Below are 56802 nucleotides of genomic sequence, written 5' to 3'. Positions count from 1 at the left end.
GGAGCGGCCGGCGGCCGAGCACGTGGCCGCCCTGCTCGACGAGGTGGGCATCGAGGCCCGGCTGTACGAGTCCGAGCCGGGCCGCACCAGCGTCATCGCCGACTGGGCGCCCGAGGGCGTGGACCCCTCGCTGTCGCCGCTGCTGGTGCACGGCCACCTCGACGTGGTGCCGGCCAACGCCGACGACTGGTCGATGCCGCCGTTCGCCGGCGAAGTCCGCGACGACTGCGTCTGGGGTCGTGGTGCGGTCGACATGAAGGACTTCGACGCCATGGTGCTCAGCGTCGTCCGCGCCCGGGCCCGCGCCGGAGCGGCCCCCCGACGTCCGTTGCGGCTGGTCTTCACCGCCGACGAGGAGGCCGGCAGCGGCCTGGGCGGTCACTGGCTGGTCGACCACCACGCCGACGCGCTGGCCGGCTGCGAGCTGGCGATCGGCGAGGTCGGCGGCTTCTCCCTCACCGTCCGCGACGACCTGCGTCTCTACCTGGTCCAGACCGCCGAGAAGGGCCTGGCCTGGCTGAACCTGATCGCGGACGGCCGCGCCGGCCACGGCTCGTTCCGCAACGACGACAACGCGGTCACCGCCCTCAGCGCCGCCGTCGGCCGGATCGGACGGTACGAGTGGCCGCACCGGATCACCGACGCCCAGCAGGCGTTCCTCGAGGCGGTGTCGGAGGCCTTCGAGGTCGAGCTTGACCCCGACACGGTGGAGGAGACGTTGGCCCGCCTCGGCAGCATCGCCCGGATGGTGGGCGCGACGATGTCGAACACCGCCAACCCGACGATGCTCGAGGCCGGCTACAAGCACAACGTGATCCCGGGCCGGGCCACCGCCGGGATCGACGGCCGGTTCGTCCCGGGTGGTGAGGAGGAGTTCTACGCCACCATCACCGAGCTTCTCGGGGACCGGGTCCGCTACGAGGTGGTGACCCGCCAGCCGTCGGTCGAGACCGAGTTCTCCGGTGCGCTGGTCGAGGCGATGCAGAGCTGCCTGACTGCGGAGGACCCGGGCGCCAAGGCCGTCCCCTTCCTGATGAGCGGCGGCACCGACGCCAAGGCGTGGGACCGGTTGGGCATCCGCTCGTTCGGCTTCGCGCCGCTGCGGCTGCCGCCCGAGCTCGACTTCGTGGGCATGTTCCACGGGGTCGACGAAAGGGTCCCCACCGCCTCGCTGGAGTTCGGCGCCCGGGTCCTGGACCGCTTCCTCGACCAGGCCTGAACGCACCTACTAGGCTGGCCCGCGATGAGCAAGCGCGATGTGGAGTACGAGATCGAGCGGGTCCGTCTGGGCCGTCACCTGTCCCGCGGTGCCGTCCGCCAGCTGCTCACCGACCAGGCCGAGTACGGCGGCTGGGAGCTGACCCGGCTGCGTCGCTACCGCGACGGCACCCGCGACGTCTGGATCCGCCGCAGGATCATCCGCGTCCACGCCACCGTCTGAGGCCGTGACGTTGCGGTCGGGCCCGTTGCCGCCGGGCCCGTGGGTCGTCATGCTCAGCAGAGGACCCGCCGGCGAGAGGTCGGCAACGCCGACCGCGTCGACTTGTGGCCGCGCACCACGCAGGTGCTCGGGTGCGCCCGAGGGTGAGACTCCGCGTCGACCGCGCGCCTCAGCACCCCGACACGCCGTCGCGGCAGGCTGGCGCGCGCACTCGAGGATGTCGGCTGGGCGAAGGCGTCAGCCGAGTGGACGGGCCAGGTTCGGGCCCCCGGAGACGTCGTCCAGCGCCGAGGCGATCTCGTGCGGCAGCTCGGAGTCCTCGACGGCGAGGGCCGGGGCCAGCTGGCCGGCCGTCCGGGCGCCCAGCAGGGGAGCGGTGACGCCGGGAGCGTCGCGGACCCAGAGCAGCGCGACCTGCAGCGGGGAGAGGTCCAGCCCCTCCGCGGCCCGGACGACCGCCTCCACCACCCCACGGCTGCGCGGCTCGAGGTAGGGCTCGACGAACCAGGCGAAGTGGTCGGTAGCGGCCCGGGAGCCGCGCGGCGTGCCGGAGCGGTACTGGCCCGTCAGCACCCCTCGTCCCAGCGGTGACCACGGGAACACGCCCAGCCCGAACGCCGAGGCGGCCGGCAGCACCTCCACCTCGGCCCGGCGGGCCAGCAGCGAGTACTCGACCTGCACGCTGCTGAGCGGGGTCCGGGTGGGGTAGGAGGCCTGCCAGGTCGCGGCCTGCGCGGTCTGCCAGCCGACGAAGTTCGAGATGCCGGCGTAGCGCACCTTGCCCTGGGCGATGGCGTGGTCGACCGCGGCGAGCGACTCCGCCAGCGGCGCGTCGCCCCAGGCGTGCAGCTGCCACAGATCGACGTGGTCGGTGCCCAGGCGGGTCAGCGAGCCCTCGAGGTCCCGCAGCAGGGCGCGGCGCGAGGTGTCGACGATCCGCTCCCCGTTCCGGACGGCGAAGCCGGCCTTGGTCGCGATCACCACGTCGTCGCGGACGCCCAGCTCGGCGACGAGGTGTCCCAGCAGCCGCTCGGCGTCACCCGCTCCGTACGCGGCGGCGGTGTCCACGAACGTCCCGCCGGCCTCGAGGAACATCTCCAGCAGTGACCGTGCCTGCTCGGGTGAGGTGTCCCGCGCCCAGGTCATGGTGCCCAGGCCGAGCCGCGAGACCCGTAGCCCGCTGGCGCCGACCGCTCGCGTCTCCATGGTTCGACCCTAACGGCCCGCCCGGTGCGGAGGTCCGACCCGGATACGGTGGGCCCCATGCGGCTCGGCTTGAACCTCGGCTACCTCGTCGGCGCGGAGGACCCGCACGGCCAGCTCCGGCTGACCCAGCACGCGGAGACGCTCGGCTTCGATGTCGTCTGGGCCGCGGAGGCCTACGGCTCGGACAGCCCCACGGTGCTGGCCTGGCTGGCCGGCCAGACGTCCTCGATCGGCATCGGCTCGGCGGTGATGCAGATCCCGGCCCGCAGCCCCGCCATGACGGCGATGACGGCGGCGAGCCTGGACCTGCTGTCGGGCGGCCGGTTCCGGCTCGGTCTGGGGGTGTCGGGGCCGCAGGTGTCCGAGGGCTGGCACGGCGTCCGCTTCGACCGACCCCTGCCTCGGACGCGGGAGTACCTCGCCGTGCTCGAGCTGGCCCTGTCCCGGCGGACGGTCGCCTACGAGGGTGTGCACTACCGGCTGCCGCTGCCGGACGGCCCGGGCAAACCGCTGAAGCTGACCATCGCACCGGTGCGCGAGCACGTCCCGACCTACCTGGCTGCCGTCGGCCCCAAGAACCTCGAGCTGGCGGGCGAGCTCACCGACGGTTGGCTCGCCGTCTTCTACGCGGCCGACTTCGCCGCCGAGCAGCTGGCGGCGGTCCGTGTCGGCCGGGAGCGCGCCGGGAAGACGCTGGAGGGCTTCGACGTGGTCCCGACCTTTCCGCTGGTCGTCGGCGCCGACCCGGCGGCCTGCGCCGACCCGGTGCGCCCGTACGCGGCCCTGTACCTCGGCGGGATGGGCAGCCGGACGCAGAACTTCTACAACGCGCTCGCGGTGCGGATGGGCTACGGCGAGGCGGCCGCCACGGTGCAGGACGCGTACCTGGACCGGCGCCACCGCGACGCCATGGCCGCCGTGCCGTCGGCGTTCGTGGACGACACGTCCCTGCTCGGGGACCGGATGCGGATCGCCGAGCGGCTGCAGGTCCTGGCCGCCTCCGGCGTGACCACCTGCACGGTGGCGCCCCACGGGGTTACGGTCGAGGAGAAGGTCGCCGCGCTCACCACGCTGGCCGAGGCCTTCGACCGGGCCGGCGTCGCCTGACCGGTCGCTGCGGCCGCTCAGCCCTGCGGCAGCGGCTGGAGCGCGCCGGTCAGCAGCAGCACGACCACCACGGCCGCGAGGGCGATCCGGTAGACCACGAACGGCATGAAGGTGTGGGTGCTGATGTAGCGCAGCAGCCAGGCGATGACCGCGTAGCCGATGACGAAGGCGACGACCGTGGCCAGCAGGATCGGTCCCCAGGCCGGCGGTACCGGGTCGCTGGAGACGTCGGCCAGCTTGAACACCCCGGAGCCGACCACGGCCGGGATGGCCAGCAGGAACGAGTAGCGGGCGGCGGCCTCCCGGGTGTAGCCCAGCGCCAGGCCGGCGCTGATCGTGGCGCCGGAGCGGGACACCCCGGGCACCAGGGCCAGCGACTGGGCGAGGCCGTAGACGATGCCGTGGCCCCAGGTGAGCGACTCCAGCGGTCGGACGTTGCGGGCCAGCCGGTCGGCCACCCCGATCACGATGCCGAAGCCGGCCAGCATGGCCACGGTGATCCAGAGGTTCCGCAGGGCGGAGTCGATCGCGTCCTGGAACACCAGCCCCAGTAGGACGATCGGGATCGAGCCGATAATCACCAGCCAGCCCATCCGGGCCTGCGGGTCCTCCCGTGGCACCCGGCCGACCAGCGAGCCGAACCAGCTGCCGATGATGGCCACGATGTCGCGTCGGAAGTAGACGATGACCGCGGCCTCGGTGCCCAGCTGGTTGATCGCGGTGAAGGCCGCGCCCGGGTCCCGACCGCCGAAGAACTGGCCGACGATCGACTGGTGCGCGCTGGAGGACACGGGGAGGAACTCCGTCAGCCCCTGCACGATGCCCAGCACCAGTGCCTCGAACCAACCCATGCCTGCTCCTCGCGACCCTGCTCATCGTGACCGACGTGCCCGGCGCGAGCACCGGAGCACTCTACGGCCCCCGTCGCTGAACGCCTCCTGAACGCGTCGACCGGCGCCACCGCGCCCGGAGCCTGTCGAGCGCCTCGAAGAGGTTGCGCTCGTCGGTGGGAGGAAGTCGTGGGTGTAGAGAAGGAGCGTGACGATCCACCCCGAGCACCCGTTCACCGCCGCGGCCGGCGACCGCGATCCGGTGCGCCGCTGGCGGGGACGGATGCCGGCGCCGGTGAGCATCTGGACGACCCACGCCGAGCCCCGCCCGGTGGGCTGGACGGTGTCCTCGTTCCTGCTGGCCGACGGGGAGCCCGCCGAGGTGGTCGGTCTGGTCGACGAGGACGCTGACCTCGCCGACGCCCTGGCCGCCAGCGGCCACTTTGCCGTCAGCCTGCTGGGCTGGTCCCACCGGGCCCTGGCCGACGTCTTCGCCGCGCTCGCGCCGGCACCCGGAGGCATGTTCACCGTCGGCTCCTGGGCCGACACCGCCTGGGGCCCGGTACTGGCTGATGGAGCCGGCTGGCTCGGCGTCCGGGTGCCCGAGCAGCAGCCCGAGCACGCCGGCTGGGCGCTGCTGGTCCGCGGGGTGGTCGAGCACGTCGAGGTGGGCGAGCTGCCGGGGACGGGCGTCCTCAGCTCGTTCCGCGGCCGTTACGGCACCAGCGGGGGCACTAACCTCGGCTCATGACCACCGTGCTGCTGATCCGTCACGGCCGGACCTCGGCCAACACGGCGGGGATCCTCGCCGGCCGCTCGTCCGGCGTCGAGCTGGACGCCGTCGGCGAGCGTCAGGTGAGCGATGTCGGCACACGGTTGGCCGGCGTGCCGTTGCGGGCGGTGGTCAGCTCGCCGCTACGCCGCTGCCGCCAGACCTCCCAGGCGGTCGTGCAGGGCCGGTCCGACAGCTGCCCGGTGACCATCGAGCAGGGCCTGGTCGAGTGCGGCTACGGCGAGTGGACGGGCAAGGCGCTCCGCGACCTGGTCAAGGACAAGCTCTGGTCCACCGTGCAGACCCAGCCCTCCGCGGTGCGCTTCCCGGGCGGGGAGTCGATGACGGAGATGTCCTCGCGCGCGGTCAACGCGATCCGCAGCTGGGACGTCCGGATGGGGACCGAGCACGGGCCGCACGCAGTCTGGGCCGCGGTCTCGCACGGTGACGTGATCAAGGCGATCCTGGCCGACGCGCTCGGCATGCACCTGGACGCGTTCCAGCGGATCCTGGTCGACCCGGCCTCGGTGTCGATCGTCCGCTACACCGACAGCCGCCCCTACGTCGTCACGGTCAACTCGACCAACGCCGACCTCGGCCAGCTGCTGCAGCCGCCGCCGAAGAAGCCGCGGAGCCGCCGCAAGGCCGCCGACGACGCCCCGGTGGGCGGCGGTCTCGGGGCGGGTGGCGACGCTCTGACCGAGCCGGCCACGGGCACCGCTCCGGTCGATTGAAGGCGCCGCTTAGGCTGATGACCATGGCTATCCTCGTGCACCGCTACGACGCACCGGACCGGTTCGTCGCCGGCACCGTCGGGCAGCCCGGCGAGCGGGCCTTCTTCCTGCAGGCTCGTGAGGGCAACCGGATCACCAGCGTGGCGTGTGAGAAGCAGCAGGTCTCGGTGCTGGCCGAGCACCTCGACCGCGTCCTCGACGAGGTGGTCCGACGCAGCTCCGGGCCGGCCGACGTGCCGCCCTCCACCCGGCTCGCCTCCGACACCGACCCGCTGGACGCTCCGATCACCGAGGAGTTCCGGGTCGGCACCATGACGATCGCGTGGGACCCGAGCATCGACAAGATCGTGATCGAGCTCTTCTCCAACGTGGACGTCGACGACGACGCCGACGAGTCCGCCCCGCCCGCCGTCGACCCGGAGCCCGACGAGGTCGAGGCCGACGAGGTGTTCGTCGTCAAGATCACCGCCGCCTACGCCCGCGACTTCGTGGCCCGCGCCCAGGCCCTGGTTTCGGCGGGCCGGCCCCCGTGCCCCTTCTGCCTGCAGCCGCTCGACCCGGAGGGCCACATCTGCCCCCGCTCCAACGGCTACCGCCGGCCCCTCTTCTGAGCGACTCATCCTGACCAGACCTGCCCTGACGAACCAACGTCGCGGCTGCCTCCGATGACCCACCCCGCGCTGACCGTCCGGCTCGACGACGACGTGCTGGCCGAGACCGAGCTCGAGATCACCGGTCGGCTGCTGCAGGCCTCGAACGCGACTTTTCTCGCCGAGCTGACCACCCCGAAGGGCGTCACGTCCTGGGTCTACAAGCCGGTCGAGGGGGAGCGTCCGCTGTGGGACTTCCCGCACCGCACGCTCGGACTCCGTGAGGTCGCGGCGTACGAGGTGTCCCGGATCGGTGGGTTCGATTGCGTGCCCGTGACCGTGTACGCCAACGGCCCGCTCGGACCGGGCTCGTTGCAGGCCTGGATCGAGAGCGAGGAGGAGGCGGTTTCCGAGCTCGTCGACATCGTCCCCAGCCGGGCGGTGCCGAAGCAGGGCTGGTTCTCCTGCGTCGAGGGCCTCGGGGCCGACGACCGTCCCGTCTCGGTGATCCACGCCGACGACCCCCGGCTGCACACGCTGGCCGTCTTCGACGTGCTGGTGAACAACGCCGACCGCAAGGGCGGCCACATCCTGGCGAGCCAGGGTGCGGTGTTCGGGGTCGACCACGGCATCAGCTTCCACACCGACTACAAGCTGCGGACGCTGCTCTGGGGGTGGGCGGGCACCGAGCTGCGACCGTCCGACCTCGAGTCCGTGGCGAAGGCCCGTGAGGAGGCGCCGGAGCAGCTGGCCCTGCTTCTCGGCGAGGACGAGATCGAGGCGTTCGTCCGGCGCGCCGACCTGCTGCTCAACCGGGGCAAGCTGCCGCGGCCCCGCGGCCAGTGGCCGTCCATCCCCTGGCCGCCCTTCTGAGCGCCGTCCGTCGGAGCGAGCTGCCCCGCTGCTGCCGGATAGGGTGACGGGCATGCAGCCGTGGACCGCAGGACCCCCTCCCCGGCTCGAGATCGCCGAAGGTGCGGAGCGGGTGCGCGCCTTCGACTCCGCGGCGGGCCGGTTGGTCGAGGTCGGGCCGACCTCGGGTACCGCCCGGATGTACGTCTGCGGGATCACCCCCTACGACGCCACCCACATCGGGCACGCGAACACCTACGTCGCCTTCGACCTGTTGAACCGCATCTGGCACGACGCCGGGCTCGAGGTCGACTACGTGCAGAACGTCACCGACGTCGACGACCCGCTGATCGAGCGGGCCGCAGCCACCGGCGTCGACTGGGCCGAGCTGGCGATCGAGCAGGTCGAGCTCTTTCGGGAGGACATGGCGGCGCTGAACGTGCTGCCGCCCCGGAACTTCGTCGGCGCGGTCGAGTCGATCCCGCTGATCCTGGACCTGGTCGAGGACCTCCGCCACCGCGGCGTGGTCTACGCCGTCGAGGACGACCATCCGGGCGACCTGTACCTGGAGCAGGCCGCCGACCCCGAGTTCGGCTCGCTCTCCCATCTCACCCCCGAAGAGGCGCTGCCGGTCTTCGCCGAACGTGGCGGCGACCCCGGCCGGGTGGCCAAGAAGGGCCCGCTCGACTCCCTCCTCTGGCTCCGACACCGCGCGGGGGACCCGTCTTGGCCGTCGGCCTACGGCGACGGTCGTCCCGGATGGCACGTCGAGTGCGCGGCGATCGCCCTGGAGCACCTCGGGGCCGACTTCGACGTCCAGGCCGGGGGTAGCGACCTCGTCTTCCCCCACCACGAGATGTCGGCCTCGGTGGGCCGGCTGGCCACCGGAAGTGCGTTCGCCCGGGCGTACCTGCACAGCGGCATGGTCGGCCTCGACGGGGAGAAGATGTCGAAGTCCCGCGGCAACCTGGTCTTCGTGTCCGCCCTGCGCCGGTCCGGCGTCGACCCGATGGCGATCCGGCTCGCGCTGCTCAGCCAGCACTACCGCGACGACTGGGAGTGGACGTCCCAGGTGCTCAGCACCGCCGAGGGCCGCCTCGCCCGCTGGCGGCAGGCTGTCGCGCTGCGGGCCGCCGTCGGTGCCGGCGACGTGCTCGCCCACCTGCGCAGCGCCCTCGCCACCGACCTCGACGCCCCTACCGCCCTCGCGGCCGTCGACGCCTGGGCCAGCGCCTCGATGGCGACGGACGGGACCGACACGACCGCGCCGACCCTGGTCGCGCGAGCCGTCGACGCCCTCCTCGGCGTCGCGTTGTGAGCCTAAAACCCCGCTGATGCGCCCGAGCGGAGCGAGGGCCATCAAAACGTGTGGTGGACGGCCTCGACGTTGTTGCCGTCCGGGTCGCGGACGAAGGCGCCGTAGTAGCCGGGGTGGTACTCCGGCCAGATCCGGGGGGCGTGCAGGCTCTCGAGTCCGAGCCCCACGGCCGCGTCGTGGAAGGCCGTCACGGCCTCCCGACTCGGCGCACGGAAAGCGAAGTGACCCTGTCGGTTGACGATCGTGTCGGTGACCGCACCCAGCCAGAACACTGGGTGGTCGTCGCCGTAGCCCACAGCCACCCCGAAGTCCATCAGCGCTCGGTAGCCGAGAGTGGCCAGCACGGTGTCGTAGAAGTGGCGGGACGCCTCGAGGTCGTCCACCTGGATGCCGACGTGATCCATCACCGGCCGATCGTGACGCACGGAACATCTCGCTGGCAAGGATCGGGTCGACCGGCTTTCGTCTCCGTGCCAGAATCGGGTCGACGAGTTTTCACACTCGCACGTGTTCCGGGGTCGGTGAAAGTCCGAGCCGGCGGTGAAAGTCCGCGACCCGCACGCAGCCAGCGCGCGGTTGATGTGGTGAAACTCCACGACCGACGGTGAGAGTCCGGATGGGAGGAACACGGGAGCGGTTCGACGACGCCCAGGGCAACCGTGCTCGGGCGCGACGGGCCGTCTCTTCCACCCCGGGTCGTCGTGCGACCGGATGAGTGGAGGACAGATGGACTTCTCGGACCTGCTCACGCGGTTGCTGAACGCCAAGCTGGACATCGGTCCTGGCGTTTTGTGGCGCGAGATCATCGGCAACGTCTTCGGACTGGCCAGTGCCCTGCTGGGGATGAGACGCAAGGTCTCGGCCTGGCCGATCGGCATCGTGGGCAACGTGTTGCTGTTCACCGTGTTCCTGGGCGGGGTGTTCCACACCCCGCAGGACCTGGACCTGTGGGGCCAGGCCGGCCGCCAGGTCTTCTTCCTGCTGGTCAGCGTCTACGGCTGGGTCCGCTGGCAGCAGTTCAAGCGCGGTGGCGCGTCCGGCGGGGTCGGCGTGGTGCCCCGGTGGGCCGGCGCTCGCGGCCGGATCCAGCTCGTGGTGGCCGCGGTGGTGCTGTGGGTGATCTTCTACTTCGCTCTGGCCCAGCTGAACTCCTACGGACCCGCCAGCGACGCCTGGATCCTCACCGGCTCGATCCTCGCCACCTACGGCATGGCTCGTGGCTGGGTCGAGTTCTGGCTGATCTGGATCCTGGTCGACGTGGTCGGCATCCCGCTCCTCTTCGCCGCCGGGTACTACCCGTCCGCGGTGATGTACATCGTGTACGGCGCCTTCTGCGTCTGGGGGCTGGTGTCGTGGTGGCGGTTGGAGCGCAGTGGCCGACAGCCCGAGACGGTGGCCGCCGCCGACCCGGTGATCGAGACCGTCGGCTGAGATCGCTGACATCGGGTTGACCTGAGCCGGGACTACCCGGCCCAGGTCTACCCGATGTCCGCCACTAGGCTCGCCCGGTGACGGCCAAGACCTTCGAGAGCCTGTTCGCCGAGCTGACCACCAAGGTGGCCGCCCGCGAACCGGGCTCGAGCACCGTCGCCCGGCTCGACGCGGGCGTGCACGCGATCGGCAAGAAGGTTGTCGAGGAGGCTGCCGAGGTGTGGATGGCGGCGGAGTACCAGTCCAAGGACGAGGCGGCGGAGGAGATCAGCCAGCTCCTCTACCACCTGCAGGTGATGATGATCGCCCTCGACCTCAGCCTGGACGAGGTCTACGCGCATCTCTGAGCAGCTCCCGTCGACCTAGGATGAGCGCCGTGAGTCCCGCCCGCCCGCCCATCAAGGTCGCCGTCCCGAACAAGGGCTCACTCTCGGAGTCCGCCGCCGCCATGCTGCGTGAGGCCGGCTACGCCCAGCGCTCCGACCCCAAGGAGCTCGTCCTCTTCGACGAGGCGAACGGTGTCGAGTTCTTCTACCTGCGACCGCGCGACATCGCCGTCTACGTGGGGGAGGGCACCCTCGACGTCGGCATCACCGGGCGCGACATGCTGCTGGACGCGCGGGCTCCGGCCACCGAGGTCTTGCCGCTGGGCTTCGGCCGCAGCCGCTTCCGGTTCGCGGCCCCGGTCAGCAGCGGGCTCTCGGTGGCCGGTCTGCAGGGCCTGCGGCTGGCCACCTCCTACCCCGGCCTGGTCGAGACCTACCTGGCCGACCGCGGAGTCAGCACCCGGCTGATCAAGCTCGACGGGGCGGTCGAGACGGCCATCCGGCTCGGAGTGGCCGACGCCATCGCCGACGTGGTCGAGACCGGGACGACGCTGCGTCAGGCCGGGCTCGAGCTCTTCGGGGAGCCGATCCTGCAGTCCGAGGCCATCCTCATCCGCCGGACCGACGCGGCCGAGCCGGCCGGGCTCGGCCAGCTGGAGCGGCGGTTGAACGGCGTCCTGGTCGCTCGCAACTACGTGATGATGGACTACGACGTGGCCAGCGCCGAGGTCGAGCAGGCCTGCGCCATCACGCCGGGCTTCGAGTCCCCGACCGTCGCCCCCCTGGCCAAGCAGGGCTGGCACGCCGTCCGGGCGATGGTGCGCCGGAGCGAGGCGCAGCAGGTGATGGACGACCTCTGGGAGCTGGGCGCCCGGGCGATCCTGGTCACCGACATCTCCGCCTGTCGGATCTGAGGTGCGGCCCGCCCCGGACGCCGTCGCTCCCGGACCGCTCGTCATCCGACCGCGCCGGCTGCGCGTCGTCGCCATCGTCATGGCGGTGGCTCTGACGGCGGCCACCTGCTACGGCTGGCTGGCCCTGCCTCGCGACGTCCGGGTGCTGTTCACCACCTCGCAGCTGATCACGCTGCTCGGCTTGCTGGCCGTGCTGCTGCTGGTCATGGTCTCGCTGGCCTTCAGCGTCGTCCGGGCCGACGACACGGGGCTGCGGTTCCGCAACGGCCTGCGCAGCCATGCCGTCCCGTGGGACCGCGTGCACAAGATCATCCTGCGGCGCGGCGACCCCTGGGCGATGCTGCTGCTGACCCCCGCGGACGGTCGTCCCTTCACCGCCGACCTCGACGCGGACAAGAGGCAGCTGATGGCCCTGCAGTACGGCGACGGGGCGGCCGCGCAGATCGGCGTCGAGGAGCTCCGTCGGCGCCAGCGGTACTACCGCTCGACGTGAGCCGTCCGCGCGAGCGTCACTCGATGCCGCGCGACTTCAGCAGGGCCTCGATCTCGGCCAGGTCGTCGTCGACCGGGGGAGCCGGCTGCCGGGCGGCCTGCTTGCCCCTGCCGTTCGTTACCGCTGGCGAGCCGGCGGTCCGGCTCGCGGTCGTGGCAGGAGCTGCGCCCTTCGACACCCCGGTCCGTTTGGGGGTTCGGCGGGCGACGAACCCGCCGACTACCCAGAGCACGAGGCAGAGGCCGAGCAGCGACAGCCCGAACCACACGGTGGGGGACAGGATGACGTGCGAGGCCCAGCTCACGACGGCGACCACGCCGTTCCAGACCAGGCGCAGCAGACCGCTGAAGTAGAGGGCGACGGGAGCGAGGGCCAGGGCGACTCCCTGGACGGCTCGCCCCTTACGGCCGCGGGTGCCGGCCAGGATCGCGACGACCAGCCCCAGCAGGGAAAGTCCCAGGCAGAGGGGGAGCAGGACGGCGTCAGCGGCAGGCATCATCCCAGGGTGCCACGCATGAGGCCCGGGAGGATCGGGGACGTGCCCCACGCGACCCCTGGTCGCGACCCCGAGGCCGAGACCACCAGCACGTACGGTGGCCCGGTGGATCCCGGACGTCTGCTCGCTCCCTCGCCCTTCCCGGGCGACGACGGTCTCGCGCGACCAGCCACGCGGCGAGCGCTGGCGGCGGCCGTCGCCGTCGCTGACCCCTCGGCCTACCTGCGCGCCGTCGCCGCCCTCTGCGAGGACCGGCTGCTGGTCCCCGTGGTGGCCACCGCCACCCGTACGGGGACGGGCGCGGCCGGGCTCATGAGCGACAAGGAGGCGGAGATGTCGGTGGTGATGCTGCAGGCCGGCGACGGCCGTCGCGCACTGCTCGCTTTCACCGGGCTCGATGCGTTGCAGGCGTGGCAGGCCGACGCACGTCCGGTGCCGGTCACCCTCGACCGGGCCGCGCAGACGGCCCGGGCCGAGGACGTCAGTACCCTGCTCGTCGACTTCGCCGGACCGCACCCGCTGGTCATCGACGGCGAGGTGCTTCAGGCTCTGGCCGCGGGCCACCGGCTGGTGGAGACCGAGCCGGACCAGTTCGGCTGGGTCGTGCCGGTGTCGGAGGACCCCGCAACCGACGCGGCCGAGTCGGACTGACCCGGACTAAGCAGCGCGGCCACGACGTTCCACCGACGTCGGTGCCCCGGCTCAGGAATGGTCCTGCGCCGCGGTCGGGTGATAACGTGGGCGCCGACCGATTCGGCTCCGGCCGGATCTGCAAGCGGAGACCCGATCTCCCACCCGCTCGACGACTGCCGTGAGGCAGGAACAGTTGACGGGTTGGTCCACCTGACGTCGTGCGCTCCCGCGGAGCGTGACCGACGTCGGTTGGTTTGGGGTCTTCGCCATCGGCGGAGGCCCTTCGTGTTTGTCGGGCTTCTCCTCCTCGCAGGTCCGGGTGTGCACCGGGTCGATCGTCACCGCACACCTATGGAGGACATATCAGCACCGAACCGCGAATCAACGATCGCATCCGCGTCTCCGAGGTCCGACTCGTCGGACCCGCGGGCGAGCAGGTCGGGATCGTTCGTATCGAGGACGCCCTGCGCCTGGCGCGCGAGGCGGAGCTGGACCTGGTCGAGGTCGCGCCGATGGCGCGTCCCCCGGTGGCCAAGCTCATGGACTACGGCAAGTTCAAGTACGAGAACGCGCAGAAGGCGCGGGACAGCCGCCGTAACCAGACCAACACGATCATCAAGGAGATGAAGCTCCGGCCCAAGATCGACATCCACGACTACGACACCAAGAAGGGTCACGTCGTGCGGTTCCTCAAGGCCGGGGACAAGGTCAAGATCACCATCATGTTCCGTGGTCGCGAGCAGTCGCGGCCCGAGCTCGGCTACAACCTGCTCAAGAAGCTGGCGGCCGACGTCGACGAGTTCGGTTTCGTCGAGTCCTCGCCCAAGCAGGACGGGCGGAACATGTTGATGGTCCTCGGACCGCACAAGAAGAAGACCGAGGCCCGGGCTGAGGCGGCCGCCGAGCGTGACCGGCGGATGGCTGAGCGCGAGGCGGGGCAGGAGGCCGAGCGCAGCGAGCTGGCCGGTATCCGGGCCCAGCACGCCGCTGAGCCGACCACGCCGCGACGCCGCGGTCCGGCCGACAACCTCGACCCGGACGTGGACCTCTGAGAGGTCTCGACCGGTAGCGGTGGCCTCTCCCTGACGGGAGCGGGCACCCAGAGCTGGGCCCCGGCGGGGATGTCGCCGTCGGGACACGAAAGACGTCCGCACCACCGGTGCGGGCGCGGACAGGAGTAGTGCGATGCCGAAGATGAAGACGCATTCCGGGGCCAAGAAGCGGTTCCGGTTCACGGGGACGGGCAAGATCATGCACCGCAAGGCAGGCAAGATGCACCTCAACGAGCACAAGGCCAGCACGCGCACGCGTCGGCTCGACGGTGACGCCGTCCTGGCCCCGGGCGACGCCGCCAAGGCCAAGAAGATGCTCGGCAAGTACGCCCGCTAGTCCCACCTCTCGAACCGACGAACCACCTCAGCAAGGAGCAACCCCATGGCCCGCGTCAAGCGTTCCGTGAACGCGCAGAAGAAGCGCCGCCAAGTCCTCGAGCAGGCCTCGGGCTACCGCGGCCAGCGCTCGCGCCTGTACCGCAAGGCGAAGGAGCAGGTCACTCACTCCCTCGTCTACGCCTACCGTGACCGCCGCGCCCGCAAGGGTGACTTCCGCAAGCTGTGGATCCAGCGCATCAACGCGGCGGCCCGTGCCGAAGGCATGACCTACAACCGCTTCATCTCCGGCCTGAAGACCGCGGGTGTCGAGGTGGACCGCAAGATCCTCGCCGACCTCGCCGTCACCGACCCGGCCGCCTTCGCCTCCCTGGTCGAGATCGCCCGGAGCAACGCCCCGGCCGAGACCGCCGAGACCGCGGCCTGAGCGTCCCGCTGACCGACAGCACCGACGAGCCGATCGTCCCGGCCCCCGCTTCGCAGGGGCTGGTGCGGTCGGCTCGTCGGTTGCTCCGGCGCAAGGAGCGGACGAGCACCGCTGAGTTCCTGGCCGAGGGCCGCCAGGCCGTGGCCGAAGCACTGGCCCTCCCGAGCACGGTTCTCGACCTGCTGGTGGGCGCCGATGTGTTCGAGCGCCACCAGGACCTGTTGAGGGCGGCGGTCCGGGCCGAGGTCCCGGTCTGGTCCGTGCCGCCGGCCCTGCTGGCCACGCTCGCAGACACCGTGACGCCCCAGGGCGTCCTCGCGGTCTGCCGGACGGTCGACGTGACGCTGGAGGACGCCCTGGCCGGAGCGCCGCGGCTGGTGGTGCTCTGTGACCAGGTGCGCGACCCGGGCAACCTCGGCACGGTGATCCGCTGCGCCGACGCGTTCGGGGCCGACGCCGTCCTGGTCAGCCGTGACTCCGTCGACCTCTACAACGCCAAGACGGTCCGGGCCAGTACCGGCAGCCTCTTCCATCTGCCCGTGGCAGTCGAGGTCGACGTGGCCGACGCGGTCGCCGCCGCGCGCGCGGCCGGCCTGCTGGTGCTCGGCGCCGACGGCGGTGGTCAGGGCACCGTCGAGGACCTGGTCGACTCCGGCGAGCTGAGCCGGCCCGTGCTCTGGGTGATGGGCAACGAGGCCTGGGGACTGCCGCCCGAGCACGCGGACCTGCTCGACCGGCTGGTGGCCCTGCCCATGTACGGCCGCGCCGAGAGCCTCAACCTCTCCACCGCCGCCGCCGTCTTCCTCTACGCCACCGCCACCGCCCAGCGCGTCCGTTCCTGACCGGTCGGTGTCCGAGCGGCTAACCGGTTCGCTCGCGGGGCCTGCGGCTTCCTAGACTGTCCCGGTTGCCAACCCGAGGGGAGCCCATGTCCGGGCCGAACACGAGCTACGACCCCGTCGAGGTCGCGCCGCTGCACGCCGAGCACGTCGACGCCATGGTGGCGGACGCGCTCGCCGCCTTCGCCGCGGCCACCACGGTGGCCGAGCTCAAGCAGGCCCGGCTGGCCCACGCCGCCGACCGGTCGCCGATCGCCCTGGCCAACCGCGAGATCGGTGCGCTGCCTCCGCAGGCGCGGAAGGACGCGGGAGCCCGGATCGGGAGGGCCCGCGGACAGGTCAACGCCGCGCTGAAGGCCCGCGAGGCCGACATCTCCACCGCCGAGCTCGCGCGGACGCTCGTCGAGGAGCGCATCGACGTGACGCTGCCCGTCCGGGAGCACGCTCCCGGCGCCGTCCACCCGATCACCGGCCTGATGAGCCTGGTCGAGGACGTCTTCGTCGGCATGGGCTGGGAGGTCGCCGAAGGTCCCGAGCTCGAGGCCGAGTGGCTGAACTTCGACGCCCTCAACTTCGTCCCCGACCATCCGGCGCGCACGCTCCAGGACACCCTGTTCGTCGAGCCCGAGGGCGGCGGGCTGGTGCTGCGGACCCACACGTCGCCGGTCCAGGCCCGCAGCCTGCTCACCCGCGAGCTGCCCGTCTACGTCATCTGCCCGGGGCGGGTCTACCGCGCTGATGAGTACGACGCGACCCACGTGCCGGTCTTCCACCAGATCGAGGGACTGGTCGTGGACCGCGGCATCACCCTCGGCCACCTGCGCGGCACGCTCGACCACTTCGCCCAGTCGATGTTCGGCGACGTCCGGACGCGGATGCGTCCGCACTACTTCCCCTTCACCGAGCCCTCGGCCGAGGTCGACCTGCAGTGCTTCGTCTGCCACGGCGACTCCGTCGGCCACCCGGACCGGTCCTGCCGCACCTGCAAGAGCGAGGGCTGGATCGAGTGGGGCGGCTGCGGGATCGTCAACCCGCGGGTGCTCGCCGCCTGCGGCATCGACCCCGACGTCTACTCCGGCTTCGCCTTCGGGATGGGCGTCGAGCGGACCCTGATGTTCCGTAACGACGCCGAGGACATGCGCGACATGGTCGAGGGTGACGTCCGCTTCAGCCGCAGCCTGCTCGGAGCAGCGCGATGAGGGCGCCCCTGTCGTGGTTGCGCGAGTACGCTGCGCTGCCCCCCGAGCAGGAGGGCCGCGAGCTCGCCGAGGCGTTCGTCCGCGCCGGTCTGGAGGTCGAGGGCGTCGAGCAGGCGGGCGCCGACGTCACCGGCCCGGTGGTCGTCGGACGGGTGCTCACCGCCGAGCCGGAGCAGCACTCGAACGGCAAGACCATCAACTGGTGCCGCGTCGACGTGGGTGATCACCACGAACCGCCCTCGGCCGACCGACCCGCCTCCCGCGGCATCGTGTGCGGCGCGCACAACTTCTCGGCCGGGGACTTCGTCGTGGTCGCGCTGCCCGGCGCCGTGCTGCCCGGGAACTTCCGGATCGCCGCCCGCAAGACGTACGGCCACGTCTCCGACGGCATGATCTGCTCAGCGCGCGAGCTGGGTCTGGGGGACGACCACGACGGGATCATCGTCCTCGATGAACCCGACCTGGTGCCCGGGACCGACGCCGCTGCCGTGCTGCACCTGCGCGAGACGGTCCTCGACATCGACGTGACGCCCGACCGGGGGTACGCGATGTCGATCCGCGGGCTGGCGCGGGAGGCCGCTCAGGCGACCGGCGTCGTCTTCACCGACCCGGTCGGCCGGCCCGTGCCCGCCTCGGTGAGCTCGGGGTGGCCGGTCCGCCTCGAGTCGCCGGCCTGCGGGCTGTTCGTCGCGCTCACCGTCGCCGGGATCGACCCGGGACGGCCCAGCCCGCGCTGGCTGGCCCGTCGGGTCCAGCTCGCCGGCATGCGGCCGATCTCGCTGGCCGTCGACATCACCAACTACGTGATGCTGGAGACCGGCCAGCCGCTGCACGCCTACGACGCGGACCAGCTGGACGGCGCCGTCGTGGCCCGCCAGGCCGAGCCGGGGGAGGAGCTCACCACCCTCGATGACGTGGTCCGCGCGCTCGACCCCGGAGACCTCGTGATCGCCGACGGCTCGGGGCCGATCGGCCTGGCCGGTGTGATGGGCGGCGCGACCAGCGAGCTGTCGGCCCGGACCACGACCGTGGTCCTCGAGGCGGCTTCCTTCGACGCGCTCACCCTCGCGCGCACCTCCCGCCGCCACCGGCTCGCCTCCGAGGCGTCCCGCCGGTTCGAGCGAGGGGTCGACCCGGGAGCCGCGTACGCCGCCGCTCACCGGGCCGCCGCGCTGCTCGTCGAGCTGGCGGGCGGCACGCTCTTGCCTGAGGAGACGGTCGCGGGACGTGTCCCGGCGATGCCGGCCACGACCTTCGACGTCGACCTCCCGGGCCGTGTCCTCGGCACCGGGGTGTCCGCGTCCCAGGTCCGCGACCTGCTGGGACGGGTCGGCGCGCAGGTGGTGGTTGACGGCTCGACCGTCACCACGACCGCTCCCACCTGGCGCCCCGACCTCACCGACTCCTACGACTACGTCGAGGAGATCGGCCGGCTGGTCGGCTTCGAGAACATCCCCGCCGTCGTGCCGCGCGCGCCGGTGGGCCGGGGACTGACCCGCGAGCAGCGCGCCCGCCGGGCCGTCACCGCGGCGGTGGCGGTGGCCGGCTACGTCGAGGTGCTCAGCTTCCCGTTCGTGGCCGCCTCGGACCTCGACCGGATGGGCGTGCCCGCCGACGACCGTCGCCGTCGACTGTCCCGGGTGCTGAACCCGCTGGCCGAGACCACGCCGTACCTGCGGACATCGCTGCTGCCCGGGCTGTTCGGTGCGGTCACCCGCAACACCAGCCGTGGGCAGGACGACCTGGCGCTGTTCGAGAGCGGCTCGGTCTTCTTCGCACCCGAGCCGCGGTTGTCCGCGCCGAGGCCGCCGGTCGAGGCACGTCCGGACGCCACCACCCTGGCGGCGATGGACGACGCGCTCGGCGATCAGCCGCGGCACCTGGCCGCCCTGCTCTCCGGCGCCTGGCGCCGGTCGGGCTGGGCCGGACCGGGTGAGCGCGCCGTCTGGTCGCACGCGGTGGCCCTGGCCGAGCTCGTCGCCGCCACGGTCGGGCTGCCGCTGGCCCGTCGTGCGGCCGAGCAGGCTCCGTGGCACCCCGGCCGCTGTGCCGCGCTTCTCCTGCCCGGTTCGGACGTGGTCGTCGGCCACGCCGGCGAGCTGCACCCGAGCGTCGTCGAGGCGTTCGGCCTGCCCGCCCGCACCTGCGCCGTCGAGCTCGACCTCGACGTCCTGGTCGCCGCGGCGCCAGCCGTCGGTCAGGTGGCACCGCTGTCGGCCTGGCCGGTGGCCAAGGAGGACGTGGCCCTGGTGGTCAGCCGGGACGTCCCGGCCGCGGCCGTGGAGGCCGCCCTCCGTGCCGGAGCCGGTGACCTGCTCGAGTCGGTGTCGCTGTTCGACACCTACACCGGTCCGCAGATCGGCGAGGGCCACGTCTCGCTGGCCTTCACCCTGCGCTACCGCGCGCCCGACCGCACTCTCACCGACGCCGACACCGCGGCGGCCCGAGACAGTGCCGTGGCGCGCGCCGCCGCCGACTGTGGGGCCGTCCAGCGCACCGAGTGAATTTCGTTCGTCGCCCACGTGACAAGTGCGTGACGAATTGCGTCTTTCGTCCCAGTTGGCGCTCACCCCGTTTCCCCCGGGACAGCCGGTCCTGCTAGCGTCGGGGCCGTTGGCAGTATTGCCGCCTGTTTGGGGGAAACAGACATGCAACGTATCTGCACGCAGCTCGGGGCTCGGGGATGACGGACACGATCCGTCAGCTGGCCTCTACTGCTCGAACGCGAAACACAGAAATCTCACGGCGCTCCAACTGGCGTCGCGCTTATGCGTCCCGGCTGGCCGTCACCGATATCCTGGTGCTCATCTGGGCGATTCTTGGAGCCGCGCTCATCAGCGTCCGCCTTTTCGAGCCTCTGGTGACGCCCGCCTGGATGTCACCGCTGCGCGTCAACTATTTCGAGGCCAGTGCCGCACTGATTGTTGTGTGGACTTTCGCTCTGGCCGCCGTCGGCTCTCGTGACCACCGCAAGCTGGGCACGGGGATGGGTGAGTACAAGGCGGTCCTGCAGTCGGCTCTCCTGGTGCTGGTGCTCATCGCGCTGGTGTCCTTCGCCTTCCGGATCGACATCTCACGAGGCCTCATCCTGCTGGCTCTGCCGGCCGCCATGGTCGGCCTGCTCCTGTCGCGGGCGATCTGGCGTCGTTGGCTCCGGCTGCACCGCCGGCGGGGCGAGTTCTCCGCGCGGGTGCTGCTCGTCGGCTCCTCGAGCACGACGTCGCACATCGCCGCCGACCTCCGCCGGCACCCCGCCGCCGGCTACCACGTGGTCGGTGCGCTGGTCACCAGCGGAGCCCACGGCTCGGCGCTGCTCGGCGACATTCCGATCCTCGGCACCGTCGATCGCCTGCTGGACGCCGTCACCGACTGCGACGCCGACACCGTCGTGGTCACCGACGGCCACAACCTCGAGCCGGCCAAGCTCCGTGAGCTGAGCTGGAGCCTGGAGCCCGGCCGGCAGCACCTGGTGATGGCCCCGAGCCTGACCGACATCGCCGGCCCGCGCATCCACGCCCGGCCGGTGGCCGGCCTGCCGCTGGTCCACGTCGAGACGCCGCGCTACGAAGGCGCGGACCGGTTCGTCAAGCGGGCGTTCGACGTCTGCGCGTCGGGTGGCCTGCTGCTGCTGGGCTCGGTCCCGCTGCTGGCGGTGGCAGCGATCATCAAGCTGTCCTCGCCCGGCGACCTGTTTTTCTCCCACGTGCGGATCGGGAAGAACGGCGAGCCGTTCCGGATGCTCAAGTTCCGCTCGATGGTGGCCGACGCGGACTCGAGACTGGCCGACCTCCTCAAGGAGCAGGGGACCGAGATGAAGCCGCTGTTCAAGATCGAGAACGACCCGCGGATCACCCCGATCGGCCGGTTCATCCGGCGGTACTCGATCGACGAGATCCCCCAGCTGATCAACGTCTTGAAGGGCGACATGAGCCTGGTCGGACCGAGGCCGCAGGTGGCCAAGGAGGTCGCGCTGTACGACCACGCCGCCGCCCGGCGACTCAACGTGAGCCCCGGCATGACCGGGCTGTGGCAGGTCAGCGGCCGCTCCAACCTCGACTGGGAGGAGAGTGTCCGGCTCGACCTCTTCTACGTCGAGAACTGGTCGCTGACCACGGACGTCTTCATCCTGGCGCGGACCGTGCGTGCCGTTCTGGCCAGCGACGGTGCCGTGTGAGCGTCGCTGGCGGCCCGGGCCGCGGGGTGCTGGTGCACGAGTGGATCGCTCAGGCGGGCGGTTCCGAGAACGTGTTCGAGGCCATGAACGACATCTACCCCGACGCCGACCTGGTCTGCCTCTGGAACGACTCCACGGGTCGCTTCAACGAGGAGCAGCTCAAGCAGACGTGGCTGTCGCGGACCCCGCTGCGCCGCAGCAAGGCGCTGGCGCTGCCCTTCATGCCGGCGACCTGGCGTCGGCTGGCCTACGAGGACTACGAGTGGGCGCTGATCAGCTCGCACCTCTTCGCCCACCACGCCCGCTTCGTCGGGCAGCCAGCAGGATTTCGTCGCTACGTCTACGTGCACACGCCCGCCCGCTACATCTGGAGCCCGGAGCTCGACGGCCGCGGCAACAGCCTGGCCGCACGCACGGTCGCCGCCGCGCTGAAGCCCATCGACCGGCGGCGCGCGCAGGAGCCTGCTTCGTACGCGGCCAACAGCGCCTTCGTCCGGACGCGCATCCAGGACGCCTGGGGGGTGGAGGCCCAGGTGATCTTCCCGCCGGTCGAGGTCGAGGCGATCCAGGGCGTCGAGGACTGGCGGACCCGGCTCACCGAAGCCGAGCAGGAGCAGCTGGACGGACTGCCCGACGGGTTCGTGCTCGGGGCGTCCCGCTTCATCCCGTACAAGCGTCTCGACGTCGTGATCAGGACGGCCGAGGCGGCGGGTCGGCCGGTGGTGCTGGCGGGCAAGGGCCCCGAGCTGGAGAACCTCCAGGCCGTGGCCCGCGAGGCCTCCGTTCCGGTGCAGTTCGTGCACGCGCCGTCCGGACCGATGCTGTGGGCGCTGTACCAGCGGACATCGCTCTACGTCTTCCCGGCCGTCGAGGACTTCGGCATCATGCCGGTCGAGGCCATGGCCGCGGGTGCCCCGGTCCTCGCCCAGTCCGTCGGCGGCACCGCGGAGAGCGTCGTGCCTGGTGAGACGGGGGCGCTGGTCCCGTTCCGGTCCCGGGCTGAGATGGCCGAGGGCGCCGAGGCCGCCATGGCGACGGTCCGCGAGGCCCGGCTCAACCGGGCTCGTGACTTCTCCCGCCGCCGCTTCGAGGAGCGGATCACCGGCTGGGTCGGTGCCGCGTGAGGGTGGGCGCGGGCCGGCGCCGTTCCGTGCTGGTCAACCAGAGCTACGCGATGCAGCGGGTGACCGGTCAGCAGCGGTACGCCACCGAGATCGCCAGCCGGCTGCTGGCCGACGATGGCTTCGACGGCATCCAGCCGAACGCCGGCTGGTCCCGGACGCCCATCCGCGTCTGGATGTGGGTGATGGCGGCGCTGCCCGTCCGAGCGGGCGCCTCGGTCCTGCTGTCGATGACCGCCCGGGCACCGCTGTGGCAGCGCCGACACGTGCTGGTGGTGCACGACCTCTTCGTGCTCACCAACCCCGAGTGGTTCTCGCGGCGCTACTACTGGACTCACGCACCTCTGCTCCGGCTGCAGCTGCGGACGGCAGCCGCCCTGGTGGCGGTCAGCCAGCCCGTGGCCGATGAGCTCGCCGGTTACGCCGCGACAGTGCACGTCGCGCCCAACGCGCCGAGCGAGGTCTTCGCCGCCGAGGGCGCTCCGGCCGTCGATGACGCCCTGAGGATGCGTGGCCTGACGTCAGGACGCTACTTCTTGACGGTCGGCAGCATGGATCCGCGCAAGAACCTTCCGACGTTGGCGCAGGCGTACGCCCGGCTGAGCGAGGACGATCGTCGCGCCCACCCGTTGGTGGTGGTGGGGGGCGGCAGCGCCGTGTTCCGTGACCAGGACATCGAGTGGCCGGCCGAGGTGGTCGACGCCGGCTACGTCACCGACGAGGAGCTGCGCCAGCTCTACCAGGGGTCGCTCGCGGTCGTCTTCCCGAGTCTGGCCGAAGGTTTCGGGTTGCCGCTGGTCGAAGCGGCGGCGGCCGGGGCGCCGTGCCTCGTCATCTCCGACATCCCGGTTTTCCGCTGGGTGTGTGGTGAAGCCGCCCACTACGTCGATCCAGGCGATCCGGCGTCCGTGGCGGCAGGCCTGGAGGAGGCCATGCGAAGGCCCCGGCGCCAGCTGGTGGACCTGGAGCGCTTCAGCTGGGACCGGAGCGCGAGGATCGTCCGCGAGCTGTGTACGGCGGTGGCTGCTGCCCCCTAGCGCCCAGCGGCGCCCGTTGGTACCCGGGTTCGGCGGCCGTGGTCACAGACGACCACGACATGCACTGGTATTGATATTCCGGTTTAGACCGTGATGCACTCCACACCGCAGAAGTGGATTCGGGACTTTGGTCCCGATAGGGTATGAGTAACGCAGGGGATGCGGTTGGCTCGGGGTGGAGTCGACACAGGGAATGACAGCGCTGTCGAAACGTGAGCACGTTACAGCGTACGGGGGATTAATCATCATGGCGCAGAACGCTCTATTTTTGGCTGCCTGGATTGCGACAGGATCCGCAGGTCTCGTGTTCGGAATCGTCGCGGTTGGTATGGCCAAGCGGCGACTCTTGAAGTCCGAGATCAAGCCGGTCACTGACCAGCCCGTCACCGCCTGATTCCTGACCAGGTCGAGCGAGATCGCGGGGGAGCGATTTTGCCTGACCCCCGTTTTACCTCACCCGGAATCAGAGGACAGGACGCCGAGTAACGGCGAAACCATGGGGATCGAATGGTGTCCGTGAAGCATGCTGAACCGGCTGGCGAGCGGCGACGGTCTGGTTGACTGACCGTCTGCGCGAACAAGAAGGCCTACGAGAGGGTTGACGGTGGAGCTTCGGGACTACCTCCGCATGCTCAGGCGCGGTTGGCCCACCGTCCTGCTCGTCACGGCCCTCGCGCTGGGTCTGGCGGCGGCCTACCTGGCCGTGGCCCCGAAGAAGTACGAGGCGACCGCGGTGGTCTTCGTCTCCGCAAGCCGACCGGACTCCATCACCGATCTCCAGCAGGGCAACCAGTTTGCGGTGAACTCCGCGGCCACCTACGCCGACATCGCCGACTCGGCCACCGTGCTGGGGCCGGTAGCCGAGCAGCTCCGGCCGAGCCGGACCGTTGAGCAGCTGGAAGACATGGTGACGACCGGACGCCGCGAGTCGACCTCGTTGATCGACATCACGGCTACGGCCGGCAGCGCCGCCGAGGCGGCGAACGTGGCGAACGCGACGGCCGCGAGCGCGGTCAAGGTCATCCCGGCCCTGACCCCTCAGCTCGGCAGCTCGACGCGGTCGCTGGTGGACCTTCAGGTCGTACGGTCGTCTCCTGAGCCATCGGCCGCGGTCAGCCCGGACACGTCCCGCGTTCTGGCGCTCGGCCTCATCGCAGGTCTGGCCCTGGGACTGGGCTTCACCATCGCCAGCCAGGCCATGGACACGCGGCTACGCCGACCCGAGGACATGCGCCACCTCACCAAGGCGCCGCTGCTGGCCGTGCTGCCCCGGCTGAAGCGGTCCCAGCGCGGCGGCATCGTGGTCCGCGACGATCCTGCGAGCGCCGCGGTCGAGAGCTACCGGTCCTTGCGGACCAACCTGAGCTACCTCGAGTCGGGCGGGCGCCGCAGCCTCTTGTTCACCGGGGTGGCTGACGACCGTCACAGCGTGGACGTGCCGGTCAACCTGGCGTGGTCCATGGCCCAGGCGGGTCGCAGCGTGCTGCTCGTCGACCTCGACCTGCGGCAGTCGCTGGTCGGTGAGATGTTGCACCTGGGCGGCCGGGCCGGGGTGGCCGATGTCCTCGCCGGCACGGTCGAGATGCACGAGGTCGTCCATGAGACGACCCAGCCGGGCTTGCACGTCGCGCTCTCGGGGACCACTCAGCCGAGCCCGTCGGATCTGCTCAGCACACCCACGATGGAAGCGGTGCTCCGGTCGGCCGAACGTGACTACGACTACGTCGTCCTGCACGCGCCGCCGATGCTGACCTACACCGACGCGGCCGTGGTCTCGCGCGCAGCGGGACAGACGCTGGTGATCGTGTCGGCTGCACACACCCGGGCCGTCGAGCTGACCAGCGCGCTCTCGGCTCTGGGCAACGTCCGGGTCGAACCTCTTGGCCTCGTCCTCGCCGGCTCACGGGTGAATCTGGGCGACCTGAACAAGGTCCGCGGGATCTGGACGCGGCGCCCGCCGATGGGTGGCGGACCTGCACGCCGGGTGGAGTGGGACTGGGCCGACCAGTCCAAGGCGACACGACGGGCGTCCTCGTGACCGCCCCCCGGGGCGACGTCGACCCGTCCCGGACCGTCCTCCGGGCAGCCATCGTGCTGGCGTCGGCCGGTCGCCCGGCGCTGCTCGGCGAGGCTCTGCGGTCGTGCGCGGGACAGCAGGGGGTCGACTTCCAGCTCGTCGTCTCGGTCCCTGACGAGGCCAGTCTGCCCGCCGACCCTCACACGCTCGAGGGGGTCAGGGTCGTGTCCGGGACGCGCGGCCTGGCCGCCCAGCGCAACGCTGCCCTGGCGGTGCTCAACGACGTCGACGTGGTCGCCTTCTTCGACGACGACGCCGTGTTGCGGCCGGACTACCTGGCGCAGGCGCTGCGCTTCTTCGAGCGCCATCCCGAGATCGTCGGTCTGACCGGCAGAGTCCTGCTCGATGGCGCGGTGAGCGGTGAGGTACCGCGGGACGTGGCCGACGACGCACTCTCGGCATCGGCTGCCGAGGCCCCGGCGGGCCGTTGGCGGAGCGCCCGGGAGCTCTACGGCTGCAACTTCGTCGTCCGGGTCGACCGCGCGCCCGACCTGCGCTTCGACTCCCGGCTTCCGCTGTACTCGTGGTTGGAGGACCACGACTTCGCTCGGCGACTGATGCGGGTCGGTCCGCTCGCCAAGGTGGAGGACTGTGTCATCGTCCACCGCGCAGCGGCGTCGGGGGGCCGCCAGTCCCACACCCGGCTCGGCTACTCGCAGGTGATGAACCCGGTGTACCTGAACCGCAAGGGCAGCTTCCCGCTCTGGCTGGCCGTCGACCAGATCTACCTCCGGGTGGCCAAGAACCTCGCGCTGTCGGTGGCCGGACCGTCTTCGACTTGGCGCCGGGAGCGGCTGCGGGGCAACATGATGGCCGCGGGCGACGCCTTGCGTGGGCGGATCACGCCCGAACGGATCACCGAGCTGTGACCACCACGGACTCCGACCACCTCTGCGAGGGCTCGACCCGGCAGCCCTTCGCCGCCCAGGACGTCATGAGAAGTCTCAGCATCGTGATGCCCAACTACAACTACGGCCACTTCATCGCCGACGCGGTGCAGAGTGCCCTCGACATCGACTGGCCGGACGTGGAGGTGATCGTCGTCGACGACGGCTCGACCGATGAGTCCCTCGAGGTGCTGGCCGGCTTCGGCGACCGGATCACCGTCATCAGCCAGGCGAACGCCGGTCCGCGCGTGGCGTGCAACCGGGGTTTCGCCGCCTCCCGCGGTGACGTGGTGATCTTCCTGGACTCCGACGACCAGGTCGAGCGATCGATCGCGCGCGAGGTCGCGGCCGTGTGGCGCCCGGGGATCAGCAAGGTGCAGGTCCAGATGAGGCGCGTGGACAAGCGGGACGTCGAGGTCGGCGGTGTCTTCCCGACCTACCCCGGAACGCCGTCTCCGGAGCAGATCCGGATCTGGATGTCGAAAACCTCGGCCTACCCGACCCCGCCCGGGTCCGGCAACGCCTACTCGCGGCCCTTCCTCGAGCGGCTCTTCCCGCTGGACGGGCGCTGTGGTGACGCCACCGACTCGGCCTGCCTCGCCGCGGCTCCCTACCTGGGGGACGTGGTCACCATCGTGAAGCCCCTGGTCCGCTACCGGATCCACGAGAACAACCGGAGCAAGCTCAACGACCCCGTGCGCTTCACCCGGCAGATCGAGCGTGCCTACCAGCGGCACCGTTTCGCCTTGGAGGTGTCCGGCCAGCCAGCGGCCGAGCCCGACGTCGTCAGGCCGCTGCGACGCAGCCGGCACCTGCTGCAGATGCGGGTCTCCGAGCGACGGCTCAACGGCGGCCCACCACCCGTCCCCCACGACTCTGCAGCCCGGCAGCTGCGGGACACGCTGGGCAGCCTCACCGCACCGGGCCCGGAGCCTGGGATGCACCGGGTGGCGGTCGCGGCCTGGTGCCTGGCGACGCTCGTCGCGCCCCAGCCCCTCGCCCGCCGGCTCATCGCCCGACGCTTCGGCTGACGCCGATCCCGCCGCCCGCCGGAGCGCCCGCACTCCACCAGACGCATCCACAGTCACGACAGGAACGGAGGATCCGCCCATGCCGATGATCGACCTGCTCGGCGTCCGCGGAGACGGCCCCACAGCCCTGGCCGAGTGTGATGTGTGCATCGTGGGCACCGGACCCGCTGGAGCGACCCTTGCTCAGGAGCTGTCGGCCACCAGGCTGCGGGTGACCGTGCTGGAGAGCGGCGACGGGGAGCGGAGCGAGCCCGCCGACCGGCTGAACGACATCGAGAACGTGGGCCGTCCAAGGGTGCCCGACCAGTGGTCGGTCCGTAACCGGATCGTCGGGGGCAGCTCGCACACGTGGGGTGGGCGTTGCGCGCCGTTCGACGAGATCGACTACCAGCAGCGGTCGTGGGTTCCGGGTTCGGGCTGGCCGTTCGGACCGGAAGAGATGGAGCCCTACCTCGACCGGACGACGAGTCACCTCGGGCTCGCCGTCGGTACCGGCTTCAGCGACGAGAGTTTCTGGTCGATCGCGGGTCGCACGCCACCCGCGGCTCGGGCCGATCCCTCGCTCCTCCGTTCCTTTTTCTGGCAGTTCAGCCGGGACGAGGAGGAGTCTTACCCCTTTGAGTACGTGCGCTTCGGGCGGAGCCTGGCGCGCCGACTCGGACCGGACGTGACGCTGGTGACCGGGGCAACCGTGCTCCGGGTGCTGCCCTCAGAGCCCGGCGACGCCGTGTCCGCCGTGGAGTACGTCGCCCCGGACGGGCACCGCCGGACCTTGCGCACCGGCACCGTGGTGCTGGCCACGGGCGGCATCGAGAACGCACGGATCCTGCTGAGCTCGGACAGCACGTCACCGGCTGGTCTGGGCAACGACCACGACCAGGTCGGCCGCTACCTGATGGACCATCCGCGCGGGCCCGTCGGGTCCTTCGACGTAGCCGCCTCGCACGAGCTACTTAAGCGGTTGGGTCGCTACAACGTCCGCGGGCATCTGTTCCGGGCGGGGCTGCGGCTGAGTCCGGAGGTCCAGCAGGCCGAGGGCCTGCTCAACTGCGCGGCGTGGCTGGGCGAGGAGCTCGGACCCGACGACCCGTGGGACGCCCTCCGCCGTTTCATCCAGCGGAAGCCCGCCCTGCCTGCGGACGCCCTGGCCCTGGCCAAAGGCGTGCCGCTGTTCGTCCGGGGGCTGCGCGACTACTTCGTCGACCGGAACGGAATTCCCCGGCGCTTCCAGGCCGTCACGTTGCTCGCCATGGTCGAGCAGCGGCCCGACCCGGAGAGCCGAATCACGCTGGGCGAACGGCGGGACGCGTTCGGGATCCGGCTGCCGAGGGTGGACTGGCGGATTCACCCCGACGAGGTGCGGACCATGCGACGGACCGCGGAGATCGTCGGTCAGCAGCTGGTGGCCATGGGCTTTCCGGCACCGACGCCGGCCGCCTGGGTGTTGGAGGGCGGGGATCTGCCGGCATCCTTCGTCGACGTCGCCCACCCCACCGGTACCACCCGGATGTCGGTCGACCCGAGGCAGGGCGTCGTCGACTCCGACGGCCAGGTGCACGGCGTCCGTGGGCTCTACGTGACCGGGAGCTCGGTCTTCCCGACCGTCGGGCACTGCAACCCCACCCAGATGATCGTGGCGATGGCCATCCGCCTGGCCGATCACCTGAAGGCGAAAGCTGTCCCGGTCACGACACTCACGACCCGGGGAGGGCCCGTTCCCGCTCGGCGGGCCGAGCCCGCGACGGTCCTCGTCACCGGCGGGACCGGACGGATCGGCCAGGTCGTGGTGGCGGACCTGCTCGAGCGTGGCTACCTGGTCCGGTGCACCACCTCGCGGGCCTCCCTGCCCGAGCCGGTCCCCGGGCTCGAGTGGCGCTCGGTCGACTTCATGACGGCCGCCGCCGGCGACTACGACGACCTGGTCCACGGCTGTTCCGCGGTCCTGCACCTCGCCGCCGAGATCGGCAAGCAGGACCGGATGCCGACCGTGAACGGCCTGGCGACCCGACTGCTGGCCGGGGCGGCCGAGCGGGCTGGGGTCGAGGCGTTCGTCTACACCAGCACGGTCTCGGTCTACGGCAGCGGCCGCGCCCGGACGATGACCGAGGACGCCCCGACGCTGACGGTCGAGGACGACGTCCCCGGTGAGTACCTGGCGATGGACTACGTCCGCACCTACGGCCGGACCAAGCTGGCCGGAGAACGGGCGATCTCCGAGGTCGCGGAGCGGACTCGCTACACCGTGCTGCGACCGACGGTCGTGGTCGACGAGCAGGGCCTGGCCGCCATCCAGGACTGGAGCCGGAGCAAGCGGGTCCTCGCCGCACACCGGCACGCGCACCACGTCTACGTCCGCGACGTCTCCGATGCCCTGGTGTGGGCGATGGAGCGGTCGCTGAGGGGATCGGGCGAGGCCGGATCGGGCGAGGCTGGGTCGGTCGAGACGTTCAACGTCTCCGAGGACCACCTGGCGGCCCCCACCCACGCCGCCTTCCTCCGCAAGGCCTTCGACGCGACGGGGGACCCCCGGTTCAAGGTGCCGGTGGTGCCCGGCGCTGTGGACTGGCTGCACGACATCGTCCGGTTCCGCCAGCCGACGCTGCGCAACCCGCTGTGGCGGATGCGTTTTCCCGCCGACAAGCTGGCGGAGGCTGGTTTCCGGGCCCGCTACGGGATGCGTCGCGCCGAGGCGGGCGCGCTCGAGCTGCTCAGGCAGCAGCACCGGCCCCCGCTGGTCGACCGTCCTGACGACCTGGTCCTGGTCTCGGCCGGTCAGCGTGACGGCACGTGACGGCCATCGCCCACGCGCCGACGCTGCGCCGGGCGGTCCTGCTGATGACCGCGTCGAGCTTCCTCGTCCCGGCCGCCGGCCTCATCACGGCGCCGATCCTCGCCCGAGCCCTCAGCACGGACGGCCGCGGTGAGCTCGCGGCGGCCATCGCGCCAGCGGGTCTGATGCTCGCCGCGGCCACCCTCGGTCTGCCGGACGCCCTCACCTACCACCTGGCCAAGAAACCGGGGGCCACCAGGCCGGCGCTCGCCTGGGCGTCCCTGGTCACCGTGGGTCTGGGGCTCGTCTGCCTGCTCGCGACCTTCTTGTCCCTGTCCTTCCTCTCCGGCGGCGACGCCAGCCTCGGCCGGCTGATCCTGCTCGCCACGGCCCTGACCGTCCCGGCTCTGGTCGTCAACGTCTTCCGCGGCGCGGCCACCGGGCGGCAGCTGTGGGGAGCGGTCGCTGTCGAGCGCGTCATCATCACCAGCATGCGGGTCGTCGGCTTCGGCCTGCTGTTCGTGGGCAACGACCTGACCGTCCTGGCGGGGGTGCTGGTGAACACGGTGACCCCCATCGTGGCCGGTCTCGTCTACTGGCCGCTCCTCCGGTCCCCCCAGGAGGTGACCCACCCCGCAGAGGTGTCGCCGGAGGGAGACCCTGATGCCGCCGAGGAGGACCGTGGGACGTTGGCCACGATCGTCGCCTTCGGCAGCAAGGTGTGGCTGGGCAGTGTGGCGAGCATGGTGCTCGCCCGGGCCAGCCAGCTGCTGATGACGCCGCTGTCCAGTGTGGGGGACCTCGGTCTCTACACCGTGGCCAGCACCGTGTCCGATCTGCCGCTGATCGTCGCCCTGGCGATCCAGGGGGCCCTGTACGGCGTCAACAGCAAGACACGGGACGCGGGCCAGCTCACCGCCACAGCCCGGCTGACGCTGCTCGTGGCCTTCGTCGGGTGCGTCGTTCTCGGGTCGACCCTGCCGTTCTGGATCGGGCCGCTGTTCGGGGCCGAGTTCGAACCGGCCACCGTCCCGAGCCTGATGCTGCTCGGTTCAGCCCTGATCTGCATTCCCGGGCTGCTGGCCGGCACCGCCCTGAGTGCCTGGGGCCGGCCGGGCCTGCGCAGTCTCGGTCTTGCGGTGACGCTGGTGGCCAACGTGTCCGCCTTCGTGCTGCTGGTGCCGCCCTTCGGCGTCTACGGGGCTGCCTGGACGAGCATCATCAGCAACGTGGTCCTGGCGACCTTCATGGTCGTCAACGCCGCTCGCATCACCGGTGTCCCGGGGCGGGACTTCTTCCAGGTCCGGCGATCCGACGTCGTCCGGGCCTGGGCCGAAGGCCAGCGCGTCCTGGCCCTGCTCCCGCTGGGGAGGCGTCCGTGACGTTGTTGCGCCAACGTCGCTCGGACGTCGCGGCACCGGCCTCGTCCCTCGGGCGGCAGCAGGGTCGACCACCGACTCCCCTGGACGAGCTGGCCGCGCTCGCTCGACCCGCGACCTGCGACCTGGTCTCCAGCGACCTGTTCGACACCGTGTTGCTGCGCGACCGGAGCACCGAGACGGTCCGGCTCGCCGAGGCCTCCCGACGGGCGGCGCCGCTGCTCGGACTCGACCCCGACGCCGTGGTCTCCCTGCGCTGGACGATGCAGACGAGCGTCTACCGCGCCGTGGCCGTGGAACGGCCCTCGGGCGAAGCGACCCTGGCCAGGATCACCGCGACGATGGCCACGGCCTTCGGGCTCGACCGCGAAGCCGCCGAGGTGCTGCGACGGACCGAGGTGGAGGTCGACGCGTCTCACCTCCTCCCGAACCGGCCTCTGCTCGAGGTCCTCGACGCCGCCCAGGACGCCGGCGTGCCGGTGGTGGCCGTCTCGGACACCTACTACAGCGAGGTCGACCTGCGACAGCTCCTCGCCGCTGTCGTGGGTGACCACCGCTTCCGTGCGGTCTACTCCAGTGCCGACCTCGGGGCGACGAAGCACGTGGGGAGCATCTTCCCCCGGGTCTCAGAGCTGGAGCGGGTGGACCCGTCGCGGGTCCTGCACGTCGGCGACAGCGGAACCGCTGATGTGCGGATGGCCGCCGCTGCCGGTTGGACTCCGGTGCATCTGCCGCGCAGCACCGCCTACCTCCGTGGCCGCAGGATCGCAGCGCTGCGTGCGCTGCCCCTCGTCCTCCGGAGGGACCGGTGAGCCCGCAGCCGTCGGAGGCCGAGCAGGTCGGCCGGGACCTCCTGGGTCCGGTGGTAGCGGAATTCTGTCTCCGTCTCTGGTCGCTCGGCGCTGCCTTTGACCGCCCGGAAGACGTGGCCTTCCTGTTCTGCGCTCGAGGGGGACTGCGGATGCAGCTCGCCTACGAACGGTTCCTGGCCGCGGCCGAGCTGCCCTCGGCCGTGCACGTCGCCCCGCTGATGGTCTCGCGAGTCGTGGCCATGCGGCCGGCCCTGGCCCGAACCGCGGACGAGGGGCTCGACGACCTGCTGCCCGCCGCCGCACGCACGCTCGGTCACGAGTTCGGCGGCGCATCGGTCGCCGCGGTGGCCCAAGCACTGTCGGGCGCCGCGCCGCTGGGCGAGGACCCGGAGTGGCAGTCGCCGATGACGTCGCCGAGCCTGGCCAGGCTGCTCAGGCATCCCGACGGCGCCCCGGTCACCGAAGCCCTGCGCGACCAGACCACGCTCTTCCGGCGTCACCTGGAGGAGTCGCTCGGCGGCCGGCACCACGCCGTTCTCGTGGACACCGGGCTGCACGGCACCACGGGTCTCGTGCTGGCCGAGGGGCTCCCTCAGCTCGGGGTCAGCTCGGCGCTGATGGCCAACTACTTCCCGCCGACCCGCAACGAGCGGCCCCCCCGAACCTTTGGCCTCACGTTGGAGGCCGATGGCTACTCACCACTTCGGCCGCGGAGCGTCCTGCTGCGTTACTGGCACCTGGTCGAGTGGCTCTTCGAGCCGGCCCTGCCCAGCGTGCGCTGGTTCGAGGAGACCGACGGTGAGGTGCGGAGCAACCTGGAGCTCGCGGGCTGGCAGGACGAGGTCGCCCCCGAGGCCGGGAGCGCGTTCGCCGGCGTCCTCGCCTACCTCGACGCGCTACCGCCCGGGCCGGCCGAGCAGGTCGTCCTCGACGCAGAGACCGCTTGGACGCGGCTCCACCGTGCCGTGGTCTTTCCCGGTGCCCGCGAGGCCGAATCGCTCGCCGTCAGTGACCGTACCCATGACTTCGGCCGGGACACCACCTTCTCGACGCGTCCCTGGCGAGGTCCCGCGGCCGCACTCCGGGGTGCCGCGATGTGGCGTGAGGGAGAGATCGCCCGGTCCGGCACCGCGCTCCGGCTGCCGTTGCTCGCGGCCGTCGAGACGGCGTACGCCGCTCGACGCCTCAAGCGCACGGTGACCCGCAGGTCCTGAGCAGGAACGGCGGCGCAACGCCGAGCCGCCTCTCACCACCGACCAACAGATGGAGTCACCATGGGAGCAACGACAACTCCCCTCGCTGTGCCGCAGGTCGTCGACGCCGTCGTGCTGGGTGCCGGGATGAGCGGCCTGGTGAGCGCCTCGGTCCTGCTCGACCAGGGTGCGGAATCGGTGCTGGTGCTGGACGAGTACCCGAGGGTCGGGGGCAACCACCTCGACGTGGCGATCGGGAACTACACCTTCGACGTCGGTAGCTTCATCTTCCAGGACGACTCGCCGCTGCTGGAGCACTTCCCGGAGCTGCTGCCCGGCTACCAGCCGATCACTCCGAGCTGGTCACGGCTCAACCCTCAGGGCCGGGTGACGTCCTACCCCTTCTCGCTCCGCGACGACGTGCTGGCGGCCGGACCGGTGGAGCTCCTGCGGATCATGGCGTCCGCTCTGGTCGCTCGGCTGGACCGACGGCCGATGGCCAATGCCCGCGACTTCGCGCGGCGCTGGATCGGGGCGCGGTTCCTGCGGCGCTCGGGGCTGGAGAACTACATGGCGCGCTTCTGCGGCTGCCCGATCGACAGGATCGACCTGACGTTCGCGCAGAGCCGGATGCTGTGGATCCGGGACCAGACCACGGTGCCCGCGCTGCTGCGGCAGGTGAGGTCACAGCTGCACCGCCAACCTCCCTCGGCTCCCACGAACCGTCAGCTGGCCCGGCCCCGCGAGGGGTTTGCGGCGCTGTACGCCCCTGCGGTGATGACCCTCGAGCGACGGGGTGCCACCTTCGCCCTGGGCCGTGCTGTCTCGGCCGTCCGGCGGATCCCCGACGGGTTCCTCGTCGAGACCGAAGCCGGCACCGTCCGGACCGCCCGGGTGGTCTCCACCATCCCGCTGACGCAGTCCACGGCGCTCTGCTCCGTGCCGTTCCCGCCCTTGCCAGCCGTCACGCTGGTCAGCCTCTTCTACAGCTTTGCCGGCGACCGCGGGTTCGAGGAGTCGATCCTCTACAACTTCTCCCACGAAGCCCGCTGGAAGCGGCTGACCGTGTACTCCGACTTCTACGGGACCGCGGAGGGCCGCACCTACTTCGCCGTCGAGGTGGTGGCCGACCAGAACGGCACCTCCGTGGCCGAGGCGGCCGAGGAGTTCCGTCGGCACACGGCCGCCAACGGGCTGCTCCGGGGTGACCTCCGTCTCGAGGGCAGCCACGTGCTGGAACAGGCCTACCCGATCTACACCGGCGGCAGTGCCGAGCAGGCGGCCGCCGCGGTGGCGGCGCTCAAAGAACTCGGCATCGAGTCCTTCGGGCGCCAGGGAGCCTTCCGCTACCAGCCGACGGCCCGGGTGTCGGCGCTGGAGGCCGAGGCCGCGCTGAGGGCCGCATGAGTACGCCCGAGATCCGGCCCACGCCGGGTGCGACCGGGAGGCATGCGTGACATCGTCGTCCAACCCACGGCCCGGCCCTGTGCCGGCCGTCAGGACCGGCACGCTCGTCGGGCGCTGCCCACACACCGACCGGGGGGTCTCGTGAGGATCATTCATCTGCTCAAGCACGGAGTGCGGGGCAACGGCCACGTGCACGTGGCCGTCGACCTCGCCTGCGCGCAGTCCGACGCGGGCCACGACGTCGTCTTCGCCGCCGCGCGCTCGTCCTACACCGACGTGCTGCGTCGGCACGGGGTCGAGGTGGTGGACCTGCCCGAGCCTCAGGGGATCAAGGACGTGCCGAGCAGCGCCTGGGCTCTGGCCCGGCTGTGCCGCAGGTTCAGGCCGGACGTGGTCAACGCCCACATGATGTCCTCGGCGGTGCTGGCGTACCCGATCGCCAAGCTGCTCGGAGTGCCGCTGGTCACCACCATGCACAACTCGTTCGACAAACACTCGGTGCTGATGCGGCTGGGAAAGGTGGTGGTGGCGGTCAGTGAGGCCGAGCGGCGGCTGCTGCTGTCCCGCGGCTACCCCGAGCACCAGGTGGTGACGATCTTCAATGGCGCCGACCGGTCGCCGCGGGAAGGCGCCGAGTCCGACGACCCGCCCTTGCGCCGACCGTGCGTGGCCACCCTGTCCGGCCTGCACCCGCGCAAGGCGGTGAGCGACGTGATCACGGCCTTCTCCCACCTGGCCGCCGAGTTTCCCGACTGGCACCTCAACGTGATCGGCTGGGGAGCGGAGCGGGAGCGCCTCGAGCTGCAGGTGGCCGAGCTGGGCCTGGAGCAGGCCGTGCACTTCCTGGGGTCCACTCCGGCGCCCCGGCCGCTGCTCGAGCAGGCCGACATCTTCGCCACGGCGACCCTGGCCGATCCGTGCCCGCTCACGGTGATGGAGGCCCGTGCCGCCGGCTGCGCGATCGTCGCGACTGCGGTGGGCGGCATCCCGGAGACCCTCGACCACGGCGGGGCCGGCCAGCTGGTCCCGGTGCACGACCCGGGCGCGATGGCGGCCGCGCTCCGCCGCCTGATGGCTGACCCCGTCGCCCTGGTCGACGCGCGGGCTCGGGCTCGGGCGGGCGCGGAGTACTTCACGGTGGAGCGGATGTCGCAGGACTACCTGAGCCTGTTCGCGTCGTTGACCGGTCTGCCGGCGGACGTGCGCAGCTCTGCCGAGACGGCTGTGCGATGACCGCGCCGCGCCGGCTCAAGGTCGCCTACTTCGTCCCGCCCTCTGCTCACTTCGCCGGGATCGAGCGGGTGGTGCACGAGATCGCGAGTGGTCTGGCCGAGCAGCACCCTCGGCTGTTGGACGTGCACGTCGTCTTCTCCTCCTCCTACGACGAGGAGGTGCTCCGCGCGCCCGGCTACACCATGCACGTCCTGGGTGCGGACCGGCTGCGTCAGCTGGGGGCGTCGCTGCGTCGCTGCGTCGCGGACCAGGACTTCGACGTGCTGATCACCCCGCAGGTCGAGGCCTCGGTCGTCGCCTGGACCGTCACCCGGGGTCTCCGCCTGCCGGTCCTGCTGCCGCACCTGCACGGGAACCCGCGCCTGGAGGAGGCCGAGGGAACTCGCCGCACCCGGGCGGCCTTCGTGGCCTTCCGGTCGCTGGTCAGCCGGGACGTGCCCGCGGTGCTGGCCGTCTCGCCCTCCCTGCGCGACCACGCCGCGCTCACCGTGGCGCGCCGGACGCGGACCGTATTCGCGAAGAACCCGGTCCGCGACCTCGGTTCGCCCGAGCCGCTGGCGGCGACCGACGACCGCTTCCGGTTCGTCTGCGTCGCCCGCCTCTCCCGGCAGAAGGGCCAGGACCTTCTGTTGCGAGCGCTGGCGCTCGCCCGGCCCGACCTGCCTCCGGTCGAGCTGACTCTGGTCGGCAACGGGCCCGACGAGGCGTCCCTGCGCCAGCTCTGCTCCGAGCTGGAGCTCGACGACGTGGTCACCTTCGCCGGCTACAGCACCGATCCCGTCCAGCACCTGCGGGCCGCGGACTGCTTCGTGCTGGCCTCGCGCTGGGAGGGTTTCGGCGTCGCCCTGGTGGAGGCGCTGCAGTGCGGGCTCCCCCTGCTGGCCACCGACTGCGAGTTCGGACCTGCCGACATCATCACCGACGCGGAGATCGGCGAGCTGGTCGCGCCGGAGAGCCCGGAAGCCCTGGCGGAGGGTCTCCGACGGGCCGTCCGTCGACGGCGCACGCAGGAGGGTGACGCCCACCGGCGCGCAGCGGCCGCGCCCTATCTTCCCGCCGAGGCGGTCGAGTCTCACTTCTCGATCCTCAGCTCTGTCGCCCCGAGCGCGTAGGGAGGCTTCGGCGGACCCTGCCTACGCTGTGGGCAGGATCGACGACCGACAGGAGAGCGTCATGACGACGTGGAACGCGACCCGTGCGGTGCGTGCCGTCAAGCTGGTGGCGGTGAACTCGGTGGGGATGGCCTTCGCGACCCCGCACCCGGTGCGCCTGGCGCTGCTCCGCGCGGCCGGGTACCGCGTGGGTCGCGCCGCCTTCCTCTCCGGGACCATCGTGCGCTGCACCTCGCTGGACGTCGGCGACGGGAGCTACATCAACCACGGGTGCCTGTTCGACCGCGGCGAGATCGTCCTGGGCCGCAACGTCTACGTCAGCACCGGGGTGACCTTCGCGACGGGGGGTCACGAGATGGGATCGGCGGAGAAGCGTGCCGGAGAGGACTACTCGCGCCCCATCGTCGTCGGCGACGGCTGTTGGCTGGGCGCGAACGTCGTCGTGCTCAGCGGGGTGAGGATCGACTCTGGCTGCGTCGTCGGGGCGGGGGCCGTGGTCACGAGGGACACGGAGCCGGACGGGGTCTACGTCGGCGTGCCCGCCCGGCGGGTCAGGACGCTCGACTGAGGTCGCGCTTCAGCCGGACGTCGCTGAGCCAGCTGCGCGGCCACGGTCCCCGCCCATCGGGACAGCCGGTGGGCCGGCCGTTCGACGACCCGGTGGAACCCCGCCGCCAGCAGCAGGGAGGCCGGTAGCCCCAGCGCCAACGTGACGGCCGGGTTCTGGCTGGGCAGCACCAGGGCAACACTGGTGATGACCGGCTCGTGCACGAGGTAGAGGCTGAACGAGACGGTGCCCAGCCACTGCACGGTCCGATGTTCACCCAGCCGTTGCGCCGGCCGCCAGTGGGCGAACAGGACGACCAGGGCGGCGGCCGCCAGGACCGAAGCGGGGGAGACGCTCTGTCCGGTCAGCCAGCGTGACTCCGCGAGCACGAGCAGGGCGAGCGTGAGCAGGGCCAGACCGCCGAGGCGTCCGGCACGCCGGAGCAGCGCGCCGAGCCGGTCGAGCTCGGTCGCCACCAGGACCCCGACGCCGAAGACCGGCAGGTAGCGGAGCTCGTCCACGTGCAGCAGAGCCCCGGCCTCGATGGCGCCCAGGAGAAGCAGGAGCTTCAGCAGCGGCCTCCGGCGCCACCGGAGCAGGAGCAGCAGGTACAGAGGCAGCAGCAGCGAGAACCACATCTCCCAGCGCAGCGACCAGAGCACGCTGTTCAGCCAGGTCGTGCCGAGCAGCAGCGTCAGGTCGCCGCCCAGGCCGGCGGCCGAGAGATGGAAGTGGTGGCCGTTGACCCACCACGAGGCCCCCGGTGTCCACACCCTCGGCACGAGCTGAGCCCACAGCAGAGCGAGCCCGACCGAGGCCCAGACGGGCAGGTAGATGCGCAGCAGCCGCCTCGGGTAGTACGTCACGGGAGTGAACAGTCGGCCGCGGTAGGGCAGGGCCAGCACCAAGCCCGACAGGACGAAGAAGATCTGGACGGCCTCCTCGCCCGACCAGAGAAGTCTCAGCGGCGTGTACGACACCCATGCCTGCCAACCGCTGACGCGGGTCCCGTGAGCCACCAGGTCGGCGAGGGAGGGCAGCACGAGCATCGAGTGGAACAGCACCACCACCAGCGCGGCCACTCCCCGCAGACCGTCGAGCGCCATGAGGCGTTCGCGTGGAGGTGAGGTGATGGCGGTCCCGGACATGACGGCGACGCTAGGGCAGCCGCGCGTCGCGAAGGTTACAACCGCGGTCCCAGACGGGGCTGGAGATCTGGAGGGCACGTGGTCCTCGTCACGCTCCGACGAGCGGATGGGTCTCGATCCTGCCGTTACAGTGGGGCGCGGCCGGTTCGGGGAAGCCGGTTCACTCACGACCGGAGGGCGGCACGTGGAGCGTCTCAGTGTCGTCATCTCCAACTACAACTACGAGCGCTTCGTCGGCGAGGCCATCGACAGTGCGCTGGCGTTGCCGTGGCCAGACGTGGAGGTCGTCGTCGTCGACGACGGCTCGACGGACAACTCGCTGGACGTCATCCGCGGCTACGGCGACCGGGTCGTACTCCTGGCCACCGAGAACTCTTCCCAGCGGGTAGCGGTCAACCGAGGCTTTGCGGCGAGCACGGGCGACGTCGTGATCTTCCTCGACGCCGACGACCTGCTGCCCGCCGACCTGCCCGTCCCGCTGAGCGCTGTGATGGGGCCTGCGGTCAGCAAGGTGCAGTTCCAGATGCAGCGGGTGGACGCGAGCGGAGCTCCCCTGGGTCTGCCCTTCCCGGCTTACGATCCGCCACCGCCGCCCGCGACGGTCCGGCGCTGGCTCCTGGCCACGTCGGCCTATCCCACACCGCCCGGTTCCGGCAACGCCTACGCTCGCTGGTTCCTGGATCGGGTGCTACCGGCCGGCCCGGAGGTGGGGGACGCGGGCGACTCGGCGCTGCTGGCGGCGGCGCCTCTGCTCGGGGACGTCGTCAGTGTGCCCGGGGTCGTGGTGGGCTACCGCCAGCACGGGCGGAACGACAGCAACCTGTTGAACGACGTGAGCCGCTTCCCCCGGGAGGTGGCCCGAGCCCGGGCGCGTTGGCACTTCGCCCAGTGCGCCGCCGGCAACGTGCCGGCCAACGAGCGCCCTCTGTTCGCCAGTCGCGAGCTCCTTCAGCTGCGGGTGGCTTCGCGCCGGATGGCGCCGGGCGAGGCGCCGCTCCCTGGTGACCGGATGTCCCGGATGGTGCGCGACGCCGTCCTGTCCCCGTGGCGCCCCGGCCCTGAGCCCTGGCTGCGCCGGCTCACGGTGGCCGGCTGGTGCCTGGCAACCCTGGCCGCGCCGGCGGCTCTCGCCCAGGACCTGGTCAGGTTCCGGTACGGGCGGGACCGGTGACGGCCGAGCGTGGGGGTCAGGGATGTCGGGACTGACGTTCGTCACCCTGTTCGTGGTGGTCTACGGGGTGCTGGGTCGCGCGGGCTACGGCCGGGCGCTGGCTCTGGGTGGCGCCACGGCGGCCGGCTCGGCCATCGTCGTCAGCGGTACCGCCATCCCGACCTTCTACGCGGTGGCGCTCGGGGTCGTGGTGGCGCTCGTGCTGCGCCTGCTGGGCAGCGGTCGCGCTCCGACGCGGTCCCGGGAGGTGCTGCCGCCCGCGACGTTGCTGCTGATGCTGTTCCTGGGGTGGTCGGTGGTGGTGACCCTGGTCGCGCCGATGCTGTTCGACGGTCTGGAGACGGTGACGCCCGGCTCGACCAGGTTGGTGGCCGGCGTGGTCACGAGCTCGAACCTCGCCCAGATCGTCTACCTGTTCCTCGGTGTCTGCGTGGTCGTCTTCTTGGCCAGGTCGCCGTCGGCGAGACCGGAGCTGGTGGGTCTGGCGGCCGGGGCGTGCACCGTGCTGTCGCTGTGGCGCTACCTCCACCAGCTGGCGGGCCTGCCGTTCCCGGAAGGGTTCTTCGACAACTCTCCCTCGTTCGCCTACATCCAGACGGCGGCCGGCAACATCCCGCGCTTCCGCGGCATCCTGTCCGAGCCGTCCAGCCTCGCGGGAAGCTCGCTGGTCACGATCGCGTACATGCTGCCGCGAGCCGGGATGCTGCGGGGGTGGCGGCAGTTCGCGGCCCTCGCCCTCGCCGGCGCCGCCTTCTACCTGGGCATCATCTCCACCTCTGCGACCTTCGTCGTCGCGGGTCTGGCTGCGGCGCTCCTCGTCGGTGGTGCCGGCCTGATCGGCTTCCTCGCCCGGCGTACCTCGCTGAGCCGGGTGCTGAGCCTGGTCGGGTGCGCTGCGGTCGTCATCGGCATCTGGGTGCTGCCGACCATCTCGTCCTTCGTCGAGTCGACGATCAATGACAAGGTCTCCTCGGCCTCCTACACCGAGCGGTCCTCAGCCAACGGCGACTCTCTCAACATCTTCCTCGACACGTGGGGGTTCGGTGTCGGGCTGGGTTCGGCGCGTGCCTCGTCGTTCCTTCCGACCCTGCTGAGTGCGACAGGCATCATCGGTTCCCTGCTGTTCGTCGCGGCCGTCGCCACTCTGATCTACCGGGGCGCGGCAGTCCGGGAGTACCGCCCGGTGCTCTGGGCGCTGGTGACCCTGCTGGTGGTGAAGATCGCCGCCGGCCCCGACCTCTCCGACAGCACCGGGGTCTTCTGGTTGTCCCTGGGCCTGCTGTCGCGGGCGGCGCTGCAGAACCGGCAGCCAGGGGACGTACCTGCTGAAGCGGTCGGTACCCCAGGAGCCCCGCCCGCCAGACCCGCGGTGGCCCATCCGACCGGCTCCGAGGCCGCGCCCACCCCCCCGAGGACAGCCCTGCCGTGAGACGTCCAACCCTCAGACGACGGACTTGGCTCGTCGTCACGCTCACGCTCGCCCTCGTGCTCGCGGTGGCGGTGGTCGTGGTCAGATCCGAGCCCGGAACCGGTGTCGGGCTTGCCAGTCGGGCCACCGTCAGCACCAGCTCCTCGAAGATCGGCAGCTCGCCTCGGCAGGTCGTAACCACCGACCATCCCGACGATCCCGGGCGGGGGTGGCGCTCGGACCGGGAGACGACGGGGGCATGGTTGGAGCTGCAGTGGCCGTCCCCGGTCGAGCTGCGCCGGGTCGTCCTGCAGCGCAACCCGCTCGCCGACCCCGGCATCCAGACCGGGTTCCTCACTTTCGGCGACGGCTCCGAGGTGCAGGTCACGCTGTCGGGCTCGGACCGCACGACGGTCGTCCCGGTGACGGTCCGCTCGGTCGACCGGGTGCGCTTCACCGTCTCCGGGGTCAGCTCCGGGGCTCGTTCCGCGGCGCTGACCCGGGTCGAGGTCGACGACCGGCCGGCTGGCGACGACGTGGCCGGCGACGGTCCGGCGAGCGGTGACGTGGCGGGGGCCGCCACCGTGTCGGCCTCGGCCGGTGCCGCCGATCCGAGGCCCCTGGTTGATGCTGCTGCGGACGGTGGGGTGGGTCAGGTGTGGACCACGGCCCGACCGGTCGGGGCCTGGGTCCAGCTCAGCTGGTCCCGGCCGCGCGAGCTGACGACGGTGGCCGTGGCCGGTGCGAAGACTGCGGTCGAGCTGCGGAGCGCCACGCTGGAGTTCTCCGACGGCTCCCGGGTCACTCTCGGTGCGGTGCTACCCGACCCGTCGCGGCCCACCGTCGTGAGCTTCATGCCTCGGGTGACGACGTCGGTGCGTCTCGTGGTGGGCAGCCTCAGCGGGGCGGGGGCGGTGAGCCTGGGCGAGCTGGCGACCTACCAGCGTTCGGCGCCGCCTCGAGCGGCAGCGGGGGGAGCAGCCACCCCGTACCGCGACAGTGCTCTCGACTGCGACGCGCCGGTGCCCCGTCCGACCGCCAAGGTGGGTCTGGTGGTGCGGTGCCCCACCACGGGAGCGGTCGTGGGCGCCCGGGTGGACGTCCGGGTGGCCGTGGCTGCCGGGTTCACCGCCGCGAGCGCGACGGTCTGGCCCGGCGACCCCGCCACCGGGGCGCCGGCGGCTCAGCAGACGACGCCCGGGGCGGAGGGGACGGCGGCCTTCGGTCTCGACCTCTCCGGTCTGGCCCCGGGACCCTTCAGTGTCCGCTTCGAGGCCACCGGCCCGGCCGGTCGGGATGCGTCGGTGCTCTTCCAGCTCTACCGGGGTGCTGCCGACGACATGGCCGCAGCGTCGCCCGCGGCTCCGGCACCGGCCGCCGACGTGACCGCCGGGCGCTCCCTCGTCTACGCCGAGGAGTTCTCCCACCCGCTGTCGATCTCACGGACCGGAGCGGGAGCCGACTACGCCGCGGCCAAGCCGGTCGTCGCCGGCGTCGAGGACTTCGGGTTCGCCATCTTCGCCGACCCGGCGCGCCGCCTCGGCAACGTGCGGGTGGTGGACGACCGCTACCTCAAGCTCTCGGTCGAGCCGAAGCCCGACGACTTCGCGGACCCCCAGGGCTGGGGGCGCACCCACGTCGGCGGCATGCTGTCCTCGGCCCGCCCGGGCGGGTCGGGCTTCTCGGCTCAGTACGGCTACTTCGAGGCCCGGATGCTGGCCCCGGCCGCGCCGGGTACCTGGCCGGCGTTCTGGATGCTGCCCACGCCCAACCTGGTGGTCGACCAGCCGGCCGTCGCCGAGATCGACGCCGTCGAGCTGTACGGGCACGAGCCGACGGCCGCCTGCCACACCACGCACGAGTACGTCGACGGCCAGGACCACGGCGTCGCCCGGTGCGGGAGCCGCTGGGACACCCGGCAGCAGGCGATGACCTGGCACACCTACGGCGTCTCCGTCGGCCCGACCGTGATCAACTTCTACATCGACGGGCAGCTGACTGCGACGGCTCCGCAGGTCCGCGGCGGCGACGAGCCGTTGTGCTTCCTCCTCGACCTGGCGCTGGGCGGCGGCTGGCCGATCGACCTGGCCGGCGTCCAGGACCGCGCCGACCTCTACGTGGACTACGTGCACGTGTACGTCTGACCGTGTTCGTATCATCATGCTGTATCTGGCATAGTTATGCGCGTGACAATCCGGGTGGCGGTAGCAGGGGCAACCGGCTACGCGGGTGGAGAGCTGTTGCGGCTGCTGCTCCAGCGAGCCGACGTCGAGATCGGCGCCCTCACGGCCGGAGCCACTGCCGGTAGCCGGCTGGGGGAGCACCAACCTCATCTCGTACCGCTGGCCGATCGCCTCGTCGCCGGGAGCGACCCGGACGTGCTCCTCGGGCACGACGTCGTCTTCCTGGCGCTGCCGCACGGCACCTCGGCGGCGCTGGCGGCCGAGCTCGATCCGGAGACGCTCGTCATCGACTGCGGGGCCGACTTCAGGCTCGAGGACGCCGAGGACTGGCGGAGCTTCTATGGCTCCGAGCACGCCGGGACCTGGCCCTACGGCCTGCCGGAGCTGCCGGGTCAGCGGGAGCGGCTGGCCGGCTCCCGCCGGATCGCCGTGCCGGGCTGCTACCCGACCACCGCGACGCTGGCGCTGCTCCCGGCGGTCGTCGCCGGGCTGACCGACGGGCACGACACGGTGATCGTGGCGGCCAGCGGCCCGTCCGGGGCAGGCCGCTCGCTCAAGCCGCACCTCCTGGGCTCGGAGCTGATGGGGTCGGCAAGCGCCTACGGGGTCGGCGGCGGCCACCGGCACGTCCCCGAGATCCTCCAGAACCTCCGGCGGTGCGGCGGCGGGGATCCGACGGTGTCTTTCACCCCGGTCCTGGTGCCGATGTCGCGCGGCATCCTGGCCACCTGCACGGCACCGGTGCCCCCCCGCGTCTCGGCGGCCGACCTCCGTCAGGTCTACGTCCAGGCCTTCGCGGACGAGCCCTTCGTCCACCTGCTGCCCGAGGATCGCTGGCCGCAGACCCAGTCCGTCCTCGGCTCGAACGCGGTCCACGTGCAGGTGACCCTGGACGCCGCCGCAGGACGGCTCGTCGCGGTCGCGGCCCTGGACAACCTGACCAAGGGCACCGCCGGTGGAGCCGTCCAGTGCATGAACCTGGCCCTCGGGCTGCCGGAGACGACCGGTCTGTCCACGGTCGGGGTCGCGCCGTGACGGCCTGGGAGATCACCCGGCACGAGATGGCGCTGGGCGTGGCCCAGCTCGCGCCCCACGCCTCGGTGCCGCGTTGGGCCCTTGACGACGCCTTCGAGTCACCCTTCTGGAGCGTCACCCGGACCGCGGACGAGCTGTCGGTGATCTGTGCGTGGGAGGCGTTGCCGGGCACCGTGACAGGAGTGGGGCCGATGGTGGCCTTCAGCCTCGACGGCCCCCTCGACCACTCGCTGATCGGCGTCCTCGCCGGGCTGCTCGCGCCCCTGGCCGACGCCGGCATCTCGATCCTGGCCGAGTCGACCTTCGACACGGACTGGATCCTCGTCCCCGCCACGCAGGCCGACCAGGCCGTCACCGCCTGGCGACAGGCGGGCCACACCGTCACCCACGAGGAGCAGAGATGAGTGTCACCGGAGCTGCCGGCTTCCTGGCCGCCGGGGCCACCGCCGGGCTGAAGACCAGCGGTCGCCCTGACCTCGCTCTCGTCGTCAACAGCGGTCCCGACCACGTGGCGGCTGCGGTGTTCACCTCCAACCGGGTCAAGGCGGCGCCCGTGCTGTGGTCGCAGCAGGTCATGGCCGACGGCCGGCTGCAGGCCGTCGTGCTCAACTCCGGGGGGGCGAACGCCTGCACCGGGCCTGCGGGCTTTGCCGACACCCACGAGACGGCTGAGCTCGTGGCCGCCACCCTGAGCGGTCGCGGCCTCACCGTGGGTGCGGTGGACGTCGCGGTCTGCTCCACGGGACTGATCGGTGAGCGGCTGCCCATGGCCAGGCTGAGGTCGGGGATAGCGGCGGTGGCCGAGCAGCTGTCGCCTACCGGTGGCGCCGCCGCCGCCAGCGCGATCATGACCACCGACACCGTGGCCAAGGAGGCGCGCTACAGCGACGAGGGCTGGTCGGTCGGCGGGATGGCGAAGGGTGCGGGCATGCTCGCGCCGGGCCTGGCGACGATGCTGGTCGTCCTCACGACCGACGCCGTGGTCCGGCCGGATCTGCTGCAGGCGCAGCTCGCCGACGCCTGTCGACGCAGCTTCGACCGGGTCGACAGCGACGGGTGCATGTCGACCAACGACACGGTGATCCTGATGAGCAGTGGCGCTTCGGGCGTCCAGCCGGCGCCGGTGGACTTCCAGGCGGCACTGGAGGAGACCTGCTCGGACCTCGCGCACCAGCTCCTGGCCGACGCCGAGGGCGCGGCCCACGAGATCGCGATCACGGTCGCCCACGCCGCCACCGAGGAGGACGCGGTCGAGGTGGGTCGGGCCGTCGCCCGGAGCAACCTCTTCAAGTGCGCCGTCTTCGGCGGCGACCCGAACTGGGGTCGTGTGCTCGCGGCGATCGGCACCACGGGGGCCGCCTACGAGCCAGACCGGCTCGACGTGTCGTTCAACGGGGTGCAGGTCTGCCGGGATGGGCAGATCGGCGACTCCCGGGACCTGGTGGACCTGAGCGCTCGAGCCGTCCAGGTCCTGATCGACCTCCGGGCGGGCCCGCGTACGGCCACGATCTGGACCAACGACCTCACCTACGACTACGTCCGGGAGAACGCGGAGTACGCGACCTAGCCTCGTGAAATCCCGAGGCTAGCTAGGGTCCTCACCAGCACGGGACCTAGGTCCGCCGCGGGCACGGCCTTTGGCCTCTGCGGCCGGGGACTTCCGGCACCTCGGAACCGGAGGCGCGCCCACCTAGCGTGAGTGACGTCCCCGTCGCCGCCGACCGGGACGTCGTGGCTCGGGGAACCCACTCGACCCGAGGAACCCGTGATGATCCCAGCTCCGGCCCCATCGGCCCGGCCCGCAGGCCGCCTTCCCCGCCGCCAGGTCCTCGTCTGCCTGATCGGGGTGGGCGCAGCCGTCGCCCTGCCGCTACCCGCCTCCGCGACCACCGTCTCCTCCTACGGCCGGGGCTACCAGACCGGCGGCTACCGCTGATGGCTGGTCCGAAGCTCCCCGTCAACATCGACACGACCTACGCCGACGTCAAGGCCGACCCGTCGATCAAGGCCCACCAGCAGGCGCATGACGCACTGCACAGGATCGCCAACACCTTCGACACCGCCCTGGGCACGGCGACACCTGGTCAGGTCCTGGCCTGGAACGGCACCGTCTACGCCCCTGCCGCGCCGGCCAAGGCCACAGGCGCGAGCCTCAAGGTGCTGGAGGACGCCGCTCGAGCGGTCCACGCCCTGGCCCCCTCGGTGGAGAGCGGGCTCACGGCCGTGGCCGCGGACGCGGGCACCGACGACGCTCCTCGGATCCAGGCGATGTTGGACTACCTCAAGAAGACCTACGGCGGCGGACAGCTGCTCCTGCCGCCGGGACGGACCTCCAACTGCAACTCCACGATCACCATCCCCGCGGGCGTGCAGGTCCTGGGTTCGGCGACCAGCGTCTGGGACTTCTGGTACGCCGGCTCCGCCGCGACCGCGGTCGTGGTGAACGACAAGGAGTGCACGCCGATCATCGGGCTCAAGATCCACGGCAACCAGTGGGACGCGAACCGCACGACGCACAACACCACGACCTCGACCGGTCTGAAGGTGTCCGGCTACACCCTTGGCTTCGTGGACGTGCACGTTTCGGGCTTCAACACCGGGATCGACTTCACCAACGACAACACCTACCTGGTCAGCTTCGAGAGATCGACGGTCGACGGCTGCATGGTGGCCATCAACCTCGACCTCGACAACACCTGGACGGGCGGGTCGGCGGCCGTGGTCAACAGCGGTGAGCGGATGACCTTCACCAACTGCGTGGTGGCCAACTGCGACACGGTGTACTGGGCGACGGGCAACGGCGTCGGTCTCTTCTTCGTCCACACCTCGATGGACTTCGTGACGACCTGGGGACGACAGCGCAACGCCCACGTCTTCCTCGACAACTGCCACCTGGAGTCCACCTACGCCGGCCGTAACCGGTACCTGTTCGACCTCGACGTCAACTCTCGGCTCTACCTCGTGAACTGCCTCTTCATCCTGGGCACCCCGGGCATCTACTACGCCATCAACCCGGCGAGCGCCCCCTGGAACCTGGGGTGGGGTATCGCCCACTTCACCAGCTGTGGGGTCAGCTACAACCCGACGCCCGCCGCGCAGGCGGCCGGCGCGGTCAGCACCGGGTACTCCGAATCGCTCGTCCCGGTCCCGACGGGGGCGACGAAGGTCGTGGTGGCCTCGTTCTTCGTCTCGAAGTGGAACCCCGTCACGGTGAATGTCGTGGCCGCCGGCGGTCCGGCCGCCGACGTCGCTGCCCGCATCTCCGCCATCAGCACCGCTGACGCCACGGTCACCATCACGCTCTCGGCCCCGGCACCCGCCGGGACCTGGCTGGAGGTCTCGTTCTAGGGGTGCGACTTTGCATGAACTTGCCGCACAAGGCATAGTTATGTAGGTGACATCGACGCCTGATCCCGTGAGCCTGGTCGAGAAGGCGTCGATCCTCACCGAGGCGCTGCCGTGGCTGGAGACGTACGCCGGCAAGACCGTGGTGATCAAGTACGGCGGCAACGCCATGGTGGACGAGGACCTCAAGCGCGCGTTCGCCCAGGACATCGTCTTCATGAAGCGTTGCGGGGTGCACCCGGTCGTCGTGCACGGCGGCGGGCCGCAGATCTCGTCCATGCTCAAGCGGCTGGGGATCCACTCCGAGTTCCGGGGCGGCCTGCGGGTGACCACGCCGGAAGCCATGGAGGTCGTCCGGATGGTCATGGTGGGGCAGGTCGGACGGGACCTGGTCGGCAAGATCAACAGCCAGAGCACCCTGGCGGTCGGGCTCTCCGGTGAGGACGGAGGCTTGTTCACCGCCGAACGGAGGGGCACCGTCGTGAACGGCCAGGAAGTTGATCTTGGTCTCGTGGGTGACGTGGTCCGGGTCCGGACCGAAGCGGTCCAGGGTCTGATCGACTCCGGCAGTGTCCCTGTGGTGGCAGGGATCGCCCCCGATGTGGACGGTGTGGTGCACAACGTCAACGCCGACACGGCCGCCGCGGCGCTGGCGGTCGCGCTGCAGGCGGACCGGCTCGTCGTGCTCACCGACGTCGAGGGCCTCTACCGTGACTGGCCGAGCAGCACCGAGGTGATCAAGGAGCTGTCCGCCTCTGAGCTGCGCGGGATGCTGCCCGCGCTGGAGTCCGGCATGCTGCCCAAGATGGAGGCCTGCCTGCGGGCCGTCGAGGGCGGGCTCACCCGGGCCACCGTGACGGACGGGAGGGTCCCGCACGCCCTGCTGCTGGAGATCTTCACCAACGCCGGGATCGGCACCATGGTCACCGCCGACGGGCTGATCCGCCTGGGCAGCCGGGCGTTCTCCCGCGAGCACGGCATCCCACCCCACGAGCTGACCAACGGCGAGTTCGGCGCTCGTCCCGCCTCGACCACCCTGCAGGAGCACGCGTGAGCACCGACCTGAGCCCTTCCGACCTCAGCCCCTCCGACCCTGGCCTGGCCCCCGGCGAGCTGGCCGGCCGGCTGACCACCACCGACGCCGTTCTCGACGGCTACGCCCATTCCGTGATGGCGACCTTCGGCCTGCCCAAGCGGGTCTTCGTCCGCGGTGAGGGCTGCTACGTCTGGGACGCCGAGGGTCGTCGCTACCTCGACCTGCTCGCCGGCATCGCCGTCAACGCTCTGGGCCATGCCCACCCGACGGTGCTGTCCGCGGTGACGGGTCAGATCGCCACCCTCGGCCACGTCTCGAACTTCTTCGCCACCCCGGCGCAGGTTGCCCTGGCCACACGGTTGGCGGCCATGGTCGATCCCGCCGGCGACGGCGGGGCCCGCGTCTTCTTCGCCAACTCGGGGACCGAGGCCAACGAGGCCGCGTTCAAGATCACCCGGATGACCGGCCGCACCAAGATCATCTCCACCGAGGGCGCCTTCCACGGTCGGTCACTCGGCGCGCTGGCGATCACGCACAACCCGAAGTACCGGGCGCCGTTCGAGCCGCTGCCCGGTGACGTGGTCTTCGTGCCCTACGGCGACGCGGCCGCCCTGGCGGCGGAGATGGACGACACCGTCGCCGCGGTCGTGCTCGAGCCCTTGCAGGGGGAGAACGGCATCGTCGTCCCGCCGGCCGGCTACCTGACGGAGGCGCGCGTGCTCGCCGACCAGCACGGCTCGCTGCTCTGGATCGACGAGGTGCAGACGGGGATGGGCCGGACGGGAAGCTGGCTGGCCCACGTCGCGGAGGGGGTCCGGGCGGACGTGGTCACCCTCGCCAAGGGCCTCGGCAACGGGTTCCCGATCGGCGCCTGCGTGGCCCAGGGCCGGGCCGCGACGCTGCTCGGCGCCGGCAGCCACGGCAGCACGTTCGGAGGCAACCCGGTGGCCGCCATCGCCGGCCTCGCGGTGATCGCGGTGATCGAGCGGGACGGGCTGCTCGAGCACGTGACGGCGATGGGGGAGCACCTGGCGGAGACCGTCACCGGTCTGAACCACCCGCTCGTGGCCGGGGTCCGGGGCCGGGGTCTGCTGCGGGGCATCGCCCTCACCCAGCCGGTCGCGGCCGCGGTGAGCGACGCCGCGCTGAACGCCGGCTTCATCGTCAACGCCCCACGACCGGACGTGCTCCGGCTCGCGCCCCCTCTGGTGGTGACCGCGGCCCAGCTGGACTCCTTCGTCGCGGCCCTGCCCGGACTGCTCGACGCGGCCTCCCTCTCGAGCGCCGTGACTGCGTCATGAGGCTCCGGCACTTCCTGGCCGACGACGACCTCAGCGAGGCCGAGCAGGCGGAGGTCCTGGCCCTGGCGGCCGCCCTCAAGGCCGACCCCTTCGCCGAACAGCCCTACCGCGGGCCGCGGAGCGTCGCGGTGCTGTTCGACAAGCCGACGCTGCGCACCCAGACATCGTTCGCCGCCGGTATCGCCGAGCTCGGCGGCTACCCGATGATCGTGGACGCCCGGCTCGCGGGGATCGGCGTCCGCGAGTCGGTCGCCGACACCGCCCGCGTCCTCGGGCGCCAGTCCGCCGCGATCGTCTGGCGCACCTTCGCCCAGGCCGACCTGGAGACGATGGCCGCGTACGCGGGCGTGCCCGTGGTCAACGCCCTCACCGACGACTTCCATCCCTGCCAGATCCTGGCCGACCTGCTGACCATCGCCGAGCACCGGGCGGCGAGGAACCAGGGCCGGCTGGCCGGGCTGACGCTGGCCTACGTCGGGGACGGCGCCAACAACATGGCGGCCTCGTACCTGGTCGGAGGAGCGCTGGCCGGGCTGCACGTCCGCATCGGCGCTCCGGCCGACTTCGCGCCGGCGTCGGAGGTGCTGGCCCGCGCCGCCCGGATCGCCGCGCAGACCGGTGGCAGCGTGCTGGTCACCGACGACCCGGTCGCAGCCGTCCGCGACGCCGACGTGGTGGCCACCGACACCTGGGTCTCGATGGGCCAGGAGGACAGAACGGCACGGGCAGCCGCGGTGTTCCAGTCCTACGGTCTGACGGCCGCCCTGCTGGCCGCGGCCGCGACGGACGCGATCGTGCTGCACTGCCTGCCCGCCTACCGCGGCAAGGAGATCGCGGCCGAGGTCCTGGACGGGCCCCAGGCCGTGGTCTGGGACGAGGCCGAGAACCGACGGCACGTCCAGAAGGCCGTGCTGGTGCTGCTCGACCGCTGGTCCCAGGCCGCCGCTCCGGGAGCGAGGGCGTGACCATGACCGCTCCCGGCAGCACCCCGCTCACCCGTACGGGGCGCCACGCCCGCATCATCGCGCTCCTCGGCTCCCACCAGGTGCGCTCCCAGACCGAGCTCGCCGAGCTGCTGGCTGCCGACGGCGTCCAGGTCACCCAGGGCACCTTGTCCCGCGACCTGGTCGAGGTCGGCGCGCTCCGGGTCCGCGGCCCGGGCGGCCACCTCGTCTACGCCGTCCCCGGTGATGGCGGTGACCGCAGCCCGCAGGTAGGTGAGTTCGCCACCTTCGAGGCCCGGCTCGCCCGGCTGTGCGGTGAGGTGCTGGTCTCGGCGGAGGCTTCGGCCAATCTCGTCGTGCTGCGCACCCCGCCCGGTGCGGCCCAGTACTTCGCCTCGGCCATCGACCGGGTCGGCTGGGAGACCATCCTCGGCACCATCGCCGGGGACGACACCATCCTCCTCATCACCCGGAGCCCTTCCGGCGGCAGCGCCGTCGCCGATGCGCTGCTGGCCATGAGCCGGGGCGACCGGCACCCAGAACGCACCACCAACAGCAAAGACCGCATCACTACTAATGAAGGAAATCTCTCGTGAGCGATCGCATCGTCCTGGCCTACTCCGGCGGGCTCGACACCAGCGTGTGCATCGGCTGGCTGGCCGAAGAGACCGGGCAGGAGGTGGTGGCCGTGGCCGTCGACGTCGGCCAGGGCGGCGAGGACATGGGAGCCATCCGTCAGCGGGCCCTCGACTGCGGCGCGGTCGAGGCCATCGTGGTCGACGCCAAGGACGAGTTCGCCGAGGACTTCTGCCTGCCCGCCCTGCAGGCCAACGCGCTCTACATGGACCGATACCCGCTGGTCAGCGCCCTGTCCCGGCCACTGATCGTGCGCCACCTCGCCGAGGCGGCCCGCGAGCACGGCGCGACCGTGGTCAGCCACGGCTGCACCGGCAAGGGCAACGACCAGGTGCGGTTCGAGGTCGGGATCGCCAACCTCGCGCCCGAGCTCAAGGTGATCGCGCCCGTCCGCGACTACGCCTGGACCCGCGAGAAGGCCATCGCCTACGCCGAGCAGAAGGGGCTGCCGATCAACCAGAGCAAGAAGAGCCCCTACTCGATCGACCAGAACGTCTGGGGCCGTGCGGTGGAGACCGGCTTCCTCGAGGACATCTGGAACGCCCCCATCGAGGACGTCTACGACTACACAGCCGACCCCACGGTGCCGCGCGACCCCGACGAGGTCACGATCACCTTCGAGGCCGGGGTCCCGGTGGCCATCGATGGCACCAAGGTGTCCATGCTGGAGGCCATCGAGCAGCTCAACACCCGGGCCGGGGCGCAGGGCATCGGCCGGCTGGACATGGTCGAGGACCGGCTGGTCGGCATCAAGAGCCGCGAGGTCTACGAGGCTCCCGGCGCCATCGCCCTGATCGCGGCGCACATGGAGCTCGAGAACGTCACCATCGAGCGCGAGCTGGCCCGCTACAAGCGCGGGGTCGACCAGCGCTGGGGCGAGCTGGTGTACGACGGCCAGTGGTTCTCCCCGCTCAAGCGGGCGCTGGACACCTTCATCGCCGAGGCGCAGAGCGCGGTGAGCGGAGAGATCCGGATGGTGCTGCACGGTGGTCGGGCCACGGTCACCGGCCGGCGCAGCGGCACCAGCCTGTACGACTTCAACCTCGCTACCTACGACGAGGGCGACTCCTTCGACCAGTCCCAGGCCCGCGGCTTCATCGAGATCTACGGCATGTCGAGCAAGCTCGCGGCCCGGCGCGACGGCGTCACCACCGCGCGGTCGTGAGCGGCCCGGAGCACGAGGGACGGCTCTGGGGCGGCCGGTTCGCCGGGGGACCGGCGGCGGCGATGTTCGCGCTGAGTGTCTCGACCCAGTTCGACTGGCGACTGGCGCCCTACGACCTGGCCGGGTCCCGGGCGCACGCCCGGGCCCTGCACCGGGCGGGGCTGCTGAGCGAGGACGAGCTGACCGGCATGCTGGCCGGTCTGGACCAGCTGGGCGCGGACGTCGCGTCCAGTGCCTTCGTGCCGGCACCGACCGACGAGGACGTGCACGGGGCGCTGGAGCGCGGGCTCGTCGAACGGGTCGGCCCCGAGCTCGGCGGGCGGCTGCGCGCCGGACGTTCCCGCAACGACCAGATCGCGACGCTGGTGCGGCTCTACCTGCGCGACGTCCTGCGCGAGCTGACGACCGGGCTGCTCGAGGTGGTCGGTGCGCTCCGCGACCAGGCCGAACGGCACCTCGGGGTCGCCATGCCGGGCCGGACCCACCTGCAGCACGCCCAGCCCATCCTGCTGTCGCACCACCTGCTGGCCCACGCGTGGCCGTTGCTCCGCGACGGCGACCGGCTGGCCGACCTCGACCGCCGGCTGGCGCTGAGTCCGTACGGGTCGGGCGCCCTCGCCGGCACGTCGCTGGGGCTGGACCCCGAGGCGGTCGCCGCGGACCTCGGGTTCGCGGGCAGCGTGCCGAACTCCCTCGACGGCACGGCCGCTCGGGACCTGGTCGCCGAAGCGCTGTACGTGCTGGCCCAGATCGGGGTCGACCTGTCGCGGCTGAGCGAGGACATCATCCTCTGGTGCACGCATGAGTTCGGCTTCGCGACGCTCGACGACGCCTGGTCGACCGGCTCGAGCATCATGCCGCAGAAGAAGAACCCGGACGTCGCCGAGCTCGCCCGCGGCAAATCCGGCCGGTTGATCGGCAACCTGACCGGGCTGCTCGCCACGCTCAAGGGACTGCCGCTGGCCTACAACCGGGACCTGCAGGAGGACAAGGAGCCGCTGTTCGACTCGGTCGACCAGCTGCTGGTCCTGCTGCCCGCGGTCGCCGGGATGGTCGGCACCCTCACCTTCCGTCCCGAGCGGCTCGAGAGCCTCGCCCCCCGCGGCTTCTCGCTGGCCACCGACGTCGCCGACTGGCTGGTCCGTCAGCACGTGCCGTTCGCCTCGGCGCACCACCTCGCCGGCGCGACCGTTCGCTACTGCGAACAGGCGGGGATCGAGCTGTCGGACCTGACGCCGTCCATGATGGCCGAGATCGCGCCGGAGCTCGGGGCCGGCGTGCTCGAGGTGCTGACGGTGGCCGGTTCGATCGCCTCCCGCGACGGACGGGGCGGGACGGCCGAGGTCCGGGTGCGCGACCAGCTCGCAGAGATCGTGGCCGCGGTCCGGCAGATGGAGAGCCGGTCGGCGGTCTGACCAGTCCTGATCCGCCTCTCTCGACAACACCCGAGAAGAGGACGTGACCATGGGCGTGAGCACCACCTATACCGGCCGCATCGAGATAGACCCGCCGCTGAACCGGGCCGAACGGGACTACCTGCTCGCCTTCGCGGCGAGCCGCCGGTCCTGGCGACAGGCCGGCGCGTACGCGGTCACGCCGCAGGATCCCGACGGCGGCGACTCGGACGCAGCGACTCGGCGGTAGAACAGGATCGCTCGGGGGCAGCCGAGCCTGTGGTGGGTGTGGGTGCCGTGCCCGGAGGGCTGCTGCGTCAGCTGGGACGGACACGAGGAGTTCGTGACGCCGGCGCGTCGTGGCTCCAGTACCTGATGGATCACGTCCTCCGGCCCGGAGCGGAAGCGAGCTCGAGCAGGGCCCGACGGTTCCACCGGTTCACCTTCGACCACCGCATGGACGGCGTCATCGCCGGCCGTCAGGAGGACAACCGGAGCTGACCTGCTCCGCGTCGTCGATTCGCAGCTGGCCCGAGAAGTCCTGCGACAGGCGACCCGATGCCGTCGGACGACTGGTGGCCGGGCCTGCTGAGCGAAACCGATGACGACGGCGAGCCTCTCGCCCGTAGTGTGGCTCCCCGTGACGAGCGCGGTGCTGGATGAGCTGAAGTGGCGGGGCCTGCTGGCCAACTCGACCGACGAGCAGGCTCTGGCCGACCACCTCGATGCGGGGCCGGTCACCTTCTACGTCGGATTCGACCCGACCGCGCCCAGCATCCACTTCGGCAACCTGGTCCAGCTGATGGTCGCCCGGCAGCTGCAGGCAGCCGGTCACCGGCCCCTGCTGCTGGTGGGTGGCTCGACCGGGATGATCGGGGACCCGAAGGACTCGGGGGAGCGGACCCTGAACTCTCCCGAGACGGTGGCGAGCTGGGTGGACCGCATCCGGGTCCAGGTGGAGAAGTACCTCGACTTCAGTGGCCCGAACGCGGCTCGGCTGGTCAACAACCTCGACTGGACGGGGCCGATGTCGGTCCTGGACTTCCTGCGCGACGTCGGCAAGCACTTCCCGGTGAACCGGATGCTGGCCCGGGACGTGGTCCGCAACCGGCTGGAGGACGGGATCTCCTACACCGAGTTCTCCTACGTCCTGCTGCAGTCGCTGGACTACCTGGAGCTGTTCCGCAGCTACGGCTGCACGCTCCAGTTCGGCGGCAGCGACCAGTGGGGCAACGTCACCGCCGGGGTGGAGCTGGTACGGCGGGTCGAGGGATCCCGCGTGCACGCCCTGGCGACGCCGCTGCTGACGAAGGCGGACGGCACGAAGTTCGGGAAGACCGAAGGTGGCACCATCTGGCTCGACCCGCTGATGACCTCGCCGTACGCGTTCCACCAGTTCTTCCTGAACGCCGAGGACGCCAAGGTCGTCGAGTACCTCAAGGTGTTCAGCCCTCGGAGCCGGGAGGAGATCGACGAGCTCGACCGGCTCACCCGGGCGGAGCCCCACCGTCGAGCGGCCCAGAAGGCGCTGGCCGACGACGTGACCGCCCTGGTGCACTCGTCCCAGGAACGGGACGCCGCCGTCGCCGCCGCCGCCGCACTCTTCGGACGCTCGGAGCTCCGTGACCTCCCGCTGGCCGTCCTGGCCGGGGTCGCCGCCGAGATCGGCACGGCGGAGATCGACGCGGCCGACGGGCTACCGAGCGTGGTGGAGGTCTTGGAGCGCAGTGGGGTGGTGGCCTCCAAGGGAGCAGCCCGCCGCGCCATCGCTGAGGGCGGCGCCTACCTGAACAACGCCAAGGTCACCGACGCGGACGCGGTCGTGACCGAGCAGGACCTGCTCCACGGCCGGTTCGTCATCGCCCGGCGGGGGAAGCGCACCGTGGGTGCGGTCAGGCTGGCCCGAGGGCTCTGACACGGAGCCACGACGGGCGGTCCGACGTCGGCTGCCCCCGACTTGACCCGCTCGTCACATCCGCGTAATGTCATCCAAGCCTTCACGGGGTGCAGGACACCGATATCCACGAGATCCGGCGGCCGACCCGGGGGTCCCAAACGGTCGAAGCGGTCCGGGTCGGGTGCGTCTCCACGGAGACCACCTGCTTCGGAACTCACCGCCACGCCCACGGGAGGTCGCCGAGCCCGAGTTTGTCTTAGGGTCTGGGATCAGGTAATGTTTAGCGAGTTGCCCCAAGCCGGGATTGTTTGGTTCTGGTGTGGTGTGTGTCTGAGTTTTGAGAACTTAACAGCGTGCTAAAAG

55 protein-coding genes and 1 riboswitch (1 of these 56 only partly in view) are annotated in these 56802 nt (G+C 71.4%); of the genes, 50 read left to right on the top strand and 5 right to left on the bottom strand.

Annotated features, from left to right (window positions below; translation table 11 throughout):
- Together ACFE7W_RS00275 and ACFE7W_RS00270 are read left to right on the top strand one after the other, a co-directional pair.
- Positions 1-1219, top strand: the 3' portion of a protein-coding gene (locus tag ACFE7W_RS00275) for a M20/M25/M40 family metallo-hydrolase (protein WP_375422768.1). The gene continues 98 nt to the left of window position 1, outside the view; 1219 of the gene's 1317 nt are visible here — the last part of the coding sequence; the start codon falls outside the window, past its left edge; its stop codon occupies positions 1217-1219.
- 24 nt (positions 1220-1243) lie between these two features.
- Positions 1244-1441: a DUF5703 family protein gene (locus tag ACFE7W_RS00270; RefSeq protein ID WP_375422767.1), complete on the top strand. Its 198-nt coding sequence runs from the start codon at positions 1244-1246 to the stop codon at positions 1439-1441.
- 237 nt (positions 1442-1678) lie between these two features.
- On the opposite strand, the gene ACFE7W_RS00265 is transcribed toward ACFE7W_RS00270, so the two are convergent.
- Complete coding sequence (locus tag ACFE7W_RS00265; protein ID WP_375422766.1) at positions 1679-2647, bottom strand: aldo/keto reductase; 969 nt, start codon at positions 2645-2647, stop codon at positions 1679-1681.
- 57 nt (positions 2648-2704) lie between these two features.
- On the opposite strand from ACFE7W_RS00265, the gene ACFE7W_RS00260 reads away from it, so the two are divergent.
- Positions 2705-3754, top strand: coding sequence for an LLM class F420-dependent oxidoreductase (locus ACFE7W_RS00260; RefSeq protein WP_375422765.1), 1050 nt, complete (start codon positions 2705-2707; stop codon positions 3752-3754).
- 17 nt (positions 3755-3771) lie between these two features.
- Here ACFE7W_RS00260 and ACFE7W_RS00255 read toward each other — a convergent pair whose 3' ends face one another.
- The gene (locus ACFE7W_RS00255) at positions 3772-4605 is read right to left on the bottom strand and encodes an undecaprenyl-diphosphate phosphatase (RefSeq protein WP_375422764.1); all 834 of its coding nucleotides are present in this window, start codon (positions 4603-4605) and stop codon (positions 3772-3774) included.
- Positions 4606-4792: 187 nt separating this feature from the next.
- On the opposite strand from ACFE7W_RS00255, the gene ACFE7W_RS00250 reads away from it, so the two are divergent.
- The 5 genes from ACFE7W_RS00250 to mshC are packed head-to-tail and all read left to right on the top strand — an operon-like array spanning position 4793 to position 8850.
- Positions 4793-5335, top strand: a complete 543-nt coding sequence (locus tag ACFE7W_RS00250) for a flavin reductase (protein WP_375422763.1) — start codon at positions 4793-4795, stop codon at positions 5333-5335.
- Positions 5332-6090 (top strand): MSMEG_4193 family putative phosphomutase, encoded by a 759-nt coding sequence (locus tag ACFE7W_RS00245; protein ID WP_375422762.1) that lies wholly within the window; start codon positions 5332-5334, stop codon positions 6088-6090. The genes ACFE7W_RS00250 and ACFE7W_RS00245 overlap by 4 nt, the downstream gene beginning before the upstream one ends.
- Positions 6091-6113: 23 nt before the next feature.
- Entirely contained in the window at positions 6114-6701 is a 588-nt protein-coding gene (locus ACFE7W_RS00240) for a DUF3090 domain-containing protein (protein WP_375422761.1), read from the top strand.
- Between the two features lie 54 nt (positions 6702-6755).
- Complete coding sequence (locus ACFE7W_RS00235) at positions 6756-7553, top strand: SCO1664 family protein (protein WP_375422760.1); 798 nt, start codon at positions 6756-6758, stop codon at positions 7551-7553.
- 52 nt (positions 7554-7605) lie between these two features.
- Entirely contained in the window at positions 7606-8850 is a 1245-nt protein-coding gene (gene mshC, locus ACFE7W_RS00230) for a cysteine--1-D-myo-inosityl 2-amino-2-deoxy-alpha-D-glucopyranoside ligase (protein ID WP_375422759.1), read from the top strand.
- A 41-nt stretch (positions 8851-8891) separates the two neighbouring features.
- On the opposite strand, the gene ACFE7W_RS00225 is transcribed toward mshC, so the two are convergent.
- Positions 8892-9254 carry a VOC family protein gene (locus ACFE7W_RS00225; RefSeq protein WP_375423508.1) on the bottom strand — a complete coding sequence of 121 codons (363 nt, stop codon included), beginning with the start codon at positions 9252-9254 and terminating at the stop codon, positions 8892-8894.
- Positions 9255-9354: 100 nt separating this feature from the next.
- A riboswitch (FMN riboswitch) is annotated at positions 9355-9482 on the top strand.
- A gap of 94 nt (positions 9483-9576) precedes the next feature.
- Here ACFE7W_RS00225 and pnuC point away from each other — a divergent pair.
- The 4 genes from pnuC (at position 9577) to ACFE7W_RS00205 (ending at position 12014) form a co-directional block, all read left to right on the top strand.
- Complete coding sequence (gene pnuC, locus ACFE7W_RS00220) at positions 9577-10281, top strand: nicotinamide riboside transporter PnuC (protein ID WP_375422758.1); 705 nt, start codon at positions 9577-9579, stop codon at positions 10279-10281.
- A 77-nt stretch (positions 10282-10358) separates the two neighbouring features.
- Entirely contained in the window at positions 10359-10628 is a 270-nt protein-coding gene (locus ACFE7W_RS00215; RefSeq protein WP_375422757.1) for a phosphoribosyl-ATP diphosphatase, read from the top strand.
- A gap of 29 nt (positions 10629-10657) precedes the next feature.
- Positions 10658-11521 carry an ATP phosphoribosyltransferase gene (gene hisG / locus ACFE7W_RS00210; protein WP_375422756.1) on the top strand — a complete coding sequence of 288 codons (864 nt, stop codon included), beginning with the start codon at positions 10658-10660 and terminating at the stop codon, positions 11519-11521.
- A gap of 1 nt (position 11522) precedes the next feature.
- Positions 11523-12014, top strand: a complete 492-nt coding sequence (locus ACFE7W_RS00205) for a PH domain-containing protein (protein ID WP_375422755.1) — start codon at positions 11523-11525, stop codon at positions 12012-12014.
- A 16-nt stretch (positions 12015-12030) separates the two neighbouring features.
- Here the strand turns inward: ACFE7W_RS00205 and ACFE7W_RS00200 are convergent, their stop codons facing one another.
- A complete protein-coding gene (locus ACFE7W_RS00200; protein ID WP_375422754.1) occupies positions 12031-12510 on the bottom strand; it encodes a hypothetical protein in 480 nt (159 codons plus the stop codon).
- A 42-nt stretch (positions 12511-12552) separates the two neighbouring features.
- On the opposite strand from ACFE7W_RS00200, the gene ACFE7W_RS00195 reads away from it, so the two are divergent.
- The 22 genes from ACFE7W_RS00195 (at position 12553) to ACFE7W_RS00090 (ending at position 37797) form a co-directional block, all read left to right on the top strand.
- Positions 12553-13161, top strand: coding sequence for an SseB family protein (locus tag ACFE7W_RS00195; RefSeq protein ID WP_375422753.1), 609 nt, complete (start codon positions 12553-12555; stop codon positions 13159-13161).
- A gap of 236 nt (positions 13162-13397) precedes the next feature.
- Positions 13398-14195 carry a translation initiation factor IF-3 gene (gene infC, locus ACFE7W_RS00190; protein WP_375422752.1) on the top strand — a complete coding sequence of 266 codons (798 nt, stop codon included), beginning with the start codon at positions 13398-13400 and terminating at the stop codon, positions 14193-14195.
- A 133-nt stretch (positions 14196-14328) separates the two neighbouring features.
- Positions 14329-14532 (top strand): 50S ribosomal protein L35, encoded by a 204-nt coding sequence (rpmI, locus tag ACFE7W_RS00185; RefSeq protein WP_375422751.1) that lies wholly within the window; start codon positions 14329-14331, stop codon positions 14530-14532.
- Positions 14533-14577: 45 nt separating this feature from the next.
- Positions 14578-14958, top strand: a complete 381-nt coding sequence (rplT, locus tag ACFE7W_RS00180) for a 50S ribosomal protein L20 (protein ID WP_375422750.1) — start codon at positions 14578-14580, stop codon at positions 14956-14958.
- Positions 14959-14966: 8 nt separating this feature from the next.
- Positions 14967-15800 (top strand): TrmH family RNA methyltransferase, encoded by an 834-nt coding sequence (locus ACFE7W_RS00175; RefSeq protein ID WP_375423507.1) that lies wholly within the window; start codon positions 14967-14969, stop codon positions 15798-15800.
- Between the two features lie 86 nt (positions 15801-15886).
- On the top strand, positions 15887-16996 hold the full coding sequence (pheS, locus tag ACFE7W_RS00170) for a phenylalanine--tRNA ligase subunit alpha (protein WP_375422749.1): 1110 nt from the start codon (positions 15887-15889) through the stop codon (positions 16994-16996).
- On the top strand, positions 16993-19500 hold the full coding sequence (gene pheT, locus ACFE7W_RS00165; protein WP_375422748.1) for a phenylalanine--tRNA ligase subunit beta: 2508 nt from the start codon (positions 16993-16995) through the stop codon (positions 19498-19500). The genes pheS and pheT overlap by 4 nt, the downstream gene beginning before the upstream one ends.
- A 179-nt stretch (positions 19501-19679) precedes the next feature.
- On the top strand, positions 19680-21170 hold the full coding sequence (locus tag ACFE7W_RS00160; protein WP_375422747.1) for a sugar transferase: 1491 nt from the start codon (positions 19680-19682) through the stop codon (positions 21168-21170).
- Positions 21167-22294, top strand: a complete 1128-nt coding sequence (locus ACFE7W_RS00155) for a glycosyltransferase (RefSeq protein ID WP_375422746.1) — start codon at positions 21167-21169, stop codon at positions 22292-22294. Before ACFE7W_RS00160 ends, ACFE7W_RS00155 begins: the two co-directional genes overlap by 4 nt.
- Complete coding sequence (locus ACFE7W_RS00150; RefSeq protein WP_375422745.1) at positions 22291-23328, top strand: glycosyltransferase family 4 protein; 1038 nt, start codon at positions 22291-22293, stop codon at positions 23326-23328. Before ACFE7W_RS00155 ends, ACFE7W_RS00150 begins: the two co-directional genes overlap by 4 nt.
- Before the next feature lie 247 nt (positions 23329-23575).
- Entirely contained in the window at positions 23576-23722 is a 147-nt protein-coding gene (locus ACFE7W_RS00145) for a hypothetical protein (protein ID WP_375422744.1), read from the top strand.
- A 210-nt stretch (positions 23723-23932) separates the two neighbouring features.
- A complete protein-coding gene (locus tag ACFE7W_RS00140) occupies positions 23933-25366 on the top strand; it encodes a polysaccharide biosynthesis tyrosine autokinase (protein WP_375422743.1) in 1434 nt (477 codons plus the stop codon).
- Positions 25363-26274: a glycosyltransferase family 2 protein gene (locus tag ACFE7W_RS00135; RefSeq protein ID WP_375422742.1), complete on the top strand. Its 912-nt coding sequence runs from the start codon at positions 25363-25365 to the stop codon at positions 26272-26274. Before ACFE7W_RS00140 ends, ACFE7W_RS00135 begins: the two co-directional genes overlap by 4 nt.
- On the top strand, positions 26271-27323 hold the full coding sequence (locus tag ACFE7W_RS00130) for a glycosyltransferase family 2 protein (RefSeq protein WP_375422741.1): 1053 nt from the start codon (positions 26271-26273) through the stop codon (positions 27321-27323). The genes ACFE7W_RS00135 and ACFE7W_RS00130 overlap by 4 nt, the downstream gene beginning before the upstream one ends.
- Before the next feature lie 79 nt (positions 27324-27402).
- Positions 27403-30114: a GMC oxidoreductase gene (locus ACFE7W_RS00125; RefSeq protein WP_375422740.1), complete on the top strand. Its 2712-nt coding sequence runs from the start codon at positions 27403-27405 to the stop codon at positions 30112-30114.
- Entirely contained in the window at positions 30111-31475 is a 1365-nt protein-coding gene (locus ACFE7W_RS00120; protein ID WP_375422739.1) for an oligosaccharide flippase family protein, read from the top strand. Before ACFE7W_RS00125 ends, ACFE7W_RS00120 begins: the two co-directional genes overlap by 4 nt.
- A complete protein-coding gene (locus ACFE7W_RS00115; RefSeq protein ID WP_375422738.1) occupies positions 31472-32284 on the top strand; it encodes an HAD family hydrolase in 813 nt (270 codons plus the stop codon). Before ACFE7W_RS00120 ends, ACFE7W_RS00115 begins: the two co-directional genes overlap by 4 nt.
- A gap of 149 nt (positions 32285-32433) precedes the next feature.
- Positions 32434-33498, top strand: coding sequence for a hypothetical protein (locus tag ACFE7W_RS00110; protein WP_375422737.1), 1065 nt, complete (start codon positions 32434-32436; stop codon positions 33496-33498).
- Between the two features lie 60 nt (positions 33499-33558).
- A complete protein-coding gene (locus ACFE7W_RS00105) occupies positions 33559-34884 on the top strand; it encodes an FAD-dependent oxidoreductase (RefSeq protein WP_375422736.1) in 1326 nt (441 codons plus the stop codon).
- A 141-nt stretch (positions 34885-35025) separates the two neighbouring features.
- A complete protein-coding gene (locus tag ACFE7W_RS00100; protein WP_375422735.1) occupies positions 35026-36117 on the top strand; it encodes a glycosyltransferase family 4 protein in 1092 nt (363 codons plus the stop codon).
- Positions 36114-37229: a glycosyltransferase gene (locus ACFE7W_RS00095; RefSeq protein ID WP_375422734.1), complete on the top strand. Its 1116-nt coding sequence runs from the start codon at positions 36114-36116 to the stop codon at positions 37227-37229. Before ACFE7W_RS00100 ends, ACFE7W_RS00095 begins: the two co-directional genes overlap by 4 nt.
- A 61-nt stretch (positions 37230-37290) precedes the next feature.
- Positions 37291-37797 (top strand): DapH/DapD/GlmU-related protein, encoded by a 507-nt coding sequence (locus ACFE7W_RS00090; protein ID WP_375422733.1) that lies wholly within the window; start codon positions 37291-37293, stop codon positions 37795-37797.
- Here the strand turns inward: ACFE7W_RS00090 and ACFE7W_RS00085 are convergent.
- A complete protein-coding gene (locus ACFE7W_RS00085) occupies positions 37755-38924 on the bottom strand; it encodes an acyltransferase family protein (RefSeq protein ID WP_375422732.1) in 1170 nt (389 codons plus the stop codon). The two genes, ACFE7W_RS00090 and ACFE7W_RS00085, sit on opposite strands and share 43 nt — an antisense overlap.
- A 184-nt stretch (positions 38925-39108) precedes the next feature.
- Between ACFE7W_RS00085 and ACFE7W_RS00080 the strand changes: the two genes are divergently transcribed.
- From ACFE7W_RS00080 to tyrS, 16 genes are all read left to right on the top strand, one after another.
- The gene (locus ACFE7W_RS00080) at positions 39109-40095 is read left to right on the top strand and encodes a glycosyltransferase family 2 protein (protein ID WP_375422731.1); all 987 of its coding nucleotides are present in this window, start codon (positions 39109-39111) and stop codon (positions 40093-40095) included.
- Positions 40096-40117: 22 nt separating this feature from the next.
- Entirely contained in the window at positions 40118-41524 is a 1407-nt protein-coding gene (locus tag ACFE7W_RS00075) for a hypothetical protein (protein WP_375422730.1), read from the top strand.
- Positions 41525-41580: 56 nt separating this feature from the next.
- Positions 41581-43647 (top strand): glycoside hydrolase family 16 protein, encoded by a 2067-nt coding sequence (locus ACFE7W_RS00070; protein ID WP_375422729.1) that lies wholly within the window; start codon positions 41581-41583, stop codon positions 43645-43647.
- Between the two features lie 42 nt (positions 43648-43689).
- Positions 43690-44721 carry an N-acetyl-gamma-glutamyl-phosphate reductase gene (argC, locus tag ACFE7W_RS00065; RefSeq protein WP_375422728.1) on the top strand — a complete coding sequence of 344 codons (1032 nt, stop codon included), beginning with the start codon at positions 43690-43692 and terminating at the stop codon, positions 44719-44721.
- Entirely contained in the window at positions 44718-45125 is a 408-nt protein-coding gene (locus ACFE7W_RS00060) for an ACT domain-containing protein (protein WP_375422727.1), read from the top strand. The genes argC and ACFE7W_RS00060 overlap by 4 nt, the downstream gene beginning before the upstream one ends.
- Positions 45122-46288, top strand: a complete 1167-nt coding sequence (gene argJ / locus ACFE7W_RS00055) for a bifunctional glutamate N-acetyltransferase/amino-acid acetyltransferase ArgJ (protein WP_375422726.1) — start codon at positions 45122-45124, stop codon at positions 46286-46288. Before ACFE7W_RS00060 ends, argJ begins: the two co-directional genes overlap by 4 nt.
- A gap of 201 nt (positions 46289-46489) precedes the next feature.
- A complete protein-coding gene (locus ACFE7W_RS00050; RefSeq protein ID WP_375422725.1) occupies positions 46490-46657 on the top strand; it encodes a hypothetical protein in 168 nt (55 codons plus the stop codon).
- The gene (locus ACFE7W_RS00045) at positions 46657-48069 is read left to right on the top strand and encodes a hypothetical protein (protein ID WP_375422724.1); all 1413 of its coding nucleotides are present in this window, start codon (positions 46657-46659) and stop codon (positions 48067-48069) included. The genes ACFE7W_RS00050 and ACFE7W_RS00045 overlap by 1 nt, the downstream gene beginning before the upstream one ends.
- A 46-nt stretch (positions 48070-48115) precedes the next feature.
- Positions 48116-49120 carry an acetylglutamate kinase gene (argB, locus tag ACFE7W_RS00040; protein ID WP_375422723.1) on the top strand — a complete coding sequence of 335 codons (1005 nt, stop codon included), beginning with the start codon at positions 48116-48118 and terminating at the stop codon, positions 49118-49120.
- A 59-nt stretch (positions 49121-49179) separates the two neighbouring features.
- A complete protein-coding gene (locus ACFE7W_RS00035) occupies positions 49180-50403 on the top strand; it encodes an acetylornithine transaminase (RefSeq protein ID WP_375423506.1) in 1224 nt (407 codons plus the stop codon).
- Complete coding sequence (argF, locus tag ACFE7W_RS00030) at positions 50400-51368, top strand: ornithine carbamoyltransferase (protein ID WP_375422722.1); 969 nt, start codon at positions 50400-50402, stop codon at positions 51366-51368. Before ACFE7W_RS00035 ends, argF begins: the two co-directional genes overlap by 4 nt.
- Positions 51369-51370: 2 nt before the next feature.
- Positions 51371-51943 (top strand): arginine repressor, encoded by a 573-nt coding sequence (locus ACFE7W_RS00025; RefSeq protein WP_375423505.1) that lies wholly within the window; start codon positions 51371-51373, stop codon positions 51941-51943.
- The gene (locus tag ACFE7W_RS00020; protein WP_375422721.1) at positions 51940-53148 is read left to right on the top strand and encodes an argininosuccinate synthase; all 1209 of its coding nucleotides are present in this window, start codon (positions 51940-51942) and stop codon (positions 53146-53148) included. Before ACFE7W_RS00025 ends, ACFE7W_RS00020 begins: the two co-directional genes overlap by 4 nt.
- Positions 53145-54563, top strand: a complete 1419-nt coding sequence (gene argH / locus ACFE7W_RS00015; RefSeq protein ID WP_375422720.1) for an argininosuccinate lyase — start codon at positions 53145-53147, stop codon at positions 54561-54563. The genes ACFE7W_RS00020 and argH overlap by 4 nt, the downstream gene beginning before the upstream one ends.
- Positions 54564-54612: 49 nt before the next feature.
- Positions 54613-54792, top strand: coding sequence for a hypothetical protein (locus tag ACFE7W_RS00010; RefSeq protein WP_375422719.1), 180 nt, complete (start codon positions 54613-54615; stop codon positions 54790-54792).
- A 390-nt stretch (positions 54793-55182) separates the two neighbouring features.
- Entirely contained in the window at positions 55183-56457 is a 1275-nt protein-coding gene (tyrS, locus tag ACFE7W_RS00005) for a tyrosine--tRNA ligase (RefSeq protein ID WP_375422718.1), read from the top strand.
- The last annotated feature ends 345 nt before the right edge of the window (positions 56458-56802 follow it).

The organism is uncultured Friedmanniella sp. (genome assembly GCF_964244285.1).
In the GTDB taxonomy this organism is placed as follows: domain Bacteria; phylum Actinomycetota; class Actinomycetes; order Propionibacteriales; family Propionibacteriaceae; genus Microlunatus.
This window is presented reverse-complemented; position numbering and strand designations above follow the sequence as displayed.

Coding starts and splice junctions, on each gene's coding strand:
- ACFE7W_RS00270 (WP_375422767.1), top strand. CDS start 1,244: ATGAGCAAGCGCGATGTGGAGTACGAGATCGAGCGGGTCCGTCTGGGC.
- ACFE7W_RS00265 (WP_375422766.1), bottom strand. CDS start 2,647: ATGGAGACGCGAGCGGTCGGCGCCAGCGGGCTACGGGTCTCGCGGCTC.
- ACFE7W_RS00260 (WP_375422765.1), top strand. CDS start 2,705: ATGCGGCTCGGCTTGAACCTCGGCTACCTCGTCGGCGCGGAGGACCCG.
- ACFE7W_RS00255 (WP_375422764.1), bottom strand. CDS start 4,605: ATGGGTTGGTTCGAGGCACTGGTGCTGGGCATCGTGCAGGGGCTGACG.
- ACFE7W_RS00245 (WP_375422762.1), top strand. CDS start 5,332: ATGACCACCGTGCTGCTGATCCGTCACGGCCGGACCTCGGCCAACACG.
- ACFE7W_RS00240 (WP_375422761.1), top strand. CDS start 6,114: ATGGCTATCCTCGTGCACCGCTACGACGCACCGGACCGGTTCGTCGCC.
- ACFE7W_RS00235 (WP_375422760.1), top strand. CDS start 6,756: ATGACCCACCCCGCGCTGACCGTCCGGCTCGACGACGACGTGCTGGCC.
- mshC (WP_375422759.1), top strand. CDS start 7,606: ATGCAGCCGTGGACCGCAGGACCCCCTCCCCGGCTCGAGATCGCCGAA.
- ACFE7W_RS00225 (WP_375423508.1), bottom strand. CDS start 9,254: ATGGATCACGTCGGCATCCAGGTGGACGACCTCGAGGCGTCCCGCCAC.
- pnuC (WP_375422758.1), top strand. CDS start 9,577: ATGGACTTCTCGGACCTGCTCACGCGGTTGCTGAACGCCAAGCTGGAC.
- ACFE7W_RS00200 (WP_375422754.1), bottom strand. CDS start 12,510: ATGCCTGCCGCTGACGCCGTCCTGCTCCCCCTCTGCCTGGGACTTTCC.
- rpmI (WP_375422751.1), top strand. CDS start 14,329: ATGCCGAAGATGAAGACGCATTCCGGGGCCAAGAAGCGGTTCCGGTTC.
- rplT (WP_375422750.1), top strand. CDS start 14,578: ATGGCCCGCGTCAAGCGTTCCGTGAACGCGCAGAAGAAGCGCCGCCAA.
- pheS (WP_375422749.1), top strand. CDS start 15,887: ATGTCCGGGCCGAACACGAGCTACGACCCCGTCGAGGTCGCGCCGCTG.
- pheT (WP_375422748.1), top strand. CDS start 16,993: ATGAGGGCGCCCCTGTCGTGGTTGCGCGAGTACGCTGCGCTGCCCCCC.
- ACFE7W_RS00160 (WP_375422747.1), top strand. CDS start 19,680: ATGACGGACACGATCCGTCAGCTGGCCTCTACTGCTCGAACGCGAAAC.
- ACFE7W_RS00145 (WP_375422744.1), top strand. CDS start 23,576: ATGGCGCAGAACGCTCTATTTTTGGCTGCCTGGATTGCGACAGGATCC.
- ACFE7W_RS00125 (WP_375422740.1), top strand. CDS start 27,403: ATGCCGATGATCGACCTGCTCGGCGTCCGCGGAGACGGCCCCACAGCC.
- ACFE7W_RS00110 (WP_375422737.1), top strand. CDS start 32,434: ATGCAGCTCGCCTACGAACGGTTCCTGGCCGCGGCCGAGCTGCCCTCG.
- ACFE7W_RS00105 (WP_375422736.1), top strand. CDS start 33,559: ATGGGAGCAACGACAACTCCCCTCGCTGTGCCGCAGGTCGTCGACGCC.
- ACFE7W_RS00095 (WP_375422734.1), top strand. CDS start 36,114: ATGACCGCGCCGCGCCGGCTCAAGGTCGCCTACTTCGTCCCGCCCTCT.
- ACFE7W_RS00090 (WP_375422733.1), top strand. CDS start 37,291: ATGACGACGTGGAACGCGACCCGTGCGGTGCGTGCCGTCAAGCTGGTG.
- ACFE7W_RS00085 (WP_375422732.1), bottom strand. CDS start 38,924: ATGTCCGGGACCGCCATCACCTCACCTCCACGCGAACGCCTCATGGCG.
- ACFE7W_RS00075 (WP_375422730.1), top strand. CDS start 40,118: ATGTCGGGACTGACGTTCGTCACCCTGTTCGTGGTGGTCTACGGGGTG.
- argJ (WP_375422726.1), top strand. CDS start 45,122: ATGAGTGTCACCGGAGCTGCCGGCTTCCTGGCCGCCGGGGCCACCGCC.
- ACFE7W_RS00050 (WP_375422725.1), top strand. CDS start 46,490: ATGATCCCAGCTCCGGCCCCATCGGCCCGGCCCGCAGGCCGCCTTCCC.
- ACFE7W_RS00045 (WP_375422724.1), top strand. CDS start 46,657: ATGGCTGGTCCGAAGCTCCCCGTCAACATCGACACGACCTACGCCGAC.
- argF (WP_375422722.1), top strand. CDS start 50,400: ATGAGGCTCCGGCACTTCCTGGCCGACGACGACCTCAGCGAGGCCGAG.
- ACFE7W_RS00025 (WP_375423505.1), top strand. CDS start 51,371: ATGACCGCTCCCGGCAGCACCCCGCTCACCCGTACGGGGCGCCACGCC.
- ACFE7W_RS00010 (WP_375422719.1), top strand. CDS start 54,613: ATGGGCGTGAGCACCACCTATACCGGCCGCATCGAGATAGACCCGCCG.